At 70.5% G+C, this 57,513-nt stretch carries 45 protein-coding genes, 9 tRNA genes and 1 other RNA gene (2 of these 55 running past the window's edge); 28 read left to right on the top strand and 27 right to left on the bottom strand.

Annotation, left to right across the window (positions count from 1 at the left end; translation table 11 throughout):
• A protein-coding gene (locus ACIQPR_RS13180) for a GNAT family N-acetyltransferase (protein WP_403646305.1) crosses the window boundary here: on the bottom strand, positions 1-273 show its 5' portion. 267 nt of this gene lie to the left of the window's left edge; only the first 273 of its 540 coding nucleotides appear in the window; its start codon is at positions 271-273; its stop codon lies off the left edge, out of view.
• Positions 270-1,556: an XRE family transcriptional regulator gene (locus ACIQPR_RS13175; RefSeq protein WP_403646302.1), complete on the bottom strand. Its 1,287-nt coding sequence runs from the start codon at positions 1,554-1,556 to the stop codon at positions 270-272. Before ACIQPR_RS13175 ends, ACIQPR_RS13180 begins: the two co-directional genes overlap by 4 nt.
• 241 nt (positions 1,557-1,797) lie before the next feature.
• Here ACIQPR_RS13175 and ACIQPR_RS13170 point away from each other — a divergent pair, with 241 nt between their 5' ends.
• The 7 genes from ACIQPR_RS13170 to ACIQPR_RS13140 all read left to right on the top strand — a co-directional run bounded on the left by ACIQPR_RS13170 (position 1,798) and on the right by ACIQPR_RS13140 (position 10,778).
• A complete protein-coding gene (locus ACIQPR_RS13170) occupies positions 1,798-2,244 on the top strand; it encodes an ATP-binding protein (RefSeq protein WP_403646300.1) in 447 nt (148 codons plus the stop codon).
• Positions 2,245-2,471: 227 nt separating this feature from the next.
• Positions 2,472-2,660, top strand: coding sequence for a hypothetical protein (locus ACIQPR_RS13165; protein WP_403646297.1), 189 nt, complete (start codon positions 2,472-2,474; stop codon positions 2,658-2,660).
• Positions 2,661-2,847: 187 nt separating this feature from the next.
• Positions 2,848-3,027 (top strand): FxLD family lanthipeptide, encoded by a 180-nt coding sequence (locus tag ACIQPR_RS13160; protein ID WP_403646294.1) that lies wholly within the window; start codon positions 2,848-2,850, stop codon positions 3,025-3,027.
• A gap of 252 nt (positions 3,028-3,279) precedes the next feature.
• Positions 3,280-6,201 carry a lantibiotic dehydratase gene (locus tag ACIQPR_RS13155; protein ID WP_403646488.1) on the top strand — a complete coding sequence of 974 codons (2,922 nt, stop codon included), beginning with the start codon at positions 3,280-3,282 and terminating at the stop codon, positions 6,199-6,201.
• Positions 6,198-7,463, top strand: a complete 1,266-nt coding sequence (locus tag ACIQPR_RS13150) for a lanthionine synthetase C family protein (protein ID WP_403646291.1) — start codon at positions 6,198-6,200, stop codon at positions 7,461-7,463. Before ACIQPR_RS13155 ends, ACIQPR_RS13150 begins: the two co-directional genes overlap by 4 nt.
• 20 nt (positions 7,464-7,483) lie before the next feature.
• The gene (gene fxlM / locus ACIQPR_RS13145) at positions 7,484-9,559 is read left to right on the top strand and encodes a methyltransferase, FxLD system (RefSeq protein ID WP_403646288.1); all 2,076 of its coding nucleotides are present in this window, start codon (positions 7,484-7,486) and stop codon (positions 9,557-9,559) included.
• A gap of 88 nt (positions 9,560-9,647) precedes the next feature.
• Positions 9,648-10,778: a hypothetical protein gene (locus ACIQPR_RS13140; RefSeq protein WP_403646286.1), complete on the top strand. Its 1,131-nt coding sequence runs from the start codon at positions 9,648-9,650 to the stop codon at positions 10,776-10,778.
• A 117-nt stretch (positions 10,779-10,895) separates the two neighbouring features.
• Here the strand turns inward: ACIQPR_RS13140 and ACIQPR_RS13135 are convergent.
• The 5 genes from ACIQPR_RS13135 to ACIQPR_RS13115 all read right to left on the bottom strand — a co-directional run bounded on the left by ACIQPR_RS13135 (position 10,896) and on the right by ACIQPR_RS13115 (position 18,888).
• Positions 10,896-10,968, bottom strand: a tRNA-Lys gene (locus ACIQPR_RS13135).
• Positions 10,969-11,075: 107 nt separating this feature from the next.
• On the bottom strand, positions 11,076-12,635 hold the full coding sequence (locus ACIQPR_RS13130) for an amino acid permease (protein ID WP_403646283.1): 1,560 nt from the start codon (positions 12,633-12,635) through the stop codon (positions 11,076-11,078).
• A 69-nt stretch (positions 12,636-12,704) separates the two neighbouring features.
• Positions 12,705-15,785 (bottom strand): FG-GAP-like repeat-containing protein, encoded by a 3,081-nt coding sequence (locus ACIQPR_RS13125; protein WP_403646280.1) that lies wholly within the window; start codon positions 15,783-15,785, stop codon positions 12,705-12,707.
• 153 nt (positions 15,786-15,938) lie between these two features.
• On the bottom strand, positions 15,939-18,116 hold the full coding sequence (locus tag ACIQPR_RS13120; RefSeq protein WP_403646278.1) for a DEAD/DEAH box helicase: 2,178 nt from the start codon (positions 18,114-18,116) through the stop codon (positions 15,939-15,941).
• A 262-nt stretch (positions 18,117-18,378) separates the two neighbouring features.
• Positions 18,379-18,888, bottom strand: coding sequence for a hypothetical protein (locus ACIQPR_RS13115; RefSeq protein WP_403646276.1), 510 nt, complete (start codon positions 18,886-18,888; stop codon positions 18,379-18,381).
• A gap of 248 nt (positions 18,889-19,136) precedes the next feature.
• Between ACIQPR_RS13115 and ACIQPR_RS13110 the strand changes: the two genes are divergently transcribed.
• From ACIQPR_RS13110 to ACIQPR_RS13070, 9 genes are all read left to right on the top strand, one after another.
• Positions 19,137-19,487, top strand: a complete 351-nt coding sequence (locus tag ACIQPR_RS13110) for a metallopeptidase family protein (RefSeq protein WP_200689643.1) — start codon at positions 19,137-19,139, stop codon at positions 19,485-19,487.
• Positions 19,488-19,548: 61 nt separating this feature from the next.
• Positions 19,549-21,123 (top strand): metallophosphoesterase, encoded by a 1,575-nt coding sequence (locus tag ACIQPR_RS13105; protein ID WP_403646273.1) that lies wholly within the window; start codon positions 19,549-19,551, stop codon positions 21,121-21,123.
• 80 nt (positions 21,124-21,203) lie between these two features.
• Positions 21,204-21,276: transfer RNA gene (locus ACIQPR_RS13100), tRNA-Glu, on the top strand.
• A gap of 49 nt (positions 21,277-21,325) precedes the next feature.
• Positions 21,326-21,400: transfer RNA gene (locus tag ACIQPR_RS13095), tRNA-Asp, on the top strand.
• Positions 21,401-21,424: 24 nt separating this feature from the next.
• A tRNA-Phe gene (locus ACIQPR_RS13090) sits at positions 21,425-21,498 on the top strand.
• A 76-nt stretch (positions 21,499-21,574) separates the two neighbouring features.
• Positions 21,575-21,856 (top strand): hypothetical protein, encoded by a 282-nt coding sequence (locus tag ACIQPR_RS13085; protein ID WP_403646271.1) that lies wholly within the window; start codon positions 21,575-21,577, stop codon positions 21,854-21,856.
• A 64-nt stretch (positions 21,857-21,920) separates the two neighbouring features.
• Positions 21,921-25,910: an ATP-dependent RNA helicase HrpA gene (gene hrpA / locus ACIQPR_RS13080; protein ID WP_403646267.1), complete on the top strand. Its 3,990-nt coding sequence runs from the start codon at positions 21,921-21,923 to the stop codon at positions 25,908-25,910.
• Positions 25,911-26,005: 95 nt separating this feature from the next.
• Positions 26,006-26,080 (top strand) — tRNA-Asp (locus ACIQPR_RS13075).
• A 248-nt stretch (positions 26,081-26,328) separates the two neighbouring features.
• Positions 26,329-26,505, top strand: coding sequence for a DUF6274 family protein (locus ACIQPR_RS13070; RefSeq protein ID WP_236584730.1), 177 nt, complete (start codon positions 26,329-26,331; stop codon positions 26,503-26,505).
• 402 nt (positions 26,506-26,907) lie between these two features.
• Here ACIQPR_RS13070 and bldC read toward each other — a convergent pair whose 3' ends face one another.
• Positions 26,908-27,114: a developmental transcriptional regulator BldC gene (gene bldC, locus ACIQPR_RS13065; RefSeq protein WP_003949541.1), complete on the bottom strand. Its 207-nt coding sequence runs from the start codon at positions 27,112-27,114 to the stop codon at positions 26,908-26,910.
• A gap of 529 nt (positions 27,115-27,643) precedes the next feature.
• Entirely contained in the window at positions 27,644-28,489 is an 846-nt protein-coding gene (locus ACIQPR_RS13060) for a hypothetical protein (protein WP_403646264.1), read from the bottom strand.
• A 222-nt stretch (positions 28,490-28,711) separates the two neighbouring features.
• Between ACIQPR_RS13060 and ACIQPR_RS13055 the strand changes: the two genes are divergently transcribed.
• Positions 28,712-29,803: a Leu/Phe/Val dehydrogenase gene (locus ACIQPR_RS13055; RefSeq protein ID WP_403646261.1), complete on the top strand. Its 1,092-nt coding sequence runs from the start codon at positions 28,712-28,714 to the stop codon at positions 29,801-29,803.
• 274 nt (positions 29,804-30,077) lie between these two features.
• On the top strand, positions 30,078-30,335 hold the full coding sequence (locus ACIQPR_RS13050) for a DUF3073 domain-containing protein (RefSeq protein ID WP_019061825.1): 258 nt from the start codon (positions 30,078-30,080) through the stop codon (positions 30,333-30,335).
• Positions 30,336-30,449: 114 nt separating this feature from the next.
• On the opposite strand, the gene purM is transcribed toward ACIQPR_RS13050, so the two are convergent.
• The 4 genes from purM to ACIQPR_RS13030 form a co-directional block, all read right to left on the bottom strand.
• Positions 30,450-31,514 (bottom strand): phosphoribosylformylglycinamidine cyclo-ligase, encoded by a 1,065-nt coding sequence (gene purM / locus ACIQPR_RS13045; protein ID WP_403646258.1) that lies wholly within the window; start codon positions 31,512-31,514, stop codon positions 30,450-30,452.
• Between the two features lie 70 nt (positions 31,515-31,584).
• Positions 31,585-33,114: an amidophosphoribosyltransferase gene (gene purF, locus ACIQPR_RS13040; RefSeq protein WP_403646256.1), complete on the bottom strand. Its 1,530-nt coding sequence runs from the start codon at positions 33,112-33,114 to the stop codon at positions 31,585-31,587.
• Positions 33,115-33,322: 208 nt separating this feature from the next.
• Positions 33,323-34,120, bottom strand: a complete 798-nt coding sequence (locus tag ACIQPR_RS13035) for a sterol carrier family protein (protein ID WP_403646253.1) — start codon at positions 34,118-34,120, stop codon at positions 33,323-33,325.
• Positions 34,121-34,354: 234 nt separating this feature from the next.
• Positions 34,355-35,014, bottom strand: coding sequence for a TetR/AcrR family transcriptional regulator (locus ACIQPR_RS13030; RefSeq protein WP_403646250.1), 660 nt, complete (start codon positions 35,012-35,014; stop codon positions 34,355-34,357).
• Positions 35,015-35,109: 95 nt separating this feature from the next.
• On the opposite strand from ACIQPR_RS13030, the gene ACIQPR_RS13025 reads away from it, so the two are divergent.
• On the top strand, positions 35,110-36,633 hold the full coding sequence (locus tag ACIQPR_RS13025; RefSeq protein WP_403646247.1) for an MFS transporter: 1,524 nt from the start codon (positions 35,110-35,112) through the stop codon (positions 36,631-36,633).
• 138 nt (positions 36,634-36,771) lie between these two features.
• On the opposite strand, the gene purL is transcribed toward ACIQPR_RS13025, so the two are convergent.
• Genes purL through purS form a run of 3 tightly spaced genes read right to left on the bottom strand, consistent with a single transcriptional unit; the run spans position 36,772 to position 39,967 of the window.
• On the bottom strand, positions 36,772-39,030 hold the full coding sequence (gene purL, locus ACIQPR_RS13020; RefSeq protein WP_403646245.1) for a phosphoribosylformylglycinamidine synthase subunit PurL: 2,259 nt from the start codon (positions 39,028-39,030) through the stop codon (positions 36,772-36,774).
• Positions 39,027-39,707 (bottom strand): phosphoribosylformylglycinamidine synthase subunit PurQ, encoded by a 681-nt coding sequence (gene purQ / locus ACIQPR_RS13015; protein ID WP_403646242.1) that lies wholly within the window; start codon positions 39,705-39,707, stop codon positions 39,027-39,029. The genes purL and purQ overlap by 4 nt, the downstream gene beginning before the upstream one ends.
• Positions 39,704-39,967, bottom strand: coding sequence for a phosphoribosylformylglycinamidine synthase subunit PurS (gene purS, locus ACIQPR_RS13010; protein ID WP_020124274.1), 264 nt, complete (start codon positions 39,965-39,967; stop codon positions 39,704-39,706). The genes purQ and purS overlap by 4 nt, the downstream gene beginning before the upstream one ends.
• 310 nt (positions 39,968-40,277) lie before the next feature.
• Between purS and ACIQPR_RS13005 the strand changes: the two genes are divergently transcribed.
• The 8 genes from ACIQPR_RS13005 (at position 40,278) to ACIQPR_RS12970 (ending at position 44,824) form a co-directional block, all read left to right on the top strand.
• Positions 40,278-40,595: an Lsr2 family protein gene (locus ACIQPR_RS13005; RefSeq protein ID WP_019073805.1), complete on the top strand. Its 318-nt coding sequence runs from the start codon at positions 40,278-40,280 to the stop codon at positions 40,593-40,595.
• Between the two features lie 137 nt (positions 40,596-40,732).
• Positions 40,733-40,804 (top strand) — tRNA-Gly (locus ACIQPR_RS13000).
• Positions 40,805-40,884: 80 nt separating this feature from the next.
• A tRNA-Gly gene (locus tag ACIQPR_RS12995) sits at positions 40,885-40,957 on the top strand.
• Between the two features lie 162 nt (positions 40,958-41,119).
• Positions 41,120-42,058, top strand: a complete 939-nt coding sequence (locus ACIQPR_RS12990; RefSeq protein WP_403646239.1) for an ABC transporter ATP-binding protein — start codon at positions 41,120-41,122, stop codon at positions 42,056-42,058.
• The gene (locus ACIQPR_RS12985; protein ID WP_403646236.1) at positions 42,055-42,831 is read left to right on the top strand and encodes an ABC transporter permease; all 777 of its coding nucleotides are present in this window, start codon (positions 42,055-42,057) and stop codon (positions 42,829-42,831) included. Before ACIQPR_RS12990 ends, ACIQPR_RS12985 begins: the two co-directional genes overlap by 4 nt.
• Before the next feature lie 20 nt (positions 42,832-42,851).
• Entirely contained in the window at positions 42,852-44,111 is a 1,260-nt protein-coding gene (locus ACIQPR_RS12980; RefSeq protein ID WP_403646233.1) for a sensor histidine kinase, read from the top strand.
• Positions 44,108-44,725: a response regulator gene (locus ACIQPR_RS12975; RefSeq protein ID WP_403646230.1), complete on the top strand. Its 618-nt coding sequence runs from the start codon at positions 44,108-44,110 to the stop codon at positions 44,723-44,725. The genes ACIQPR_RS12980 and ACIQPR_RS12975 overlap by 4 nt, the downstream gene beginning before the upstream one ends.
• Before the next feature lie 23 nt (positions 44,726-44,748).
• Positions 44,749-44,824, top strand: a tRNA-Gly gene (locus ACIQPR_RS12970).
• Positions 44,825-44,888: 64 nt separating this feature from the next.
• On the opposite strand, the gene ACIQPR_RS12965 is transcribed toward ACIQPR_RS12970, so the two are convergent.
• The 6 genes from ACIQPR_RS12965 to ffs all read right to left on the bottom strand — a co-directional run bounded on the left by ACIQPR_RS12965 (position 44,889) and on the right by ffs (position 53,895).
• Positions 44,889-45,788 (bottom strand): phosphoribosylaminoimidazolesuccinocarboxamide synthase, encoded by a 900-nt coding sequence (locus ACIQPR_RS12965; RefSeq protein ID WP_403646228.1) that lies wholly within the window; start codon positions 45,786-45,788, stop codon positions 44,889-44,891.
• Between the two features lie 134 nt (positions 45,789-45,922).
• Positions 45,923-47,485 carry a N,N-dimethylformamidase beta subunit family domain-containing protein gene (locus ACIQPR_RS12960; protein ID WP_403646225.1) on the bottom strand — a complete coding sequence of 521 codons (1,563 nt, stop codon included), beginning with the start codon at positions 47,483-47,485 and terminating at the stop codon, positions 45,923-45,925.
• 236 nt (positions 47,486-47,721) lie between these two features.
• A complete protein-coding gene (locus ACIQPR_RS12955; protein WP_403646485.1) occupies positions 47,722-49,602 on the bottom strand; it encodes a hypothetical protein in 1,881 nt (626 codons plus the stop codon).
• A 291-nt stretch (positions 49,603-49,893) separates the two neighbouring features.
• Entirely contained in the window at positions 49,894-51,147 is a 1,254-nt protein-coding gene (gene purD, locus ACIQPR_RS12950) for a phosphoribosylamine--glycine ligase (RefSeq protein WP_403646222.1), read from the bottom strand.
• Between the two features lie 159 nt (positions 51,148-51,306).
• A complete protein-coding gene (locus ACIQPR_RS12945; protein ID WP_403646219.1) occupies positions 51,307-53,727 on the bottom strand; it encodes a DNA polymerase III subunit gamma and tau in 2,421 nt (806 codons plus the stop codon).
• Positions 53,728-53,796: 69 nt separating this feature from the next.
• Positions 53,797-53,895, bottom strand: an RNA gene (ffs, locus tag ACIQPR_RS12940) — signal recognition particle sRNA small type.
• Positions 53,896-53,966: 71 nt separating this feature from the next.
• Here ffs and ACIQPR_RS12935 point away from each other — a divergent pair.
• Positions 53,967-54,054 (top strand) — tRNA-Ser (locus ACIQPR_RS12935).
• Positions 54,055-54,133: 79 nt separating this feature from the next.
• Here ACIQPR_RS12935 and ACIQPR_RS12930 read toward each other — a convergent pair.
• The 5 genes from ACIQPR_RS12930 to ACIQPR_RS12910 all read right to left on the bottom strand — a co-directional run.
• Positions 54,134-55,387 (bottom strand): tyrosine-type recombinase/integrase, encoded by a 1,254-nt coding sequence (locus tag ACIQPR_RS12930; protein WP_403646216.1) that lies wholly within the window; start codon positions 55,385-55,387, stop codon positions 54,134-54,136.
• 11 nt (positions 55,388-55,398) lie between these two features.
• The gene (locus ACIQPR_RS12925; protein WP_403646213.1) at positions 55,399-55,632 is read right to left on the bottom strand and encodes an excisionase family DNA-binding protein; all 234 of its coding nucleotides are present in this window, start codon (positions 55,630-55,632) and stop codon (positions 55,399-55,401) included.
• Complete coding sequence (locus ACIQPR_RS12920) at positions 55,625-56,905, bottom strand: replication initiator (RefSeq protein WP_403646482.1); 1,281 nt, start codon at positions 56,903-56,905, stop codon at positions 55,625-55,627. Before ACIQPR_RS12920 ends, ACIQPR_RS12925 begins: the two co-directional genes overlap by 8 nt.
• Positions 56,906-57,083: 178 nt before the next feature.
• Positions 57,084-57,326 carry a SpdD protein gene (locus tag ACIQPR_RS12915; protein ID WP_403646210.1) on the bottom strand — a complete coding sequence of 81 codons (243 nt, stop codon included), beginning with the start codon at positions 57,324-57,326 and terminating at the stop codon, positions 57,084-57,086.
• Positions 57,327-57,351: 25 nt separating this feature from the next.
• A protein-coding gene (locus ACIQPR_RS12910; RefSeq protein ID WP_266770641.1) for a hypothetical protein crosses the window boundary here: on the bottom strand, positions 57,352-57,513 show its 3' portion. It continues 33 nt past the right edge of the window; only the last 162 of its 195 coding nucleotides appear in the window; its start codon lies off the right edge, out of view — the gene reads right to left on this strand; its stop codon occupies positions 57,352-57,354.

Below are 57,513 nucleotides of genomic sequence, written 5' to 3'. Positions count from 1 at the left end.
CGGCGCCGGGCTGGTGCGCTGCCAGTAACGGTCGCCGTGCTCGATGGTGTTGCCGTAGGCGTAGCCGACCGGATGTCCGTCCGCGTAAGCGAGGACGGCCGTGAACCCCGGCTCGGTGCCGTGCCGGTCCAGGCGCTCGCCGAAGGCGGTGACGGCGTAGTTCGGCAGGTGGAGGAGAGGGGCGCGCACCTCGGCGTACACGTCGAGGAGGTCGCCTCGGACGGAGTCGAGGGTCGTGAAGGTGCGCAGTTCGATCGCGGGCGCCGTGGTCATGCAGCCATCCTCCAGGTGGCGGCGTGCTCGGTCCAGGTCTGCACACTGGGGCTGCCTGGCGCGGTGGCGCGCAGAGCGGCCCCGAACTCCTGGAGCATGCGCGTGACCCGGGCGTGCTGAGTGGCGGCGTCGACGGGGACCTTCATCGCCGTGGCCGTGGCGGCGTCCGGGACGCCCTGGGCCAGCTGGGCGTGGGCGAGGCGGGTCGTGGTGATTGCCCGGGACCGGATCATGTGGGGCCGGAGGGCGGACAGGCAGCGGTGGGCGTAGTACTCGGCGGTCGAGTAGTCGCCGAGCGCCAGGTGTGCTGACAGGGCCAGGGAGTCCAGCTCGGCCTGGTCGTAGAAGGCGAGCATCCACACCGGGCGGAAGTCCGCGGGGTCGGCGCGCAGCATGGCGTCCTGGGCCTGCTCGAAGGCGCGGCGGGTTCCGGTGCGGTCCTGGGCTGCGCCGTGGATGGCGCCCTGGCGGGCCAGGCCGAGGGAGGCGAACAGGGGGTCTCGGCGGGTGAGGTGCAGGTTGCGGGCGACGTCGTTGGCGGCGAACGCGTCGGCGGGGCGGCCCATGTGCCGGTACATGGTGCCCGCGTGGCTCCAGATGCGGAACTTGATCGCCTGGTCGCCGGACATCTCGGCGAGGGCCTGAGCCTCGCGCATGTGTGCCTTGGCGATGTCGTAGCGGCGGCCGTCGATGGCCGCCCACATCGCGGAGGATCGGAACGCGGCTGCGGAGGCGTAGAGGTTGCTGCGTACCCGTTGGCTGGCGCTGCCGGCGTTCTGGAGGTTCAGGGCCTCGTCAGCAAGGGCGGCGGCCCGTTGCTCGATGCCGAGTTGGCCGCCATGGCGGTGGTCGCTGGCGATGATCTCGGCGAAGCGCTTCTGGAGGCGGTCGACGTCGCTCATGCCGATACGGCGCGGGGATGCGGTGCCGGGAGCGGCTGCTGCAGCGGCGGCAGCCGCTGCGATCCCGCCGACGAGGGTACGGCGCTTCATGTCGAGGTCCTCCTGCTGCGGTGGGACTGGGGTGGACGTAGGCCGGCCCCGTGGCACGAACCCTAAAGCGATCGCGGGCAGGCCGCTGACGTCCTCAAGTGCCTTGCGGGTAGCCGATTTGGGCCATGTGACCCGGCCTGCCTTCCAGTCCCGGACCGATGAGCCGTCGAGGCCGCCGTGTCTCCCGGTCAGCTGCTCTAAGGCCCTGTTCACAGCGTCGGCGAGGCTGTTGGAGCTGTAGCCGTGTTCGGCCATCCACGCCTCAAGAACGGTGTTGCGCGTGGTGTCCATGTCCGCACGGTAGCTCTCACGCCCCTTCACCCACCAGGCAAAGGGGAGGTCAAATCACCCTAGGTCCTTCCATCGCAAGGGTGCTTGATCGCCCTAACCACCTTGCCTGGAAAGGGAGTTGTCTTGTTGTCGGTCGCCCGTCACGCCCCACCGTGCGGGCGGCTGTTGACGGCCCGGCCTGCCCCTGAGGCTCCCCCGCAGGGGCAGGCCGGGCGCCGAGACAACCCGAAGGCTCCCCCCAATGACGAGTCTCACTACGCAAGTTCATGTCGCCAGCGTCGGACACCCCACCTACTGCCAGACGTTTCCCTGCGAGCCGTCCACGGCCGAGGTCGGCCGCCAGCTCCTCCGGGACGTCCTCGGCATATGGCGGCTCGACGAGCTCGCCGACCACGCCGCGCTGATCGTCACGGAGTTGATCGCCAACGCCGCCAGGCACACCCCGTGCAACGAGATCCGTCTGATGGTCGAGCGGCCGAGCGCGACACGGCTCCGTGTCGGGGTACTGGACCGGGCGCCAACGAGCCTGCCGACCCTCGGCGAGGCCGATGTCGATGACGAGTCGGGTCGTGGGCTGTTGCTCATCGACTCAGTCGCCGACCGCTGGGGGTACGACCTGCACGGCTCGGGCAGACGCCCGTGGGCCAAGGAAGTCTGGGCCGAACTCCGCATCAAGGACGCCGCGTGAAGCCCCTGGCCAAGGCGAGCCCGCCACTCCCGCACGTTGGCCACCTCAGCCCTCGCCAGCAGATGGCCATGGACTGTGCCTTCTGCGCCCGCCGACTGGGAGCGAGTGGCTGGGGGCTGGGCGACGTACGACACCGGGGTCTGCCGTTCCGGCTCTGGGTCTGCATACCCGACTGCCAGGTGGCCAGACCGACCGCCCCGTCCGGCTGAGAAAGGTGACGTTCTCCCATGGAGTGGCCCTGGACCACCGGCGACTGCTGGCTCGGCTGCGAGCGCACCAGCGTCCTGGTCGTCTGGCTCGGCCCAGTGCAGTGGGACGGGCAACACGCCCCCTTCTACGCCTGTGAGCTGTGCCTCGACCGTCTCAAGGACCAGGCGCTCACCTACTTCATGAAGCGGCGACCTGCGACCGCTTGATCACTCTCGGCACATGACTTCCCGGCGTGAGACCGACAACCCGCGAGGACCACCTCGCGGAGCGCGTCCCTCGTGCCGGGTTGCCAGGAACCGGCCGGGGAGCCAGCCGTCCGGCATTGCTCCCTGCCATGGGGCCTGGTGGGCACCACAGTCCAGCAACACCCCAATGATCACTAGGAGTTGAAGTATGACGCGCAGCGCCGTAGTTCCCAGCCGCACCGAAGTACGCCCGCAGATCCCAGGGACATCGGACGGCTTCGACCTGGACGTCTCGCTCGTCGAGATCGCCGACCCGGCCGGCCTGGTCAACCTGACGGACGACAACTGCGGGTCCACCTGCGGCGCCTGCACCACCAACGTCGCCTGACCGGCCCCGAGTTCGCTCCGGTCTGGTGCCGCCGCGCCTCGACGCGGCGGCACCAGCCAACCGTTCCCTCGCCTACGGAGGTAGTTGGTGGTTGCCCTGCCCGCAGCGTTCCGCACCGGAGCTACTGCTGTCGTGCGCGCCGTGGCCCGGCCGTCGCTGCCGGTCCCTCCGTGCCCTGACCTCGATGGCCGTTCGCCCGGTGGTTCGTCCGCCTGTACGGCGTGGCTCCGCGCCGTCTGGGCGAACCAGGACATCGCCGAGGCACTCCAGTACTCCAGCCCGGTCCTGGCCGCGCAGGTAGAAGCCCTCTGCACGGCCGAGCATCCCCACCACCGAGACGTGCGGCGCGCGGCACAGTCCGTAGCCCGCTACCTGCTGCGTGCCCAGCACCGCGCGACGCCCTTCGGCCTGTTCGCCGGGGTGACCATCGCAGGGTTCGGGGCGTCGGCGCGTGCGGACTGGGGCGAGGAGCACGTGGCCGTTGGCCGCGCGGGGGCAGAGTGGCTGACCACCGTGGTCGAACGACTGGAGTCGTGTCCGGATCTTCTCGAACGGCTGCCCGTCGTCGTCAACAACACCGTGACCAGCCGGGGAGACCGGCTCATCGTGCCGTTCCAGTCGGACGTCCAGAACGGGCGCGCCCATGCAGTGGAGGCGTCCCTGCCCCTGACCGAACCAGTGCGCGCGGTCCTCGCCGCAACCCGGGCGCCGATCCGGTTCGTCACCCTCGTGGAGAAGCTCCAGGCGGATTTCCCCGAGGCCGGGCGAGACAAGGCACATCATCTACTGACGGAACTGATCCGGCGGCGGGTACTGATCACGATCCTGCACGCACCGAGCACCGAGACCGACGCTCTCGGGTATCTGCTGGGCCAACTCGACGTGATCGAAGCCGGAAACCTCGCCTCGGTCACGGAGACGGTGCGCGAGCTGCACTCGGTCAGGGCGGGCATGGAGGATTGCGCCACGCACAGCGGTCGGGTCGATGTTGCGGCACGGATGCGGGCTCTCGCCCCTGGCCTCTTGCGCCGCCACCCCATCGCGCTCGACCTCCGCCTGGACGCGCAGATCGTTCTGCCGGACGAGGTCGCCCGAGAGATCGAGCGCGCCGCCCTCATCCTGACTCGGCTGAGTAGCCGCCCGTACGGAGCCGCCGCGTGGAACGACTACCACCAGCGGTTCTACGAGCGATACGGCATCGGCACATTGGTGCCGCTCCAGGAGGTCGTGGCGGACAGCGGCACCGGTTATCCCGACGGCTATCCGGGCGCCCCGGCCGACGCACGCCGACCCCGTATTTCCGCTCGGGACGACGTCCTCGTACGGCTCGCGCAGGCCGCAGCACTCGACGGACAGGACGAGGTGGTCCTCACCGACGAGCTGATCCGGGCCCTGGACGAGGGGCCCGAAGAGCCCCGCCTACCACCGCACTTGGAGGTCGGGGTGCGCGTCCACGCACCCAGCCCGGAGGAGTTGCAGCGCGGGAGGTTCCGGTTGGAGGTCATGAGCGTCTGCCGTGGTGCTGGCGTCTCAACCGGCAGGTTCCTCAGCGTGCTCTCCCCAGCAGACCGGCAGGCCCTGGCCGCCGAACTCGCCGACCTCCCGACCGCGGACGGCAACACCGTGCCCGCGCAGCTGTCGTTCCCGCCCCTGCTCTCTGCGAGCGCCCACGTCACCCGCGCTCAGCAGATCCTCCCCACCGTGATCAGCCTCCAGGAGCATCGCGCCCCACGGGACTCCGTTCTCGCTCCTGAGGACTTGGCCGTGGGATGCGACGGCCGCCGCATGTACCTGGCCGCCCCGGAGCGAGGCCATCGCGTCGAGGCTGTAGGGATGCACGCCCTGAATCTGCACGCGCACACCCCGCCATTGGCGCGGTTCCTCACCGAGTTGTCCCGCGCGCAGTGCGCCCAAGTCACCGTGTTCGACTGGGGTGCCGCCGCCGCGATGCCGTTCCTGCCACGGCTGCGGTACGGGCGCACCGTCCTTGCCTCAGCCCGCTGGCGGCTGGAGGCACGCGAACTGCCCGCCCGCGCCCGGCCTCGGGCCGAATGGGATGCCGCGCTCGCCGACTGGCGGGCTCGGCGGCGACTGCCGCGCCGCGTCCACCTCGTCGAGGACGACCGGCGCCTCTTCCTCGACCTCGACGAGGCCAGCCGCCGCACGCTCCTGCGCCAGCACCTCGACCGCACACGCCTAGCCGTACTGGTCGAGGCTCCGGATCCGGAGGCGTACGGCTGGTGCGGCGGCCGAGCCCACGAGGTCGTGGTGCCGCTCAAGGCGACCCGACCTCCGAAGTGGCCGCCGCTGCCCGCACCCAGCCGCGCCCGTACGTTCTCTGCTGCCCAGATGCAGACACCCGCCGCTTCCTCGGTTCTTCTGACCGCTCTGTATGGCGACCCCCGTCGCCAAGACGTGCTGCTTTCAAGGCACTTGCCCGTCCTACTCGAACAACTCCGCAACCCGCCCTGGTGGTTCATCCGCTTCCGCGACCCAGGCCAACACCTCCGCCTTCGCATCGCCCTACCCGGCCCGGACGCCTTCGCCTACACGGCCCGAACGGTGAGCGCGTGGGCCGACGATCTGCGCGGCGCTGGCCTGCTGACCGATCTGCGCTACCCCACCTCCTACCGGGAGATGGGCCGTTGGGGATCCGGCACCGCATGGGAGGCGGCCGAGAACGTGTTCCGGGCGGACTCGCGCGCCGTCCTGGCCCAGCTTGCCCAGCCTCAACGGCCAAGCCAGCGCGCGCTGGTGGCGGCCCACACGGTGGCTGTCGTCTCCGCCTTCCTCGGTTCCACCGAGGCCGGCATGCAATGGCTGATCGACCACGTTCCGCCGACCGCACCTGTGCCCATTCCACGCCCGCAGTTCACCGAGGCCGTACGGCTGGCCGACCCGAGCGACAACTGGTCGGCCCTTCGCGGAGTCCCGGGCGGAGACGCCGTCGTGTCGGGATGGGCCGACCGGGAGTCAGCGCTCGCCGCGTACCGGCCGCACCTGCCTGGCCCGGACACCGAGGGCATCGCCGTCGATGACGTGTTGACCTCCCTGCTGCACGTCCACTTCGTGCGCCACGTCGCCGTGAACTTCCCGGAGGAAGAGGTGTGCCTCTATCTGGCGCGCGCCTCCGCCTTGGCCTGGACTGCCCGAGCCTGGAGGAAGACCTCGTGACCACTTACCCCGCGCTCGGCCTGGTCGACGCGATCGCCGCCCGGCTCGCGCACCCTGGCACGGCGTCTCCCTGCCCCTACGAACACCGGCAACACCTCGCTTACGGCCCTCCCGGAATCGCGCTCCTGTACATCGAGCTGGCCGCGAACGGCCTCGGCCCGTGGCAGTGCGCACACGACTGGCTCGCCGCCGCCTCCCGGCAGCCGTTGACCAGCGGCCCGGACAGCTACCCCTTCTACGGGGCGCCGGCCATCGCCCACGCCATGGCCAGCGCCGCGGACTACCTTCCCGCTTCCTACGAGAGCGCCCTCACCACGCTGGACCGGCAGATCGTGGTCGATGTCGAACGCCGTCTCGACGCGGCACACCAACGCCTCGGTGCCGGATGCCTGCCGCAACTCGCCGAGTACGACACCATCCGGGGCCTTGCCGGTTACGGCGCCTACCTCCTGCGCCGAGACCCCGACAGCCGCACGACACGCGCCATCCTCAACTACTGCGTACGCCTCACCGAACCGATCACCCACCGCAGAGAGACCCTGCCGGGCTGGTGGACGCAGACAGGCCCATCAGGGAACCCGGACGACCGATTCCCCGGCGGGCACGCCAACAACGGCATGGCACACGGCATCGGCGGCGTACTTGCGCTCCTCGCCCTCGCCGCCCGCAGCGGCACCCTCGTCGAAGGACACCACGCTGCGCTGCGCACCATCCTGGCCTGGCTGGACCGATGGCGGGAGGAGACCGGTCACGGGCCGACCTGGCCGTACTGGATCACCCAGACCGAACTGCGTAGCGGTCGCCTCGCCCCGTCAGTGCCCCGACGGCCTTCCTGGTGTTACGGCACCACCGGCCTCGCCCGCGCCCAGCAACTCGCCGCGCTTGCCCTTGGCGACACCCGTCGCCAGATCGACGCGGAGAACGCGCTCGTGGCCGCCCTCTCCGACCCCGAACAGCTCAGGGCCACAACGGACAACGGCCTGTGCCACGGCTTCGCCGGCCTCGCCCACGTCGCCGCCCGTACGGCGGACGACGCCCACCCCTCAACCTCGGGCCAGCTCCGCGCCGCAATCCCGGCATTGCTCACAGCGATCCACCCGGCGGACACAGACCCCGAACGGACCGCCACCGGACTAATCCAGAACGACCAACGGGGCCCCGGACTGCTCGACGGCGCCGCCGGTATAGCCCTGGCGCTGCTCGCGCCCGACACCGCCGTACGGCCCCAGACAGCCTGGGACGCCTGCCTACTCATCGCCTGATCCGCAGACGAAGGACCTTCATGCCTCCCGACCGCTGGCAGCAGCACAACATCATCTTCATCGACCGCGAACGCGCCCGGTGCGCCGCCGAGGAACGCGTCGGCCCGGCACTGCTCACGGCTGAGCAGGAAGGGCAGCTCACCGGCTGGTGGTTCATGAACAAGCAGCCCTGGCCCCTGCGGTACCGCGCCGACGAACCCTCGCCGGTCGTCGAGTCGCTGCTGCTCGAACTCGTCGGTGAGGGTGTCGCCACGTCGTGCCTGCCGGGTATCTACGAGCCTGAAGTGGACGCCTTCGGCGGGCCAAAGGCGATGGACGTCGCCCACGCGCTGTTCCACAGCGACTCCCGCCACCTGCTCGCTTACCGACTGCGCCGCGAGCATCTGGGACGCAAGGAGACTGCCGTCCTACTGGCGAGCGCCATGATGCGCGGTGCCGGACTGGACTGGTTCGAACAGGGCGACGTATGGGCGAAGGTCACCGCCCTCCGGACGCCCGCCACCCGTCTACCGCCACGACGAACTGCCGAACTGGCCGCTGCCATGCGGAGGTTGATGCTCGCCGATACTCATGGCCTCTGCCTCCCCGGCAGGCCGCTTCACGAGCACGACGAGTGGGTGACCGCCTTCGAGCGGGCCGGGGCCATGCTCGTCGACCTCGCTGGCAGGGGCGCGCTCACCCGTGGCCTGCGCGCCGTCATCGCCCACCACGTGATCTTCCACGCCAACCGCGCCGGTCTCCTCCGGGACGACCAGAGCGCCCTGGCCCACATTGCACGAGAGGTAGTCATGGGAACGAGTGACCGCACCGCGTCGCCCAACGAGGCAACAACCAGCGCCGATAGCGTCAACGGGGTGACCACCGACACGATCGCCACGGCGGACGCCGAACGCCTCCGCAACGCCCTGGTCGACCGGCTCCGCGCCGACGGGCACGCCCGCACACCCGCCGTCGAGACCGCCTTGCGGACCGTGCCTCGCCACGTGTTCGTGCCCGACGCCTCCCTCGAAGACGCCTACGCCAACGCCCCCGTGCACATCAAGTACGACACCGACGGCACCTCCATCTCCTGCGCCTCCCAGCCGGGCGTCGTCGCCCTCATGCTGGACCAGTTGGAGACCCAGCCCGGCGAACGCATCCTCGAACTCGGCGCCGGCACCGGCTACAACGCCGGCCTGCTCGCCCACTTGGTCGGCGAGAGCGGCCACGTGACCACCCTCGACGTGGACGAGGACCTCGTGGAGGGCGCCCGCGCGCATCTAGCCACGGCTGGGATCACCAACGCCGAGGCCGTGACCCGAGACGGCGCTCTCGGATACGCCGAGAGAGCGCCGTACGACCGGATCATCGCCACGGTCGGCGCGCACGGCGTACCGCATGCCTGGCTGCAGCAACTCGCTCCCGGCGGCCGGCTCCTCGTCCCTCAGCGCCTCAAGGGCACGGTGTCCCGCTCCATCGCCTACGAGCAGCGTGAAGGGCGTTGGGTCTCCCTCGGCAGCGAGATGAACACCTTCATGCCGCTCCGACGGGGCATCGCCGACGACGACCGCCGCGTCATCCCGCTCAGCACGGACGGAACCGTCCGCCTTCAGGCGCCCGCCGGGCAGCACATCGAAGCCGACGCCCTCGCCGGGGTCCTGGATCAGCCGCGCACCGAGGAGTGGACCGGTATGACGGTCCGCGCCATGGAGTCGCCGGAGTGGATGGAGCTGTTCCTCAGCTGCACGCTCCCCTCCGGTCTGATCCGGATGCTGTTCCCCCAGAGCGCGAAGGGCACTCTGCTCACCGAGGACCCCTATCCCTCATCGACCGCGGCCGTCGACAAAGGCGCCGTCACCTACCTCACCCGGCGCCTGTCCAACGAGAAGACCCCCGAGGGTGACAAGCTCTGGGAGTTCGGCGTCATCGGCCACGGCCCCGGCAGCGACGAGCTGGCCACGAAGGTCGCGGACGCCATCCGCACCTGGGACCGCGACTACCGCGACCGCGAGGCCACGTTCGAGATCCAGCCCCTCGACGCCCCCGCCATCGAGCAGCGCCCGGGCCTCTTCGCCCTCGGCACCCCGCTGAACCGCATCGTCGTCGACTGGCACTGACGCCGGACATGGAGCGGACGGTGGCCGCCAGCCCACGGCGGGCAGCCACCGTCACCTCAGCAGTCCTCACTCTCGTCCCGGGGGATCCATGGACCCGCACGGCCCCGTTGCCCAGCGCTTCCCTCTCGTCGCACGATTCCGACCCGCCTGCTTACCCCTGCCTCAACGCGTACGTGCACTCGTCGACTTGGCCGACACCGCGGTGAAGGCGGCCGACCAGGGACTCGCATCGGCCGTCTACAACCAGGCCGCTCTCATCGCCTCCGACCTCGGCCTCCCCGACCTCGCCCGCGAGATGTGCCACCAGCACGCCGCCGCCTACCTCCACGCATGCCCCCTGCCCGGCATGAGCGCCATCCGCGGACTGGAACCGGTCGTCAACCTCGCTCGCCTCCAGATCCGCGCCGGCCACCCCGACGACGGCCGTCACCGGCTCCTCAACCTGTACGAGGCCGTCGAGTCGGCCACGGCTGCCCGGTTCGAGGGTGTCGACGTACCCGCGGACCTCACCACGACCGACGAAGACCGCCAGGAAGTTCGCGCGTGGCTCTGGCGCGTCCTCCTCGCCGACGGCACGCGCACCCTCACCAACGAGGGGCGATGGGCCGAGGCCCTGGCACACATCGAAGCCCACCACGGCATCGGAAAGCGGATGCTCGACGGACGGCAGGTCGCCGTACTGGCCGCCCTCGTCGCGAACGACACGGCACAGGCTGCCGGCCTCCTCACCGACACCACCCCCGGCGATCCATGGGAGCAAGCTGTCACCGACTGCTTGACCGCTTTCTCCCGGATCAGCGCAAGGCAGTCCGTCGACGGACACCTGAAGGACCTGACGGCTGCCTATCTCGGGCGGAAGGCCGAACCCGGGACGACTGTCTTCGACATCCGACTCGGCCTTACCGTGCTCGACGCGATCGGCTCCACCGAGGCGCCCGCCGCACACCTCGTCGTCGAGGACCTCCACCGCAGGACGACGAACGCTGAGGACGGCTACGCGGCCCGTGAGAACCTGGCGCACCCGCTGTTCTCCGCCATCGCCACGGACCGGCAGTCGGCGGACTGCCGTGTGCTGGTTCGTGCCTGTCGCCTCGGGGGCGGCACCATCCCGGACACGCTGCGAGGAGAACTGGCGGGGGCTCTGATCGCCTGCGACAGCGTGATCCGGGAAGACCTCAGCACGTCGAGTGGCTGCAGGACTGGCCGAAGTCGCGGCTGAGGCAGCCCGGCCCGTCGGCTCTGGCACACGGCTGAAGACGACGAAGTGCCCCGACCAGTCAGAACAGGTCGGGGCGCTTCGCAGCAGGTCGGAGAGGGACTCCCCGCCCACCACCGGTAGGCCCTGTGGGACTCGAACCCACAACCAATGGATTAAAAGTCCACTGCTCTGCCAATTGAGCTAAGGGCCCAGGCGATGTTGCCTCCCCGAGCATAGCGGGACGTGGCCGTGTCTCCGATCGGGTATCGGGGACACGGCCGTGCCGGGCGGTCGAAGTGCGGGGAAAGATCCGGTCCGTTACGGGTCCACCTTCTCCGGGGCCCCCGCCCGCGCCGCCTCCCTCGCCTTCGTGCGGGCGTGTTCCGGGTTCAGGAACCAGTGGCGGGCCGAGGCCTGCCACCAGGTCGCGGCGAAGCCGAGGACGACCAGGACGGCGACGGGTGCGTAGTTGAAGGACTCCCAGGTGACCGGTGAGACCTGGGGCAGCATGAACAGCACGGTGATCACCGCGACCCACACCACCGACACGACCCCGATCACCCGCGACCACCGGCCCAGGTGCCAGGGCCCGCGCTGGAAGTCGTCGCCCTTGCCCAGTCGCAGCAGGGTCGGGATGACGTACGCGATGTAGAGGCCGATCACCGCGATGGACGTGACCGCCGCGTAGGCCGTCACATTGATCAGGTAGGGGAGGCCGAGGACGAGTGCGCCCGCCGCCGCCAGCCACACCGCCGCGACCGGGGTACGGGTCCGCGGGCTCACCGTGTGCCAGACGCGGGAGAACGGGAGCGCGCCGTCGCGTGAGAAGGCGTAGATCATGCGGCTGTTGGCCGTCACCGACGCCATTCCGCAGAAGAGCTGCGCGCCGATCACCACCAGGAGGAGCAGCTTCCCGCTCGTCGCTCCCAGCGCGTCGAGGAGGATCTGGGCCGGGGGCGCGCCGGTGGGCGACTTCAGTTCCGCGTCGTAGGACTGGATCGCGTACGTGAAGCCCAGCAGCAGGACGAAGCCGGCTATCCAGGACGTCCAGATGGAGCGGACGATGCCCTTCGGGCCCGCTGTCGACGCGTCGTGGGTCTCCTCCGTCATGTGGGCGGAGGCGTCGTAGCCGGTGAAGGTGTACTGCGCCATCAGGAGGCCCAGGAGGACCACGTAGACGCCGCTGCCCCAGCCGGTGTTGTTCACGAACTTCGTGAAGACGAAGGTCGTGGACTGGTGGTGGTCGGGGACGAAGGCCAGCGCGCCCACGATCACGCCGACGCCCAGGACGTGCCACCACACGCTCACGTTGTTGAGGAAGGCGACGATCCGCACGCCGAAGGTGTTGAGGAGGCCGTGCAGGATCAGGATCCCGGCGAAGAGGAGGACCGTGCGGCCCGGGGTGACCTTGAAGTCGAACTGGAGGTTCAGGTACGCGCCCAGGAAGGACGCGGCGCCGAAGTCGATGCCCGCGGTCACCGCGACCTGGCCGAGCACGTTGAACCAGCCGGTGAACCAGGCCCAGGCCGCCGCCGTGCGCGGGGGTGCCAGCCGGTGGGCCCAGAAGTAGAGGCCCGCCGAGGTCGGGTACGCCGAGCAGATCTCGGCCATCGACAGGCCGACGAACAGTGTCATCAGGCCTACGGCGACCCAGCCCCAGGTGATCACGGCCGGGCCGCCCGTGTTCATGCCGAACAGGTACAGCGTCAGGCAGCCCGACAGGACCGAGATGATCGTGAAGGAGACCGCGTAGTTGGAGAACGCCGACATGCGGCGGGCGAGAACCTGCGTGTAGCCGAGCTGGGCAAGCTGTTCTTCGTCAGAGAGAGATCCCTGGGACCCCTTTGACAGCCCACTCGCTATGGCGTCATCTGTCATGCCCCCAGCGATTCCCTCGCCGAGGGCGTGACATGCGTCACCTAAGGATTCGATAAGGACTCGATGTGGCTAAAAAATGCCCTTGTAGCCCTGCCAACCGGTCGAAATCTTCACCCGCGCCCCGAACGACCCCTTCCCGTCACCGCTGTTGCGGAACAGGTTGCCCGCCGAGTCCCGCTCGACCAGGTCCGCCCTCCCGTCCCCGGTGATGTCCCCGACGCCGACGACCGTGTCGTACGACCCGCCCCACGCCGTGAACAGCTTCGCCCGCGCCCCGAACGTGCCGTGGCCGGTGCCGTAGTAGCGGTACACGGTGTTCGACCTGTCCTGGGCGAGCAGGTCGCCGATGCCGTCGCCGTTCAGGTCGCCCACGCCGACGACCTTCTTGTACGTCTTCCAGTCGGCGTACAGCTTCACGCGGGCGGAGAGCTTGCCCGCGCCGGTGCCCTTGTAGAGGTAGACGTCCCCGGTGGACGTGCTGCGCGCGATCAGGTCCGGGCGGCCGTCACCGCTGATGTCACCGGGCGCGGTCAGCACGTCGTACTGGTTCCAGCCGCTGGTGCCGAGCGAGGTGTACGGCGTCGACGGCTTCAGCACCCCACCGCAGTCCGGCTTGTACGCGCGCAGCGCCCCGGTCTTCAGCCGGACCAGGACGTCGTTGCAGCGATCCCCGCTCAGGTCGCCGATCGACACCGCCTTGTCGGCCGTCGTCCAGCCGGTACTGCCACCGACCGGCAGGGAGAACGTGCCCTTGCCCGAGCCCTGCCGGAAGGCCAGCGTGCCCGAGGAGCTGAGGGTGCCCAGGTCGCCGACGGCGTCGCCGCCGATGTGGTCGTGCCGGGCCGGCGCGGCGTCGAGCAGCTGGACCGTGCCGCTCGCGGTCACCGGGGCGCCGACCTCGTCGGCCGGTGTGACCGACAGCGTCCAGTCGTACGACCCGTTCGTCAGGAACGCCCCCCTGGCGTCCGTCCCGAACCAGCCCACCTTCACCTCGCCGCGCGTCTCGCCGCCGGTCCGCGTGTCCACGACCTTGCCGGTGGCCCGGCTGCGCACGGTCAGCCGCCAGCCATCGGCCGGCTTCGACAGCAGCAGAGTGGTGAGGGTGGCCGGTGTCGTGTCGATGTCCCGCGCGCCGAGCACGACCGCCGAGTCGACCGGGGCGAGCAGGCGCAGCGGCTGCTGGGTCACGCCGGTCGGTACGAGGTGCACGCGCTCCTGGTCGTCGACGTAGGCCACGTTCCCGGTGGACTCGTCGACCGTCCAGCGCACCTCGCGCTGGGAGACACCGGTGTCGGGCAGCGCGCCGATCACGCGGCTCGCGGGGGTGCCGTCGGCGAACGTGGTGAGGACCAGCTGCCCGGCCCGTCTGTCGTGCGTGACGACGAATCCGTCGCCCAACTCCGCCTCGCCGGACGGGACTCGGACGGACTTCCGCGCCGTACGGTCGTAGACACCCGCTGTGCCGTCGGCGCAGCTCCAGTACAGCCAACGGCCGTTGGCCCGCAGTTCGGTGGGGGCGCAGCCGGCGTCGGTGGTGAGGGTCTCGGTGGTCTTCCTGGTGGTGAGGTCGTACGCCGTGACGGTGCCGGGGGTGGTGCCCGGCGTCCACAGGGTGTCGCCGGAGAGGGCGGCGGCGCCGGGGGTGCGGGTGAGCGCCGGGGCGCCGCTGTCGCCGATCCGGTAGACGGTCTGCGCGGTCGCCGTCGTGTGGATCAGATAGCGGCCGGAGACATCGGTGATCTGTCCGCCGGCGGGCACCGAACGCTCCCAATAACCGTACGGGCCGGACCCGTTGACGGTGAGACGGTCGTATTCGGCCGAGTTCTTCGACAGCCAGACCGCACGGTTGTCGTCCGTGCCGTGCAGCTGCGAGCAGCCGACCTCCGTGTCCGGGCAGTCGCCCACGAGCAGATCGGTCCCGTCGTACGAGGACCGCGCACCGAACGTGGGCGTACCGGTCGCGGCGACGGTCCGTACGTAGTCGTCGCGGTACCCGGCCCAGCTGGCGTCCGCGACGGTCAACCGCCCCTGCTCCAGGGCGATTCCCTGGATCTTGTACGGCGGTTTCGGCAGCGGCTTGACGAGGGTGACGGTCGGCCTGCCGTCGGGTCCGGCCTGGATGTGCTGGACGCCCCAGTCGTCGGCGCCGGTGCGGCCGACGATGACGGCGGTGCCGTCGGGGCCGACGGAGACACCGCTGTTCGAGGCGGCGATCAGGGTGACCGGGGCACCACCCGCGATCGGCAGGGCCGTCAGACGCGAACCGGTGCCGGGACGGTGGACGATCCAGTCACCGACGACGGAGAGACCGACGGACTGGCCGTCGCCGCTGCTGTCCCTGTCCAGAGTGACCTCGGCCGGGGCGGCCGACAGGTCGGCGCGGGAGAACACGAGTGCCGTGGTGCTGCTGTAGCCGCGATACGCCACGAGACGCTCGGGCGAGATCTTGCTCAGCGTGTAACCGGTCGGCAGGGCGGGCGTCCGGCTCGTGACCCGGCCGGTCGCCGGATCGACGGCGAGGAAGTGGTAGCCGTCGTCCGACTTGGCCAGGAAGACCAGCCCGGCGGTGTCCCCGTTGCGCGGGGCCGCGAGCGTCATGCCCTCGGGCACACCCGCGACGGTCACGTCACGTGTGCTCCCGTCGGGACCCGGGGTCAGCAGGTGCTTGACCTTGGTGACGGTCCCGTCCTCGGCGGTGACGTCCTGGTTGGTGACGGCCGTGCCGCCGTAGACGCCGTACAGGGTCTGGCCCGCGGGAACCCGAAGTGTGGTAGTCGTGCCGTCGACCGCGTTCCACAGGTCGACCCGGCCGTCGCTGTAGCGGTAGGAGAGCACGTCGCCGCCCGTGCCCCGGGTGATCACGCCGACCGGAACCGACGGCGCGTCGAAGGAACGACCGTCCGAGTAACGCGTCCACACCAGCCCCGCGTGGCCCTCCAGGTAGTGGAAGACGCCCTTGGTGCCTGCCGCGTCGGCCCCCTGGGTGTCCGCGTTGAAGAGCGAGGCCGTCGTGTACGTACCGCGCACCGTCGCCGGTACGACCGTCTCCTGCGCGGCGCCCACCGCAAACGCGGGCGCCGGCAGCAACGGACTCAGCCCGACGGCGAACACGGATGATACGGCGATGCCCACGAAGGCACGACGAGCCACGGAACCCTCCCCCAGAACAACCACTTCAGAACAGTCACTTCCCCCACAGAAGTAGGCCGATCTTACAGTCGGCGCTCGGCATGAGCACGCAAAAATGGCCCCCGCCCGAACCCGGGCGGGGGCCATCTCACCACTGCACTACGTCACTTGACGTCAGCCGTTGCGCTTCCAGCGCGGCTTGTCGTCGCGGCGGCCGAAGGAACCGGTGCCGGTACCCGTGCCGGTGGCGCCCCGGTGGCCGGACGGACGGTCGTGGCCGCCGGTGCGGAAGCCCGGACGGTCGCCCTGGCGGTCACGGTTGAACGGGCGGTCGCTGCCCCGGTGGCCGGTCGAGGGACGGTCGTCGCGACGGAAGCCGCCACGGTCGCCGCCCGAGGGACGGTCGTCACGGCGGAAACCACCGGAGGGGCGGTCGTCACGACGGTCGAAGGAACGGCCACCACGGTCACCGCCACGGTCGTCACGACGGTCGTCGCGACGGAAACCACCCGAGGGACGGTCGTCACGACGGTCGAAGGAACGGCCACCACGGTCGTTGTTGAAACCGCCGGACGGACGGTCGTCGCGACGGAAGCCGCCCGAGGGACGGTCATCGCGGCGGAAACCACCGGAGGGGCGGTCGTCACGACGGTCGAAGGAACGGCCACCACGGTCGTCACGACGGTCGTCGCGACGGAAACCACCCGAGGGACGGTCGTCACGACGGTCGAAGGAACGGCCACCACGGTCGCCGCCGCGGTCGTCCCGGCGGTCACGGCGCTCGTAGTTGCCCCGCTCGTCACGCTGCTGGCGCGGACGCTCGTACGACGACGGACGGTCGTACGACGACTCCTCGCGGACCGGTGCCTCGGCGGCCGGCTGCTGCTCGGCGGCCACGGCCTCCTCGACGGCCGCGGCGGCCTCGGCCACCGCCGCCTCCGGGTCCTCGCCGCGCTCGCGCGCCGCGCGGGCGACCAACCGGTCGGACTCCTCACGGAGTTCGGCGGCGCGGCGGGTGGCCCGCTCCAGTTCCTTGGTGAGCTGGACGACCTCGCGCTCGGCCTGCTGCGCGGCGTCGCCCGCCGACTGGGCCTGGACCTCGGTCATCGAACGGGCGCCGGTGATCTCGGCGACCTCGGGCTCGAAGGTCGTACCGGAGTTGATGATGTGACGGCCGGCGTCGACGCCCGCGTCCTCCATCAGCCGGAAGATCTGGCGGCGCTGGTGCGGGAGGGAGAGGGAGACGACCGTGCCGGTACGGCCGGCGCGGGCGGTGCGGCCGGCGCGGTGCAGGTAGTCCTTGTGGTCGCCGGCCGGGTCGACGTTCAGGACCAGGTCGATGCCGTCGACGTGGATGCCGCGGGCGGCCACGTCGGTCGCGACGAGCGCGTTGACGTAGCCCTCCTTGAAGTCCGCGAGCGTCCGCGTGCGGGCGCCCTGCGTCATGCCGCCGTGCAGCGCGTCGGCCTTCACACCGGCGTCGCGCAGCTGCTCGGCGATGCGGTCGGCGCCCAGCTGGGTGCGGACGAAGATGATCGTGCGGCCCTTGCGGGAGGCGATGGCCGCGGTGACCGGCGCCTTGTCCTTGGGCTTCACGATGAGGATGTGGTGGGACATCGTCGTGACGTTGCCCTGCGCGCTGTCCACCTCGTGGGTGACCTCGTCGGTGAGGTAGCGCTTGACGAGGGTGGAGATCTCGTTCTCCATCGTCGCCGAGAACAGCATGCGCTGGCCGCCGGCCGGAACCTGGTCGAGCAGCTCGGTGACCTCGGGCAGGAAGCCCAGGTCGGACATCTGGTCGGCCTCGTCGAGGACGGCGATCCGCACGTCTTCGAGGGAGCAGGCGCCGCGGTTGATGATGTCGCGCAGGCGGCCGGGGGTGGCGACGAGGACGTCGACGCCACGCTCAAGGGCGTAGATCTGGTTGCCCATCGACGTGCCGCCGCAGACGACCTTCATCTTCAGGCCGAGGACGTCGCCGTAGGGCTGGAGCGCGTCGGCGACCTGCATCGCCAGCTCGCGGGTCGGGGTGAGGATCACGCCGCGGGGGCGCTTGCGCTCGGTGTGGCCGCCGGACAGCTGAGCCAGCAGCGGCAGGCCGAACGAGAGGGTCTTGCCGGAGCCGGTGCGGCCACGGCCGAGGATGTCCTTGCCGGCCAGGGCGTCCGGGATGGTCGCCGCCTGGATCGGGAAGGGGGTGGTCACGCCGTTCTGCGCGAGCTTGCGCACGACGCCCTCGGGGAGACCGAGGTCCGCGAAGGTGACCTCGGGGGTCTGTGCGGAGGCGTCCACGGCCGTCTCGGTGCCCTCGTTCTCGGGCATGACGACGTGATCAGTACTGGAAATGGACATGCGAATGCGAAACCTTCCGGAGTCTCCGTCGGCACGCGCCCGTCAACTCCGTGATTCGCTATCGACCGCCTCAATGCGGTCCGCCACGGCAAGGGAGAGTACGCGCCACACGGCGCGCTCTACAGTGGCGCCGGGCAATGGGATCAAACGATCTACCACCTTACGCACCTACCACCCCCCAACGCAAACCAGCCGTCGTTGACGTACATCACAGCCGCCACCGCGCCCGTCACATGCGCCCCTGCGCCCGTCACGGCCGCCCCTACGCCGGTGACCCGGCCGCCGGTGCCGGCTCCCGGTCGACCAGTTGCGGCACCGGGTCCTCGTGCGCGGAGGACGAGGGCTCCGCGACGGTCGGGTCCGGAGACGACGGCTGCTGGCTCGGCGTCGGGTCCGGGGGCGGCGGTGTCCGCGAGACGGTGGGCTGCGGCGCGGCCGTGCTCGGCACACCCGGCTTCGCGCTCGTACCCGGTCTGGGCGCCGTGGAGGCGGACGGGCTCACCGCGCCCCCCGGCGCCGACGGCGAGGCCGAACCCGCCGCGGACTCACCGGGCTCGGGCTTCCCGTGCCCGTGCTTCCCGTCCCCCGCCGACCCGCCGTACCCGAGCCCGCCGCCCGGCGCCCCGGAACCGCCGTCGGGCACGTCACCGACGTGCCGTCCGGCCGAGTGCGAGGGCTTGGCACCGCCGCCCGCGTCGTCTCCCACGCTCATACAGCCGGCGGCAGCGGCTACGACCGCGACCGCGGCGGCCAGACGGACGGGTACGTACATGGGGCGCACGGGGCCACCTCCGAGGGCGGAAAAAGGAGTCGTCCTCTCAACTCCCGCCGCCCACCGGAAGACACGCGCCGCGCGCCCACCGCGCGTTTCCGGCCGGGACTTGGCCTGCGTCCGACGCCGACTCGCCACCAAGGCGGCCGGCCCCACCCCGGTCGTCCACGCCAGGCCGGGAACCACCCCCCGTCCGCGCCGGGAGCGCGAACGACCCCGAACCCGCGTTCGTCCCGGACAATGGGTGTGTGCTGGAAATGACACGCGAGGCGTTCGAAGAGCTGGTGAGTGAGGCCCTGGACCGGATTCCGCCCGAGCTGACGCGGGTCATGGACAACGTGGCCGTGTTCGTCGAGGACGAACCCGACCCCGCCGACCCCGAACTCCTCGGCCTCTACGAGGGCACACCCCTCACCGAACGCGGTGAGTGGTACGCGGGCGTTCTCCCCGACCGGATCTCCATCTACATGGGCCCGACCCTGCGCTACTGCGCGACCACCGAGGACGTCGTCCACGAGGTCGCGGTCACCGTCGTGCACGAAGTCGCCCACCACTTCGGCATCGACGACGAACGCCTCCACGAACTCGGCTGGGGCTGACCCACCCTCCGGCCCCCACCCGGCCCGCATACACGCCCCCACTCCTGGGCATACGGGACCAATGGCCAGCGTCCCCGTCGCAGCCCTGAACCGCCTCCGCCCGGTCCGGCGCGCCCTGACCCACCGCTACCGCGCCCGCCGCCCCCGCCGCACGCTCGAACTCGTCCCCCGGCCCCACCCCTGGTCCCGCGCCCTCGGCCTGATCACGGTCGTCCTCGTCGGGGCCTGGCTCGGCCTGCTCGTCGTCGGCGACGTGCGCGCCCAGGTGGGCCCCATGAACACCACCATGACCCTGCGCCCCTCCTTCACCGGCGGCACGAAGATCAACATCTCCCCGCTCGGCGCCCTCTCCCTCGACAGCCACCACGCGCCCGTCCGCCTCGACGTCAACGTCGACCAGCTCGACCCGGAACGCTCCCAGGCGCTCGTCGACCACCCCGAGCGCATCTCCGGCCTCCAGGACGAGGTCGCCCACGACGTCGAACACGGCACCCTCGACCTCGCCGTACGCTCCTGCGCCGCCGTCGTCCTCGGCGCCACCACCCTCGGCCTCGCCGTCTACCGCCGCCCCCGCCGCGCCCTCACCGCCGGCGGCCTCGCCCTCACCCTCCTCGCCGCGTCCGGAGCGACCGCCTACGCGACCTGGAACCCCAAGTCCATCCTGGAACCCAGGTTCTCCGGGCTGCTCTCCTCGGCCCCCTCCGTGGTCGGCAACGCACGCAGCATCGTGACTGAATTCGACGTCTACCAGCAGGAGTTGGCCCGCCTGGTGACCAACGTGACCAAGCTCTACGACGTCACCTCCACCCTCCCCGCCTACCAGCCGGACCCCACCACCATCCGCGTCCTGCACGTGTCCGACATCCACCTCAACCCCGCCGGCTGGAAGATCATCGCCTCGCTGGTCAAGCAGTACGAGGTGAACGTCATCGTCGACACCGGCGACACCATGGACCACGGCACAGCCGCCGAGAACGGCTTCCTGGACCCCATCGCCGACCTCGGCGCCCCCTATGTCTGGGTCAGGGGCAACCACGACTCCCTCGTCACCCAGCGCTATCTGGAGCGGATGAAGAACGTGCACGTCCTGGACGGCGGCCGGGCGGAAACGATCGCGGGCGTGCGCTTCGCGGGCATCGGCGACCCCCAGTTCACCCCCGACCGCTCGGTCGCCATCGGCGGCGAGGCGGCCGAGGAGCTGGCCGGCGACCAGCTCGCCTCCGCCCTGCGCGACCAGCGGGCCGCCGGCACCCCCGTCGACATCGCCCTGGTCCACGAACCCTCGGCGGCCCGCCGGACGGACGGCGAGGTCCCGCTCGTGCTGGCCGGACACCTCCACCACGAGGGCACCGAGGTCATGAAGCACGGCACCCGCCTGCGCATCGAGGGCTCGACCGGCGGCAGCGGCCTGCGCGCGGTGGAGGGCAAGTACCCCGACCCCATCGAGGCGTCGATCCTCTACGTCGACCGCGACACCCGCCGCCTCCAGGCCTGGGACGAGATCAGGCTCGGCGGCCTGGGCCTCACCACGGCGGAGGTCAGCCGCCACCTCCCGAAGGAGAACCTGCCGGGCGCGTCCGGGCCCGCGACGCCGTCCCCGAGCCCCTCCCCCACCCCCTCCACCCCGGCCCCGTAAACCGTTTTGGCGATACCTCCCGCCATCCCATATGCTTCTCACGTCCCCGACGCGCTGAGAAGCGCCCAGGCGGGCCGATAGCCCTCATCGTCTAGCGGCCTAGGACGCCGCCCTTTCAAGGCGGTAGCACGGGTTCGAATCCCGTTGGGGGCACGCAACACCGTGTGCGACACTGGCTCAGCCAGTCCGCACACAACAGCTGGGTCCTGTGGAGCAGTTTGGAGTGCTCGCCACCCTGTCAAGGTGGAGGCCGCGGGTTCAAATCCCGTCAGGACCGCTGAGGTTTCCCCGGAAACCTCGTGGCTGGGTAGCTCAGTTGGTACGAGCGATCGCCTGAAAAGCGATAGGTCGCCGGTTCGACCCCGGCCCCAGCCACCGGATCGAAAGCCCTGTCCCATCGGGACGGGGCTTTCGTCGTCACCGGTCAGCGGACGACACAGGGTGGGGCGCGATGGGCCAGGACACGGACCTGGAGAAGATACGGGCGCGGTACGGACTGCTCGCGGTGGTCGGCAGCAACCTCGCGATCACCCTGGTGGCGATCTTCGGGGTGTGGCAGCTGGACGGCGACCGCGCGGTGATCGTGGGTGTCCTGACCTCGGCGTTCACGGCGATGGCGGGCCTGACGACGGCGTACCTGGGGATCAAGGCCGTATCGAACACGGCACAGTCGATGTCCAGCAAGAGCACCGGCGCGGCCACCGGCGCGGAGAACGGCACCGGGCAGCCGTAGCCGGCGCCCACCCCCGCCAAATCATTCGCCAGGAATTTCGCGAAGGTGAGATCCTGGACGGCGTATGTCTACGCACCCCGCCTCCGCGCCCGGCTCCTCCGCCTCCGGTACCGCCGGTCCCGGCGCCTCCGCCCTCGGCGATCTCGCCCCCCGCCTGACCGAGCTGACCCTGCGCGACGCGCACCGGCTCGGGCGCAGGCTCGAAGGCGCGCGCAGGATACGCAAGCCGGAGGCCCGGGCCGCCGTGCTCGCCGAGATCGAGGCCGAGGTGGCCCGCGGCGAGGAGCGGATGGCCGAACGGCGCCGTCGTGTCCCCGCGATCTCGTATCCCGAGCAGCTGCCGGTCAGCCAGAAGAAGGACGACATCGCCGCCGCGATCCGTGATCACCAGGTGGTGATCGTGGCCGGTGAGACCGGCTCCGGCAAGACGACCCAGATCCCGAAGATCTGTCTCGAACTCGGCCGCGGCGTCCGCGGCATGATCGGGCACACCCAGCCCCGCCGGATCGCCGCCCGGACCGTGGCGGAACGGGTCGCCGAGGAGATGGACACCCCGCTCGGCGAGGCCGTCGGCTGGAAGGTCCGCTTCACGGACCAGGTGAACCCGGAGTCGACGTTCATCAAGCTGATGACGGACGGCATCCTGCTCGCCGAGATCCAGACCGACCGCGAACTGCGCGCCTACGACACGATCATCATCGACGAGGCCCACGAGCGGTCCCTCAACATCGACTTCCTGCTCGGCTATCTGGCCCAACTGCTGCCCAAGCGCCCGGACTTGAAGGTCGTCATCACCTCGGCGACGATCGACCCGGAGCGTTTCTCACGGCACTTCGGCGATGCCCCGATCATCGAGGTCAGCGGCCGGACGTATCCGGTGGAGGTGCGCTACCGCCCGCTCCTCGAAGACGACTCCGAGGACGCCGACCGCGACCAGATCACCGCGATCTGCGACGCCGTCGAGGAGCTCCAGGGCGAGGGCAAGGGCGACATCCTGGTCTTCCTGTCCGGCGAGCGGGAGATCCGCGACACGGCGGACGCGCTGGAGAAGAAGAACTACCGCTTCACAGAGGTGCTGCCGCTGTACGCCCGGCTCTCGCACGCGGAGCAGCACCGGGTGTTCCAGCAGCACACGGGCCGCAGGATCGTTCTGGCGACCAACGTCGCCGAGACCTCCCTCACCGTGCCGGGCATCAAGTACGTCATCGACCCCGGCTTCGCCCGCATCAGCCGCTACAGCCACCGGACGAAGGTGCAGCGGCTGCCCATCGAGGCGGTCAGCCAGGCAAGTGCCAATCAGCGCAAGGGCCGTTGCGGCCGTACGTCCGACGGCATCTGCGTCCGGCTCTACTCCGAGGACGACTTCCTCGCCCGTCCGGAGTTCACCGACGCCGAGATCCTGCGGACGAACCTCGCCTCGGTCATCCTCCAGATGACGGCGGCCGGGCTCGGGGACATCGAGAAGTTCCCGTTCATCGATCCGCCGGACCACCGCAACATCCGTGACGGCGTCCAACTCCTCCAGGAACTGGGCGCGTTGGACCCGGCCGAGAAGGACCCGCGCAAGCGGCTCACGCAGACGGGCCGCAAGCTCGCCCAACTGCCCGTGGACCCGCGGCTGGCCCGCATGGTCCTGGAGGCCGACAAGAACGGCTGTGTCCGCGAGGTCATGGTGATCGCCGCCGCGCTCTCCATCCAGGACCCGCGCGAGCGCCCGGCCGACAAGCAGACGCAGGCCGACCAGCAGCACGCCCGCTTCCGGGACGAGACGAGCGACTTCCTCGCCTTCCTGAACCTGTGGCGGTACATCCGCGAGCAGCAGAAGGAGCGCGGCTCCTCGGCGTTCCGCCGGATGTGCAAGCAGGAGTACCTGAACTTCCTCCGGATCCGCGAGTGGCAGGACATCTACAGCCAACTCCGCACGGTGGCCCGGCAGATGGGCATCCAGTTCAACGAGGAGGACGCGGCCGAGCAGAGCGTCCACGTCTCGCTCCTGGCCGGACTCCTGTCCCACATCGGCATGAAGGACGTGAAGGACGGCGCGAAGAACGAGTATCTGGGCGCCCGCAGCGCCAAGTTCGCGATCTTCCCCGGCTCGGCGCTCTTCAAGAAGACCCCGCGTTTCGTCATGTCGGCGGAACTGGTGGAGACTTCACGCCTCTGGGCGCGCGTCAACGCGAAGATCGAGCCCGAGTGGGTCGAGCCCCTCGCCGGCCACCTCCTGAAGCGGACGTACAGCGAACCGCACTGGGAGAAGGACCAGGCGGCCGTGATGGCCTTCGAGAAGGTCACGCTCTACGGCGTCCCGATCATCGCCCAGCGCAAGGTGAACTACGGCCGCATCGACCCGGAGGCGAGCCGCGAGCTGTTCATCCGCAACGCGCTGGTCGAGGGCGACTGGCGCACGCACCACAAGTTCTTCGCCGACAACCGAAAACTCCTCACCGAGGTCGAGGAGTTGGAGCACCGGGCCCGGCGCCGGGACATCCTGGTCGACGACGAGACGCTCTACGACTTCTACGACCAGCGGGTGCCCGAACACGTCGTGTCCGGCGCGCACTTCGATTCCTGGTGGAAGCACAAGCGGCACGAAGAGCCCGAACTCCTCGACTTCGAGCGCTCTATGCTCATCAACGAGCGTGCGGGCGACATCAGCAAGGACGACTATCCGGACTCGTGGCGGCAGGGGCCGCTCAAGTTCCGGGTGACGTACCAGTTCGAGCCGGGCGCGGACGCCGACGGTGTCACGGTCCACATCCCGCTGCACGTCCTCAACCAGGTCACGGACGAGGGCTTCGACTGGCAGATCCCGGGCCTGCGGGAGGAGGTCGTGACGGAACTGATCCGCTCCCTCCCGAAGCCGATCCGCCGCAACTACGTACCGGCCCCGAACTTCGCCCAGCGCTTCCTGGCGACGGCGGCCCCGTTGCGGGAGTCCCTCACCACGACGATGGCCCGTGAGCTGAAGCGGATGGTCGGAGTCCCCTTCACGGCCGACGACTTCGACTGGTCGAAGGTCCCGGACCATCTCCTCGTCACCTTCCGGATCGTCGACGAACGACGTCGGAAGCTGGCCGAGGACAAGGACCTGGAGGCGCTGAAGCTCCGGCTCAAGCCGAAGGCGCGGCAGGCGATCTCGCAGGCGGCAGCGGCGACGGCCGAACGCGAGGGCGGGGAGTCCCTGGAGCGCCAGGGCCTGACCGACTGGTCGATCGGCACCCTGTCGCGGGTCTTCGAGACGCGCCGGGCGGGCCAGCCGGTGAAGGCGTACCCGGCGCTGGTCGACGACGGCGACACCGTCTCCGTACGGCTCTTCGACACGGAGGCCGAGCAGGCGGAGGCGATGTGGAAGGGCACGCGGCGGCTGATCGTCCGCAACATCCCGGTCAATCCGGCGAAGTTCGCTTCCGAAAAGCTCACCAACGCGCAGAAGCTCGCGCTGTCGGCGAATCCGCACGGTTCGATCCAGGCGCTGTTCGACGACTGCGCGCTGGCCGCCGCCGACAAACTCATCGGCGACTTCGGCGGACCGGCGTGGGACGAGGAGTCGTACCGGAAGCTGTACGAGCGGGTGCGGGCGGAGATCGTCGACACGACGGTCCGGGCCGTGGGCCAGGTCCAGCAGGTGCTGGCCGCCTGGCAGGCCTGTGAGCGCCGTCTGAAGGCGGCGCACAGCCCGGCCCTGCTGCCGAACCTCGCGGACGTACGGGCCCAGTTGGACGCGCTGGTGAAGCCCGGCTTCGTCACGGCGGCCGGGATACGCCGGCTCCCCGACCTGATGCGCTACCTGGTGGCCGCGGACCGCCGGCTCCAGCAGATGCCGACCGGGGTCCAGCGGGACACCACCCGCATGGAGAAGGTGCACGAGATGCAGGACGAGTACGCCTGGCTCCTCGAACAACTCCCGCAAGGCCGGCCGGTGCCCTCCTCCGTGCGGGACATCCGCTGGATGATCGAGGAGCTCCGGGTCAGCTACTTCGCGCACGCGCTGGGCACGGCGTACCCGGTCTCCGACAAGCGGATCGTGAAGGCGATCGACGCCGCCGCGCCGTGACGGCACCCGCACACAGGGTGAGTTCGACCAGGCGGGCCACCCTCCTGTACAGTCTCGTCTCGCAGCACAACGCACCATCAAGTGCCGCGAAACCAGGTCCTGTGGAGCAGTTTGGAGTGCTCGCCACCCTGTCAAGGTGGAGGCCGCGGGTTCAAATCCCGTCAGGACCGCAGTGAACGACCAAGGCCCGCAACTCTCCGGAGACGCGGGCCTTATTCGTGCGCCTGCGGCGCAGCCGCAATCGGGTACGGCAAATCCCGTCGGGATCGCGCCGAGCATGCGAAAGCCCGGGTCCCCCGACCCGGGCTTTCGCGCGTTCCGGCGTCCCCGTGGCCGCTACGGCGCCCTTGACGCCCCCACCGCCGCCAGGTACCCAGAAACCAGGGCCCGTTCCCGGCAGGCTCCCTGGAGGTGGCGCATGGCGGCTTCGGTCAGGCATGAGACGCGGGCTCTGCTCCGCGCGCATCTGTCGGCCGCCAGCTCGTACCGCCATGTGACCCGGCACTGTCCCATCTGCCACCGACTGCTGCGGCTGGCCCTGGACTCGCCTCCGCCACCGGAGCCCCAGGACGATCCACCGGACCAACTCCCCTAGCGCACATAGGTCAGCGGCAACAAGTCCCCTGGCATGTGACGGGTGTCACCGCATAAGTTTTTGAAACGGTGGAACTTAAGACTCGCCTACAACTGGTCAATTTAATATGTGCAATTGCACCCCTGTGAGCAGTGGTCCACAGGAGATCCGACAGCCCTCCCCAGACTCCGACAAGGTCCCTCACAGGAGCCCGTGGCAGCCGCGCACGGAGCCACGACCAGGCACAAAAAAGATCGCGCTGGACCCGGCGGAGTCCAGCGCGATCTACGACGCACCCTGTGTTCACATGTCTAAGAGCGTTGGGCGTGGGCTCTGTTGGGGCAGAACCCGCGTCGCTTGGAGCTGTGCTGTTCGGGCGCCTGACCGGTTGGGGGACCAGCCGTTTCGCCCGTGTTCAGTTGGTCAGGCTTCGCTGCGCTGCTGCGGAATGCCCGCGAGCAGTGCACGGACCTCCGCCTCGCGGTAACGGCGGTGTCCGCCGAGCGTGCGAATCGAAGTGAGCTTGCCGGCCTTCGCCCACCGCGTGACCGTCTTGGGGTCCACACGGAACATCGTGGCGACCTCAGCCGGGGTCAGCAGCGGCTCGGCATCAGGGGTGCGAGCGGTCATGAGCGGCCTCCTCGGGAGAACCGAACCTTCTCGGTTCTTTCCTCTAAATTCTGCACCTTGACCCGCGTTGCCCGAAATGGCGGACGCGAGTCGAGTCGGTTATAGGACGAACGGCATGTCCTCGGCACTACAACTACACCATCTGTCCAACCCCTACGGCCAAACCGATGGAATTGCCCTCCCAGGTGTCCATCAGCGACGGAAGCCGATGGACCATGCCATAACGGACAGTCACACCACTGTGACGATCAGTCACAGGGTGATCAGGAGTCATCCAGACCCCCCAAAACACGCAATGCTGAGATTCCGCCCACAACGGGACGGACAGAGTCCTCCCCGGACTCCTTGTCCTATTTTGGCATGAGGGCGGGCAAGGGGCGCAAGGGATCCGCACGTGCGATCCGTCACGCTTGACATCAATCGTCCGGATCGGGACCTACGTCCCGTGTTGACGAACCGTAAGAATCCTATGCGCACTTGTTCGAAGGTGTCAGCCTCGTCGGCCTCGCCGACCCCGTCGATCAGGGCCTCAGTTCGCCGAACGCCGGTCCCTGACCGACCGCCACCGCTCCACGAGCCGCCCATAGGCCTCGCCCGCCGCCGCGCCGTCCCCGGTCCGCAGCGCCTCGATGCCCTCGGCGACGTCCGCCGCCGAGTGGTCGTCCTCCAGCTCGCCGGCCGGCAGGACGTGCACGAGCCCGCCGTAGTCCAGTTCCACAAGCGAACGCGGATGGAACTCCTCCAGCCAGCGCCCCACATCCACCAGACCGTCGATCAGCGGACCGTCGTCGAGGGTGTCCTTCAGCGTCCGCAGCGCCCGCGCCGTGCGCCGCCGTGCCTGCACCATCGGCGTCCGGTAGCGCAGCATCGGCGGATCGTCCCCGGAGGCCTTGTCGTAGCGGCGCTCGTCGTCCCCCACGAGCACGAACCAGTTCAGCGGCACCTGCCAGGTCGCCGTCCGGATCCACGGCCGCGCGTCCGGGTTGCGGGCCAGCCAGCGCTCGTAGTCCTGCGTGGCCTGATGCCGTACGAGCGGCGGCAGTACGGCGTCCAGGACCGACGGCGGAAGGTCCTCCGCGAGGTCTCCCAGGGCCTGCCAGCCGCGCAGCCGGGTGCGCCAGGGGCAGACGCAGACCACGCCGTCGACCTCCACCACGAAGGCGTCGGCGCTCTCGTGCACCGGCACCGCGACCGGCGGGGTGGGCAGCAAGTCGGCCAGCGCCCGGCGCAGTTCGTCCTGGTACGAGGGACGGTCGGGCCGGCGGGCGTAGCGCGTCCAGTGGCCGCGCTCCGGCTCCGGGAAAGCTGCCAGTGGTTCGTAGACCCGTAGATAGGTCGCGTAGGGGACGACCACCGAGGACACCTTCTTGGGCACGCCTGCTCCCTCCCCCGCCGACCGTCAGGAAAACCTTCGGAACCCGCTCACAAACGGGCGGGAAAACTATGCAAATCGTCGCACGGACACCCCCCTTCGGTAGGTGATCCTGAACACTGCACCGATGGCGGTCACACGCAGGCCCTACGCTCGTGCCACGGCACCCGCCACCCCTACGGGAGCCTGTCTCCAACCGCCGCCACTCACCCAGGAGTCACCACCGTGACCGACGTAGACAACGGCGTCCTGCACACCCTGTTCCACTCGGACCAGGGCGGTCATGAGCAAGTCGTGCTCTGCCAGGACCGGGCCAGCGGCCTCAAGGCCGTCATCGCCATCCACAACACCGCGCTGGGCCCCGCGCTGGGCGGCACGCGCTTCTACCCCTACGCGAGCGAGGCCGAGGCCGTCGCCGACGCGCTCAACCTCGCCCGCGGGATGTCGTACAAGAACGCCATGGCCGGCCTGGACCACGGCGGCGGGAAAGCCGTGATCATCGGCGACCCGGAGCGCGACAAGACCGAGGAACTGCTGCTCGCCTACGGCCGGTTCGTGGCCTCGCTCGGCGGGCGGTACGTCACCGCGTGCGATGTCGGCACCTATGTCGCCGACATGGACGTCGTGGCGCGCGAGTGCCGCTGGACGACCGGGCGCTCGCCGGAGCACGGCGGCGCGGGCGACTCCTCCGTACTGACCGCCTTCGGCGTCTTCCAGGGCATGCGGGCCAGCGCGCGGCACCTGTGGGGCGATCCGTCGCTGCGCGGTCGCCGGGTCGGCGTCGCGGGCGTCGGCAAGGTCGGGCACCACCTGGTCGACCACCTGCGGGACGAGGGCGCCGAGGTCGTCGTCACCGATGTGCGCGAGGAGTCCGTACGGCGGATCCTCGACAAGCACCCGGCCGGTGTGAGCGCCGTCGCGGACACGGAGGCGCTGATCCGGGTCGAGGGGCTCGACATCTACGCCCCCTGCGCCCTCGGCGGTGCCCTGGACGACGAGACCGTGCCGGTGCTGACCGCCCAGGTGGTGTGCGGCGCGGCCAACAACCAGCTCGCGCACCCGGGTGTCGAGAAGGACCTCGCCGACCGCGGGATCCTCTACGCGCCGGACTACGTGGTGAACGCCGGCGGGGTGATCCAGGTCGCCGACGAGCTGCACGGGTTCGACTTCGAGCGGTGCAGGGCGAAGGCCGCGAAGATCTTCGACACCACGCTGGCCATATTCGCACGTGCGAAGGACGACGGTATTCCGCCGGCCGCGGCGGCCGACCGGATCGCCGAGCAGCGGATGCACGAGGCGGCCTCGCGGAACAGGTGAGCGGTACCCGCCGGCGGCGACTTGGAGAGAACTCTCACGTTCGTCGGCGGGTCGCCTGCCAAGAAGTGGTTAAAATCGCGGTTGACCAGCGAGGACAGGGCACCTCGCGGGTCCTGTGGCCCGGCACGTGCTGCGGGCGACGTACCGTATGGGCGCGGGCTCAGGTACCGTGGAAGCCCTACGGACCGGTCTCTCCACGGAGAGTCCGTTCCAGATCATGAACGCGTGTCAAGACTCTGGGGCCACCGAGCCCCGTATCCGAGGGGGTCGAGCCATGGGGCGCGGCCGGGCAAAGGCCAAGCAGACGAAGGTCGCCCGCCAGCTGAAGTACAGCAGCGGCGGGACTGACCTCTCGCGTCTGGCCAATGAGCTGGGCGCTTCGACTTCGAGCCAGCCGCCGAATGGCGAGCCGTTCGAGGACGACGACGAGGAAGAAGACGACCCGTACGCTCAGTACGCGGATCTCTACAACGACGACGACGAGGACGAGGACGACGAGTCCGGTCCCCAGTCCCAACGTCGCGGAGCTTGACGCAACAGCGTCCCTCGCAGTTTCCGCATATCCGGAACAACTGCACCTCACCCGGTCCGGGGCAACACCGCCGGACCGGGTTTTGTGCTGCCGTTCGGCAGCCGGCCGCTCCGGTCAGGCCGCGTAGTCCCCGACCAGCTCCGCGCCCGTCGCGTGGTCGCCGCGCTCGGTGATCTCGCCGGCCACCCAGGCCTCGACCCCGCGGTCGGCCAGGGTCTCCAGGGCCACGTCCGCGGACTCCTCGGGGACGATCGCGATCATGCCGACGCCCATGTTCAGGGTCTTCTCCAGCTCCAGGCGCTCGACCCGGCCGGTCCTCCCGACCAGGTCGAAGACCGGCGCCGGGGTCCAGGTGGAGCGGTCCACGATCGCGTGCAGGTCGTCCGGGATCACCCGGGCGAGGTTGGCGGCGAGCCCGCCGCCGGTGACGTGCGAGAAGGCGTGCACGTCGGTCGTGCGGGTCAGCGCCAGGCAGTCCAGCGAGTAGATCTTGGTGGGCACCAGGAGTTCCTCGCCGAGGGTGCGGCCGAGTTCGTCGACGCGCGCCTCCAGCTCCAGGCCGGCCTGGTCGAGGAGGACGTGCCGGACGAGCGAGTACCCGTTCGAGTGAAGTCCGGAAGCGGCCATGGCGATGACCGCGTCACCCGCGCGGATGCGATCCGCGCCGAGCAGCCGGTCGGCCTCCACGACGCCCGTACCGGCGCCCGCGACGTCGAAGTCGTCCGGGCCGAGCAGTCCGGGGTGTTCGGCCGTCTCGCCGCCGACCAGGGCGCAGCCGGCCAGCACACAGCCCTCGGCGATGCCCTTGACGATGGCCGCGACACGCTCGGGGTGCACCTTGCCGACGCAGATGTAGTCGGTCATGAAGAGCGGCTCCGCGCCGCACACCACGATGTCGTCCATGACCATCGCGACCAGGTCGTGGCCGATCGTGTCGTAGACGCCGAGGCGGCGGGCGATGTCGACCTTCGTGCCGACGCCGTCCGTGGCGGAGGCCAGCAGGGGGCGCTCGAACCGCTTGAGGGCGGAGGCGTCGAAGAGTCCGGCGAAGCCGCCGAGGCCGCCGAGGACCTCGGGGCGCCGGGTCTTCTTGACCCACTCCTTCATGAGTTCTACGGCGCGGTCGCCCGCTTCGATGTCGACGCCTGCGCTGGCGTAGCTGGCACTGGTCTCGGACATTGCCTGGGATCTTTCGCGTTGATGGGTGCGGCGGGGCCGCGGTGGTGCCGCCGCGGGGCCGCGGCGGGGCCTACGGGCGACGGATCGCGTCGGCGGCGGCCGTGGCGGCCGGACCGGCCGCCAGCTCGGTCTCCAGGAGCTGCTTGCCGAGCAGCTCGGGGTCCGGGAGGTCCATCGGGTACTCGCCGTCGAAGCAGGCCCGGCACAGGTTCGGCTTGGCGATGGTGGTCGCCTCGATCATGCCGTCGATGGAGATGTACGACAGGGAGTCGGCGCCCAGCGAGGTGCCGATCTCGTCGATCGTCATGCCGTTGGCGATGAGTTCCGCGCGGGTGGCGAAGTCGATGCCGAAGAAGCAGGGCCACTTCACGGGCGGCGAGGAGATCCGGATGTGGACCTCGGCGGCCCCGGCCTCGCGGAGCATGCGCACCAGCGCCCGCTGGGTGTTGCCGCGCACGATCGAGTCGTCGACGACGACCAGGCGCTTGCCCTTGATGACTTCCTTCAGCGGGTTCAGCTTCAGGCGGATGCCGAGCTGCCGGATGGTCTGCGAGGGCTGGATGAACGTACGGCCGACATAGGCGTTCTTCACCAGACCGGCACCGAACGGGATGCCCGAGGCCTCCGCGTAACCGATCGCGGCCGGGGTGCCGGACTCCGGAGTCGCTATGACCAGATCGGCCTCGACGGGAGCTTCTTTGGCGAGTTTCCGGCCCATCTCCACACGGGAGAGGTACACGTTCCGACCGGCGATGTCGGTGTCGGGGCGGGCCAGATAGACGTACTCGAAGACACAGCCCTTGGGCTTCGCTTCCGCGAATCGGGAGGTGCGCAGGCCGTTCTCGTCGATCGCGACGAACTCGCCCGGCTCGATCTCGCGCACGTACGCGGCGCCGCAGATGTCGAGGGCGGCGGACTCGGAGGCGACGACCCAGCCGCGCTCCAGGCGGCCGAGGACCAGCGGGCGGATGCCCTGCGGGTCACGGGCCGCGTAAAGCGTGTGCTCGTCCATGAAGACGAGCGAGAAGGCGCCCTGGACCTTCGGGAGGACCGCGTGGGCGGCCTCCTCGATGGTCAGCGGCTTGCCGTCGGGGTCCTCCTGCGCGGCGAGCAGCGCCGTCAGGAGGTCCGTGTCGTTGGTCGCGGCCACCCGCGGGGTGCGACCGCCCTCCTTCTTCGGGAGGTCGGCGACCATCTCCGCGAGCTGGGCGGTGTTGACCAGGTTGCCGTTGTGCCCGAGCGCGATCGAACCGTGCGCGGTGGCACGGAACGTCGGCTGGGCGTTCTCCCACACGGAGGCGCCGGTGGTCGAGTAGCGGGCGTGACCGACCGCGATATGACCCTGGAGCGAACCGAGCGAGGTCTCGTCGAAGACCTGGGAGACCAGGCCCATGTCCTTGAAGACGAGGATCTGCGAGCCGTTGCTGACCGCGATTCCCGCGGACTCCTGGCCTCGATGCTGGAGGGCGTAGAGCCCGAAGTAAGTGAGCTTGGCGACCTCTTCACCGGGAGCCCAGACTCCGAAGACGCCACAAGCGTCCTGGGGTCCTTTCTCACCGGGGAGCAGATCATGACTGAGTCGACCGTCACCACGTGGCACGGCACCGAGTGTAGGCGAGATCGACCACTGGTCCGAATTCGGGATACGCGCCTGCAATGGATCACTCGCCGATGCCACGGCCCTCACCAGCGAAAACGCGGAAAGCTGCGCTACGGCGGCCCGGTCGGCCGCCCTACGAGGTGAGCGGTCGCACATCCTGTCGCGCCCCGATCGGCCCCGATCGGCCCCGACCAGCTCCGAACCGGTGTCAGGACATGATCGGCAACAGGTCTCCGAGGTCGGCGCGCTCGCCGCTCGCCCGCACCTGTGCGGCCTCCACCGCGTCCCGCCACGAGGTCCGGCCGGTCGCGAGCCGCGTCCAGGTCAGGGGGTCCGTCTCCACGACGTTGGGCGGGGTGCCGCGCGTGTGCCGGGGGCCCTCGACGCACTGCACGACGGCGTACGGCGGGACGCGCACCTCGGTCGAGCCGCCGGGCGCCTTCGCGGCGAGCGCGTCGGCCAGCAGTCGGGTGCAGGTGGCCAGGGCCTGGCGGTCGTAGGGGGTCGCGAGGCCGGGGACCGCGGTGTTGAGGTCGTCGGTGTGGACGACCAGTTCGACGGTGCGGGTGACGAGGTAGTCGGCCAGGGGGATGGCGCCGGCGTTGGTCTGGAGGAGGCGGGTGCCGGGGTTCGTGTTCAGGTGGTCGGTGAGGGTCTGCTCGATGTCGGCGAGGTGGGTGGGGAGGTCGGGGTGCTCCTCGACCATCCGGCGGGTGAACTCGTCGATCGCCACCGAGCTGGCGCCCGTCGCGAACGGCCAGTCCAGGAGTACGGCGTCCTGCGTGGGCGGCTCCGGCAGGGCGAGGGCGCGCTCGATCGCCGTGAGCGCCATGCCGATGTGCGCGACCAGTTCTCGTACGGTCCAGTCGCCCAGGCGGGTGGGGAGGGCTAGTTGCTCGGGGGTGAGGGTGGCCACGGCCTGCCGTACGTTCCCGAACTGGGCGAGGACCGCGGTGCGGGTCTTGGCGGGGTCGTATGTGCGGGCGCGCTTCTTGGCCGGGGGCATGGGTGGGAGCCTAATCCGCGGGTCGGGGTGGGTGTCGGGGTGGCGCCGGGGCGGCGTTGGGGCGGCGTTGGGGTGGGTGTCGGGGTCGTGGCGGTACGGCGAGCCCGCCGCGGTCGCGCCCCTCTGTCAGTTGCCAGGTGGACGGCGTGGGGACCAGCTAAGCGGCGGGCTCGCCGTACCGCCACGACCCGCTCCCGTCCGTCGTGCGGCCACCAGCGCCCGTGGCACGTCGAGTCATGTGGCTTGTGGGGTGGTGGGTTTGTGGGCGTAGTTGGCCAGGCCGTGTTCGACCAGGTCGAAGGCTTGGGTGGCTCTGGTGGTGGCGTCGGCGGTGACGTCGTCCACTGATTCGCCGGCGTCCAGGCGGCGGTGGTGATCTTCTACGAGGGCGTTGCGGGCGGCGGTGAGGGTGGCGGCGGCGATCAGGGCCAGGACGGGGTCGCCGGTCTCGTCCGTGAGGACGTCGGCCAGTTCGCGGGCGCCCTTCTCGGAGCTGAGGTAGGCGCGCTCCCTCAGGACCGGGGTTCGCATGACGAGGTGGCGGATCCGGCGTCCGAACGGCTCGACGTGCAGGCCTATCGACGGGTCGCGGTTCTCGATCAGCTCCAGGAACTGTCTGCGTACGGCGGCCACCGCGGACTCGCCGGGGGCGCGGTCGCGGACGGCTCGGGCCGCGTCGGAGAAGTGCTCCTCGATGGGGCGGAAGACCAGGTCCTCCTTGGTGCCGAAGTAGTTGAAGACGGTCATCTTGGACACCTCGGCCGCGTCCGCGATCTCCTGCACCGAGACGGCCTCGAAGCTCTTCTCCAGGAACAGTTCGACGGCTGTGCGGTAGATCCGCAGCTCCGTCTGGATCTTCTTGCGTTCGCGCAGCCCCATCGCCTCAGCAGCCATGACATCACTGTACCAAGATTATTTATGGGTCGGGATTAAAGATTGGCTCGGATTAAATGTTGACTCGGTATATGTCTTTGCCGCATCGTGGGGGCATGACCGAGAATCAGCGCCGCATCGGCTTCCTCATCTGTCTTGTCACGATCGTTCTGGCCGTTCTGGACATGCAGATCGTGTCCGCCGCGACCGTGCCGATCGTCCGCGATCTGGACCCCGCCCATGGCATCGACAAGATCCCCTGGCTGGTCAGCGCGTTCGCGCTGGCGTCGGCCGCCGTGCTCCCGCTGTACGGCAAGCTGTGCGACACCCTCGGCGCGAAGCGCGTCTTCCTGACCGCCGTGGGGGTGTTCCTGGTCGGCTCGGCGTTGTGCGGGGCGGCCCAGTCCATAGGGCAGTTGATCGCCGCGCGGGCGGTGCAGGGCATCGGGGCCGGCGGGCTGCTGAGCGTCACGATGGTGGTGATCGCCGAGTTGAGAGGGCCCGGTGAGAAGGACGCCAAGGGCGCGGGCATGGGCGGGGTCGTCTCGGGCGGCGGGATGGCCGTCGGTCCGTGGATCGGCGGGATGCTCGCGGACCACGCGAGCTGGCGCTGGATCTTCTACATCAACCTGCCGCTCGGCCTGGCCGTGCTGGTCCTCGGCGCGCTCGTCCTGAAGCTGCCCCGGAGGTCGCAGCGCCATCGCATCGACTTCCTGGGCGCGGCCCTCGCCGCCTTGTTCTCGGCGGCGCTGCTGCTGATGACCGAGTGGGGCGGCAAGCAGTACCCGTGGGCGTCGCCGCAGATCGCGGGGCTGGGTCTGACCGCCGTGGCCGCGCTGGCTCTCTTCCTCTGGCGTCAGAAGACGGCGGCCGAGCCGATCCTCCCGCTGTCCCTGTTCCGGGTGCGGGAGTTGCGGTGGGGGTTCGCCATCCAGGGGCTGATGGGGGCCGCCATGGTGGGCGCCATGTACTACGTCATGGTCTATCTCCAGGTGGCCCGTGGCATCAGCAGCTCTTCGGCCGGTCTGTATCTGCTGCCCATGGCCCTCGGGATGACCTCGGTCGGCATCCTCTCCGCGAGGCTCACCGAACGGGGCTGGCAGGAGCGGACGTTCGTGACGGTCGGCTCGGCGATCGGCGCGGTGGCGTTCCTGTCCCTGTCCACTCTGGGTACGGGCACTTCCCTGTGGCTGCTGCGCGGGGATCTGCTCCTGGTCGGGATGGGCTTCGGGCTCCTGCTCGGCCAGCTCATCCAGCTGGTCCAGGACGCGGCGCCCCGGCACCAGCTGGGGGTGGCCACCACCGCCACCCGCTTCTTCCAGACCCTGGGCACGGCCCTGGGCGCGGCGCTCTTCGGCACGGTGGTCACCCGGCTGTACGACGGGCCCGGCCCGCTCGCTTCACTGACGGGGGCGGCCCGGGTGGCGGGCGTGGACTCGTACGTCGACGCGATGGGCTCGGTCTTCTTGTGCGGGGCGGTGTTGATGGGGGTGTGCGTGGTGATGGCGTTGCGGTTGCCGGGGCGGCTCGGTGCCCGGGGTGCCGGGCCGGGTGCCGGACGGGGTGGCGAGGTCGTCGGTGCTCAAGTGGTCGAGATTCCGGGGGAGTTGAGTCCGGTTCCGGTATCGCGACGGGGGTGAGTCGGGACCCTCGGGCGGGAGACGCGACAAGGAACGGCGCGCGGTTCGGCTCAGGAGGTCCGACATGCGAAAGCGTTCGTGGGGCGGTCGTCTTCGTGACCGCTCCACGAACGCTTTCGACGTCCGGCGCGAGGACCGCTATGCCAGCAGGGCCGGGATCGTGCCCTCGTGCGCCTCGCGCAGTTCGGCCAGGGAGAGGGTGAACTCGCCCTGGACATCGATCGATCCGCCGTCCACGACACCGATGCGCGTGACCGGCAGGCCCCGCGCGCCGCACATGTCGTTGAAGCGGACTTCCTCCGAGCGCGGGACGGCGACGACCGCGCGGCCCGCCGACTCCGAGAAGAGGAAGGTGAACGCGTCCAGGCCGTCCGGGACGATCAGGCGTGCGCCCTTCTCGCCCAGCAGGGCCGACTCCACGACCGCCTGGACCAGACCGCCGTCGGACAGGTCGTGCGCCGAGTCGATCATGCCGTCGCGGGAGGCGGAGATCAGGATCTCGGCGAGGAGCCGCTCGCGCTCCAGGTCGACCTTCGGGGGCAGGCCGCCGAGGTGGTCGTGGACGACCTGGGACCAGGCCGAGCCGCCGAACTCCTCGCGGGTGTCGCCGAGGAGGTAGAGCAGCTGGCCCTCCTCCTGGAAGGCGACCGGGGTGCGGCGGGCGACGTCGTCGATCACGCCCAGGACCGCGACCACCGGGGTCGGGTGGATAGCGACGTCGCCCGTCTGGTTGTAGAGGGAGACGTTGCCGCCGGTGACCGGCGTGCCCAACTGCTGGCAGGCGTCGGCCAGTCCGCGGATCGCCTCCGCGAACTGCCACATCACCGCCGGGTCCTCGGGCGAACCGAAGTTCAGGCAGTCGGAGACCGCGAGGGGCTTCGCACCCGTCGTCGCCACGTTCCGGTACGCCTCCGAGAGCGCCAGCTGGGCGCCCGTGTACGGGTCCAGCTTCGCGTAGCGGCCGTTGCCGTCCGTCGCGATGGCCACGCCGAGGCCGGTCTCCTCATCGATGCGGATCATGCCCGAGTCCTCGGGCTGCGCCAGCACCGTGTTGCCCTGCACGAAGTGGTCGTACTGCGAGGTGATCCACTTCTTGGACGCCTGGTTCGGAGACGACACCAGGGCCAGGACCTGGGACTTCAGTTCCTCCGAAGTCGCGGGCCGGGCAAGCTTGTTGGCGTCGTCCGCCTGGAGCGCGTCCTGCCAGGACGGGCGGGCGTACGGGCGCTCGTAGACCGGGCCGTCGTGTGCGACCGTGCGCGGGTCGACGTCGACGATCTTGCCGCCGTGCCAGAAGATTTCGAGGCGGTCGCCGTCGGTCACCTCGCCGATGACCGTGGCGATGACGTCCCACTTCTCGCAGATCGCGAGGAAGCGGTCGACCTTGGACGGCTCCACGACCGCGCACATCCGCTCCTGCGACTCGCTCATGAGGATCTCCTCGGGCGAGAGCGTGGAGTCGCGGAGCGGTACGTCGTCCAGGGTGACCGTCATGCCGCCGGAGCCGTTCGACGCCAGCTCGGACGTAGCGCAGGACAGGCCCGCCGCGCCGAGGTCCTGGATGCCGACGACCAGCTTCTCGGCGAAGGCTTCGAGCGTGCACTCGATGAGCAGCTTCTCCTGGAAGGGGTCGCCGACCTGGACGGCGGGGCGCTTCGAGGGCTTGGCGTCGTCGAAGGTCTCGCTCGCGAGGATCGACGCGCCGCCGATGCCGTCGCCGCCCGTGCGGGCGCCGTAGAGGATGACCTTGTTGCCGGCGCCGGAGGCCTTCGCGAGGTGGATGTCCTCGTGCCGCATGACGCCGATGGCGCCCGCGTTGACCAGCGGGTTGCCCTGGTAGCAGGCGTCGAAGACGACCTCGCCGCCGATGTTGGGCAGGCCCAGGCAGTTGCCGTAGCCGCCGATGCCCGCGACGACGCCCGGGAGGACGCGCTTGGTGTCGGGGTGGTCCGCCGCGCCGAAGCGGAGCGGGTCGACCACGGCCACCGGGCGGGCGCCCATCGCGATGATGTCGCGGACGATGCCGCCGACGCCCGTGGCCGCGCCCTGGTACGGCTCGACGTAGGACGGGTGGTTGTGCGACTCCACCTTGAAGGTGACCGCGTAGCCCTGGCCGACGTCGACCACGCCCGCGTTCTCGCCGATGCCGACGAGGAGGGCGTCCGACTGGGGGGCCTTCTCGCCGAACTGGCGGAGGTGGACCTTGGAGGACTTGTACGAGCAGTGCTCGGACCACATGACGGAGTACATGGCCAGCTCGGCGCCGGTCGGGCGGCGGCCGAGGATCTCCACGACCCGCTCGTACTCGTCCTTCTTCAGGCCGAGTTCGGCCCAGGGCAACTCGACGTCGGGGGTCTCGGCCGCGTGCTCGACCGTGTCCAGAGGCGTCCGGCTCATGCGCCCACCAGCTTCTTGAGGATCGAGGTGAAGAAGGGGAGGCCGTCGGTGCGACCGGACCCGATGAGCGGCTCGACCGCGTGTTCGGGGTGCGGCATGAGTCCTACGACGTTGCCCGCCGCGTTCGTGATGCCGGCGATGTCGCGGAGCGAGCCGTTCGGGTTGAGGTCCAGGTAGCGGAAGACCACCCGGCCCTCGGCCTCCAGCTCGTCGAGCGTGTGCTCGTCGGCGACGTAGCGGCCGTCCATGTTCTTCAGCGGGATGTGGATCTCCTGGCCCGCGGTGTAGTCACCGGTCCAGGCCGTGCCCGCGTTCTCCACCCGCAGTTTCTGGTCACGACAGATGAAGTGCAGATGGTTGTTGCCGAGCATCGCGCCGGGCAGGAGGTGCGCTTCGGTGAGGACCTGGAAGCCGTTGCAGATACCGAGGACGGGGAGTCCCGACTTCGCCTGCTCGATGACCGTCTCCATCACCGGCGAGAAGCGGGAGATGGCACCCGCGCGCAGATAGTCGCCGTAGGAAAAACCGCCCGGGAGGACGACCGCGTCGACCTGGTGGAGGTTCTTGTCCTTGTGCCAGAGGGCGACCGGTTCGGCGCCGGCGAGGCGGATCGCGCGCTGGGTGTCCCGGTCGTCGAGGCTGCCCGGGAAAGTGACGACGCCAATACGAGCGGTCACTTCGCGGCCTCCGCGACTTCCTCCACCTTGACGGTGAAGTCCTCGATCACGGTGTTGGCGAGGAAGGATTCCGCAAGATCGTGGATGCGGGCGAGGACGGCCTCGTCGACCGGTCCGTCAACTTCCAGTTCGAATCGCTTTCCCTGACGTACGTCGGAGATGCCTTCGAAACCCAGGCGCGGCAGCGCACGCTGGACCGCCTGGCCCTGGGGGTCGAGGATCTCCGGCTTGAGCATGACGTCGACTACGACGCGTGCCACGGGCACTCCCGGTGGTGTGGTGCTGAGCTGGTGCCTTCAGACTACCCGTACAAAAATTCTACGCGAGTAGATTAGTAGGAACCTACGTGACCGCGATCACGATCCGGTATCGGAGGGGGGAGTTCACGAAAAGTTACGGGAAAGATCCCCGATCGCCCCCGGATACCTATTGCACTCGGACACGCGGACAGATTTAGTCAGGCTTCACAATGCATTGCCGGGCACTGTACAAATGAATTAGAAATAACCAACACTCGGCACATCACCACAGCTGAGCTGTATCGAGTGCCGCACGAAGGGACCGATATTCGTGGCGCAGAAGGTCGTGGTCACTCTCTTTGACGACATCGACGGCTCGGAAGCGGCGGAGACGATCGCCTTCGGACTCGACGGCAAGTCGTACGAGATCGACCTGAATCAAGCCAATGCCAAGAAACTGCGTAAGGCGCTCGCGCCGTACGTGGACGCAGGTCGCAAGCGGTCGCGGTCGGGCAAGGCCTACCGCCAGACCGAGGTCGCCCCCGACCCGGCGGCCGTCCGCGCCTGGGCACAGGCGAACAAGATGGACGTGCCGGCCCGCGGACGCATCCCCAAGAAGGTCTACGAGGCGTTCGCCGCCGCGCAGTGAGCGGTCGCCGTGGGACTGGGCCGACGACCGGTCACCGGGCCCTCGGGGGAACCGACTTGCGCTGCACCCCTCCTGGTCAGCTAGAGTTCGGAGCACGCCGAGGGGCGAGGCCGAAAGGCCCAGCTCACGGAGTACAAGCGGGTGTAGTTCAGTAGCAGAACATCCTCCTTCCAGGGGGAAGGCGCAGTGTGCAATTCCTGTCACCCGCTCTGCATCGCCGTCCAGACCACTCCGGTGGATCGGGTAGGCTGGTGCTCGCGCCGATCGGTGAGAGCCGGTCGGAGGCAATGCGGACGTAGCTCAGTTGGTAGAGCGCAACCTTGCCAAGGTTGAGGTCGCCAGTTCGAACCTGGTCGTCCGCTCGGGAAGAAGGCCCCGGTCCAATGGACCGGGGCCTTTTCGTGTGCCCGACCCAGCTCGTGCGTCCGATCCAGCTCAACAGATCGCTCGGGCCTGACATTTGTCATGCCGAGTGATGACAGCGCGCACTGCTGCCGCGCCCGCGCCGCCGGGACGCTGGAGCCATGGACACCAACGAACACGAACACGTGATTGAGGTCACCGACCTGCACCGTGTCTACGGGGGCGGGTTCGAGGCTGTGCGGGGGATCACATTCTCCGTGCGGCGCGGCGAGGTCTTCGCGCTGCTCGGCACCAACGGCGCCGGCAAGACCTCGACCGTCGAGGTACTGGAGGGGCTCGCGGCGCCGTCCGGCGGCCGGGTGCGCGTGCTGGGCCACGATCCCCACACCGAGCGGGCCGCCGTACGGCCGCAGACCGGGGTGATGCTCCAGGAGGGCGGCTTCCCGTCCGAGCTGACCGTCGCCGAGACCGCGCGGATGTGGGCCGGCTGCACGAGCGGGTCCCGGCCGGTGCCGGAGGCGCTCGCCCTGGTCGGGCTGGAGCGGCGGGCCGCCGTACGGGTGAAGCAGTTGTCCGGGGGTGAACGGCGGCGGCTCGATCTCGCGCTCGCGCTGCTCGGGGAGCCCGAGGTGCTGTTCCTCGACGAGCCGACGACCGGGCTGGACGCCGAAGGGCGCCGGGACACCTGGGAGTTGGTGCGGGCGCTGCGCGACGGCGGGACGACCGTGCTGCTGACCACGCACTACCTGGAGGAGGCCGAGGACCTCGCGGACCGGCTCGCGATCATGAGCGAGGGGCGGATCGCGGTCACCGGCACCCCGGACGAGGTGACGGCCGACCGGCCCTCACGGATCTCCTTCGAACTGCCCGCGGGCTACTTCGTCGGGGACCTGCCGCCGCTCGGCGAACTGGGGGTCGTCGGACACGAGGTGGCCGGGAGGGTCGTACGGCTGCGGACGCACGAGGTGCAGCGGGCGGCGACCGGGCTGCTGGTGTGGGCCGAGCGGGCGCGGATCGAGCTGCGGCGGCTGGAGGTGCGGTCGGCCTCGCTGGAGGAGGCGTTCCTGGGGATCGCGCGGGAGCAGGAGGTGGCCGCGTGAACGGCGTGGCGACCACTCCGGCGGGGCGGCTGCGGGCGCTGGGGCGGGCCGAGCTGAGCCTGCTCGGGCGGAACCGGAACGCGGTGGTCACGGCGCTGTTCGTGCCGCTGGTCCTGCCGTTCAGTGTGCGGCCCGCGGTCGACCAGCTGGATCTGAAGGGGTCGGGGCTGTCGGTCGGCTCGGTGATGCTCACCGCCGCGATCGGCTTCTCGCTGCTGTTCGCCGTGTACTCGTCCCTGGTCGGCGCCTTCGTCGCGCGCCGCGAGGAACTCGTCCTCAAGCGGCTGCGCACCGGGGAGCTCGGCGACTCCGAGATCCTCGCCGGCACCGCGCTCCCGGCCGTGTGCCTCGGGTTCGTCCAGTCGCTGCTGCTGGCCGCGGCCTGTGTGCCGCTGCTGGCCGCCGGGGCCCCCGCGATGCCCCAACTCGTCGTCCTGGGGCTGCTGTTCGGCCTCGTCCTGAGCGCGGCGCTGGCAGCCCTCACGGCGAGCGTGACCAGGACGGCGGAGAGCGCGCAGGTGACCGCGCTGCCGATGGTGCTGGTGTCGATGATGGGATCCGGGATCATCGTCCCGCTCCAGCTGATCTCCGACCGGGTCGCCGACGTCTGCCGGTTCCTTCCCCTCTCCCCCGTGATGCGGCTGATCGGCGGCGGCTGGAACGGCGACCTGTCCGGCTCCGAGGCGCTGGTCGCCGTCCTGACCGCGCTGGCCTGGACCGTCCTCGCGGTGTTTGCTGTACGGCGGTGGTTCCGCTGGGAACCGCGGCGCTGAGGTACGGAGAGCACCGGATCATGCGGACACCTGGCAGCACACGCGGCTGGTGGGGGCGGAAGACCACGCCCGGGAAGGTCGAGGCGTACACCCGGCTGTCCTTCCACTTCTTCGCGCTGGTCGAGGTCGCCGCGATCGGGCTGCCGCTGTTCGCGCAGGTCGGGACGGGCATCGCGAGCTGGACGGCGGTGCTCGTGACCGGGCACGCGCTGCTCTGTTCCGCGACCGCCTCCCGGGCGCTCGACTGGACGCGCGACCGGCGCGCACAGCCCGTACGGCTGCTGTGGTCGCTCGGGGCGGTGACCGCGCTGATCGCCGCCGTCGCGATCGTGCTGGGGGAGCGCGGCCCGCACGACGACCACGTGCAGGCCGCCGCGACCACGCTCCTGGTGGGCGTGCTGAGCTTCGGCATCGGCACCCTGACGCTCGGGGTCCGCCGCGGGCAGGTCCTGGCGTTGATCGCGGGTGTGGTCGGCGGCACGCTGGTCCTCCAGCTCGCCCTGGGGGTGGCCGCCCCGGCCGCGCTCGTCACCGCGCTCGTCGTCGTCCTCGCCGGGGGTGGTGTCGCCTTCACCGCCGTCTTCTCCGTCTGGCTCCTCGACGCCGTCTACGAACTCGACGAGGCCCGCGAGACCCGGGCCCGGCTCGCGGTCGCCGAGGAACGGCTGCGGTTCGGCCGCGATCTGCACGACGTGATGGGCCGCAACCTGTCGGTGATCGCGCTGAAGAGCGAACTCGCCGTACAGCTGGCGCGGCGCGGGCGGCCCGAGGCGGTGGAGCAGATGATCGAGGTCCAGCGGATCGCCCACGAGTCGCAGCGCGAGGTACGGGATGTCGTACGGGGGTATCGCGAGAGCGCGCTCGATGTCGAACTGGCGGGTGCGCAGGGTGTGTTGACCGCGGCGGGCATCGAGTGCGAGGTGACCGGGGAGGCGGCGGGGCTGCCGCCCGAGGTGCAGTCGGCCCTCGGCTGGGTGGTCCGCGAGGCGACCACCAACGTGCTGCGCCACGGCAACGCGGGGCGCTGCGCGGTCGCGGTCCGGGTGACGGAGGGGAGTGTGGTGCTGACCGTGGAGAACGACGGCGCGAAGCCGGTCGGCGCGGTGGCCGCCGGCACCGGCGGCGGGGCGGGCCTGGTGGGCCTGCGGGAACGGCTGACCGCGGTGGGCGGCGGGCTGGAGGCGGGCTCCGTGGACGGCGACCGCTTCCGGGTGGTGGCGACCGTGCCGCTGGCCGCGGGGACGGCGGCCGGAGCGGGTACGGGAGGTGTCACGTCATGACCGACGATGTCGTACGGCTGCTGCTGGCCGATGACGAGCATCTGATCCGGGGGGCGCTGGCCGCGTTGCTCGGGCTGGAGGACGATCTGCTGGTGGTCGCGGAGGCGGCGACCGGGCCCGAGGCGCTGGCCATGGCGCGGGCGCACCGGCCCGATGTGGCCGTACTGGATCTGCAGATGCCCGGGGCGGACGGTGTGAAGGTCGCCACATCGCTGCGCGCCGAACTGCCCGACTGCCAGGTCCTGATCGTGACCGGGCACGGCCGGCCCGGTCATCTCAAGCGGGCCCTCGCGGCCGGTGTGCGCGGGTTCGTCCCGAAGACGGTGAGCGCGCGGCGGCTCGCGGAGATCATCCGCACGGTGCACGCCGGACAGCGGTACGTCGACCCGGAGTTGGCCGCCGACGCGATCTCCGCCGGGGACTCCCCGCTGACCGCGCGCGAGGCGGAGGTCCTGGAACTGGCCGCGGACGGGGCACCGGTCGCGGAGATCGCCGAACGGGCCGCGCTGTCCCAGGGGACCGTGCGGAACTACCTCTCCTCGGCCGCCTCGAAACTCGGTGCCGAGAACCGTCATACGGCAGTGCGTCTCGCGCGCGAGCGAGGTTGGGTATAGTTGCTCTCGCGCCACGGCGCAGCGCGGACGTAGCTCAGTTGGTAGAGCGCAACCTTGCCAAGGTTGAGGTCGCCAGTTCGAACCTGGTCGTCCGCTCCAGCGAAAACCCCGGTCCGGTGGACCGGGGTTTTTTCGTGCCCCCTGCTCCGGGGGCCTTCGGGGCCTAGCTCCAGGTCTGGCCGGTCAGGCGCTCGTACGCCTCGATGTACTTCGCGCGCGTGGCGTCCACGACCCGCTGCGGCAGCGGCGGCGGAGGCTGCTCGCTCCTGCGGTCCCAGCCGGACTCCGGCCCGGTCAGCCAGTCACGCACGAACTGCTTGTCGTACGACGGCTGCGCGTGGCCCGGCTCCCACGCGTCCGCCGGCCAGAAACGGGACGAGTCCGGGGTCAGCACCTCGTCGGCGGCGATGAGCGTCTCTCCCTCGTAGCCGAACTCGAACTTGGTGTCCGCGAGGATCACGCCCCGCTCCCGGGCGATGTCCCGGGCACGGGAGTAGATCGCGAGGGTCGCCTGCCGCAGCTGCGCCGCCGTGTCGGCCCCGACCTGCCGGGCGACCTCCTCGTACGACACGTTCTCGTCGTGCTCCCCCACGGCGGCCTTGGTGGCCGGGGTGAAGATCGGGGCGGGGAGTTCGCTGCCGTCGGACAGGCCCTCGGGGAGGGCGAGGCCGCAGACCGTGCGGGACGCGTTGTACTCGACCAGGCCGGAGCCGGTGAGGTAGCCGCGGGCCACGCACTCCACCGGGACCATCCGCAGCGACTTGCAGACGAGGGTGCGGCCCGCCCAGTCGGCGGGGGCGCCGGGCGGGAGTTCGGTGCCCAGGACGTGGTTGGGGATCAGGTCGGCGAGCTGGTCGAACCACCACAGGGAGAGCTGGGTGAGGACACGGCCCTTGTCCGGGATCTCGGTGGGCAGCACCCAGTCGTAGGCGGACATGCGGTCGCTGGCGACCATCACGAGTTCGCCCGCCTCGTTCCGGTAGAGCTCCCGCACCTTGCCGGTGTGGAGGTGCGTCAGGCCCGGGACCTGGAGCGGCTCGGGCTTTTCTACGAATCCGGACACGGGTTCCTCCAGTCGATGAAGAAAAAGGGGTGCCCGCAGGGCTCAGGCAGGGTGGTGGTGGGCGACGGGCGGGCCAACTGGCTCGATTGTCCCGTATGGGCGACCGGCCTCCGGACAGGGGGCCGACGGCGAGGTCAGTCGTGCTTGCAGATGCGGTCCAGGAGGTTGGCCGTGGCGCGCTGGATGCGGGCGTCGACATGGCCGGGGCGGTCCAGGGCCGGTGACCAGGCGAAGGTGCCGGAGGCGAAGACGAGGGCGCCGGACGGTGCCCGGTACAGGGAGGTCTCCTGGTGGCGGATCGCGCCCTCGCCGTCCGTGTACGGGGAGTGCGCGAGCAGGATGCGCTCCTCGTGCGGGGGGAGCTGGGTGCGCGGGAAGTAGCGGTCGGCCTCGCCCGCGACCAGGCCCTCGATGCCCTCGCCCTCGGCCGTGCCGGTCGCCTCCCACAGCCAGTGGTCGGCGTTGCGGACGACCAGGGGGTGCGGTTCGGGAACCCGGCCCGCGTACTGGATGCCGACCAACTGCTGCTCGGGGCGGTCGACTTCGCGCCACAGCACCGGGCGGCCGGGGCCCCGGCGCTTGCGGCAGGTGAGCAGCCGGTCGGGCACACCGGACGGCGAGGGCGCCAACTCCACCTGCCAGTACATGGTGTTGGCGGAGAGGAAGACGAGGGAGGTGCCGTGCTCGCGGGCCAGTTCGACGGTACGGCGCATGGGGGTCGACCAGTACTCGTCGTGGCCCGGGAACACCAACCCCCGGTAGCGGGTGGGGTCCACGCGGCCCGCGTGCAGATCGCGGGCGTCGGCGTAGGCGAGGTCGTAGCCGTAGCGCTCGGCCCAGCGGATGAAGTCGTAGGCGTGGCCCACGTGCAGCGGCAGGCCCGCGCCCGCGTACGGGCGGTCGAAGGAGACCGTCGTCGCGGCCTCGGACTCGCCGAGCAGCCGGCCGTCGCCGTCCCAGGCGTGGTAGAGGCTGGCGCCGGTGCGGCCGTCCTCCGGGTAGAGGTTGTAGGCCTGCCAGGTGATGTCCGGCAGGAGGAGCAGCAGGTCGGCGGGTTGGCTGTCGCGGACCGTGAAGGGGATGTGGGAGCGGTAGCCGTCGGCGGTGGTGAGGACGGCGACGTACGCGCCGATGCTCCAGTAGCTCGGGACCTGGAGTCGCCAGGACAGCCACCAGTGGTGGCAGGAGACCGTGCGGTCGGCGGTGAGCGGCGGGGGCTGGACGATGCCCGAGAGGCGCGGGCTGGTGGTGATCTTGGCGGCGCCGTCACCGCCGTAGTGGCCGATGCGGTAGATGTCGACGCCGAACTCCTGGGGCGGGTCGACGGTGACATGGAAGTCGAGGGCCTCGCCGGGGGCGACCGCGCTCGCGTCGGTGAACCCCTTGATCTGGCGGCGCACGTCGTCGGCGGAGCGCGGACCGCCGCCCTCGGAGCCGCGCGGGGCGGGCAGCTTGAGGGCGTTCCGGCCCGAGGTGTGGTCGGCGGCACGGTCGGCGTTCCGACCGGAGGCACGGTCGGAGGTGCCGTCGGGAGTGCGGTCGGGGGCCGGGTCCACGTACCACGGGACGACGTGACCGGTGTCGTCGAAGTAGGTCTCGCTGCCCCGGAGCCAGGGGACCGGGCCCTGTCCGAAGGGGTCCGTCACGGCGTGCGCCAGCGCACCCGACTCCCAGCGGCGGATCTGCTCCGACCCCATGTCGCTCCCCTCCCTCGTGCGTGCCCTGTGCTCTTGCCCCCGTGGTGGTGCGTCGCGCGACCGTGGTGCCGCATCGCGCAACTGTCGTATGCCGCAAGCCTTTGCCACGCACCGGACGGCGTACGGGATCGGCCCCAGCACATCACATTAAGCACGCACCCTGTCACTGGTCGTTGCGAATTGACCAAAAGTGGAGGCCTTGGTTCCGACGCGGGTGAACGGTGGCGGGCCCGCCGTCAGACGAGACGTACCGGCTTCTCCGGGCGTATGCCCAGGTCGGTCAGCCAGGCCCGCAGCGGGGCCGGGTCGCCGTCCTCGACCAGGCTGAGGACCCTGGGGGCGAGGTCGGACGCCCGTATGCCGTTGACGAGCAGGGTGGGGCCGTCGAGCCAGTCGAGGCCGGGGGTCGCGCCGGCCGTGTCCATCGCGGCGCAGCACACCATCGCCGTGACGTGATCGGCGAGCAACTCCCTTCCGGAGCGCGGTGGTTGGAGCGGGAAGAGGGGCAGTGAGCCGTCGTCCCAGAGCGCGGAGTCGGGTCCCTGTCCGGGCGGGGCCGAACCGGTCGCGGGGGTCGCCGCCTCCTCCCGCGCCAACTCCGCGGTGAGCCCGGCGGCGAGCGCCGCGCTGTGCGGCGAACAGCCTTCGCCCAGCTCTTCGTCGTCGTCCGCGGCGGCCATGGCCTTGTAGGGCTCCGGGGAGGGACGCTGATGGACGGGGAGTCCGGGAGGGCCAGAAGATCCACCAGGCCCAGGAGGGCTGTGGGTTGTTGCTTCAGTGGCTCCTTCGTCCGCGGCCGGGTCCGCGTACCGGCCCGCGGCCTCCGTCGCCGGGTCCGTCAGGTGGTCGACCACCCGGGCCAGGGTCGGGGCGCCGTGGTGCGGGGTGACCGGGTCGGGGGAGCGGCGGACGCCGAGGGTGTCCAGGACGCGGTGGAGGCGGGCCGCGTCGGTGCGCCAGGTGCGGTCGACGACCTCCTCCGGATACTCCTGCCAGTCCACCGGCGCCCAGTCGGGACCGGTCTCCGCCGGGCCGCCGTGGAAGAGGCGGGCGGCGAGCAGCGAGGTCGCCTCGTCGATCGTGCCGGGCTCTTCGAGCAGGTCGCAGGCCGGGCGCTCGCCGAGCCGGGAGGCGAAGCCCTCGGCCAGGCGGTCGCGGCGGGACAGCTCGGTGAGCGCCGCGACGACGCCCGCGTCCAGTCGGGACGGCCAGCGGCCCATCCGCCAGGCGGGCAGCGCGACGCGGGTCAGCAGCCGGTCCCAGCCCGCGTACGCCAGCCCCACCTGTTCCTGGGCGACGATCCGCAGGCCGTAGTCCACCGCCTGGGCGCGCTCGGCGGCGGCTGCCGCCACGCCCCGCTCCATCTCGGCCGCGTGGCCCCGGCAACTGCGCAGCAGCAGCCGGGCGACCCAGCCGACAGCGGCCGGCACCGAGCGGAACAGGGGACCGCGGGGTGCCGAGGTCACGGCCACCGCCGCGTCCAGGCCCCGGACGAAACGGCGGGCGGCGGCTATGTCCGGGTGCGCGGAGGGTCCCGTACCCGCGACGACCGGGGCGAGCACCGCGCGCAGCTCACCGACCCGCATCCACCACAGGAACGGCGAGCCGATGACCAGGACGGGCGCGGCGGCCGTACGACGGGAGCGCGCCGGGGTGAGGCCGCGGACGCCCGTGATCTCGTCGCGGTCCTCCTGCGGGAGCGGGCCGTGGGCCCGGTGGGTGCGGTCCTCCAGCCAGCTGTCGCAGTCCGGGGTGAGCGCTATCGCGGACGGCGCGGGCACGTCGAGGCGGTCGGCCAGGTCGCGCACCATGCGGTACAGGTCGGGGGCCGACTCCTCGGCGATCGCGACCGTGGGACTCACGGCGGGGCGGGAGCGCGCGACGACCAGCGCGATGGCGCCGGCCGCGAGCAGTACGAGGAGAGCGACCCCGCCCATGATCCAGCGGGCGAGGTCCCAGCCCCGGCCCACGAGATGGCCGGTGGAACCGCCCGCGAGCAGGATCACCGCGACGGCGGCGGGCAACAGGGCGACGGCCAGCGCCCGGCTGCGGATGCGCAGCACGGCCAGGGCCCGGGAACGCGCCGCCTGCGCGCCCGCCTCCACACCCATACCCATACCGGTCACGACCGGACCTCGCCCCCTCCGTGTTGTCCCGCTCTGCTGGCTTTGCTCACTCCCCCACTGTGGCACCCGCCACTGACATCGCAATGCCGGTGGGCCAAGTGCCGGAACGCTTGCGCCGCACCATAGTTGGGGCCCCGGCCCCCGTCAGCCGGATGGGGCATCGGTCACTCGATGGAATGGCTCAGGGGAAAGGTGGACGACGGAGGGCAAGGGTGAGGGCAAGGATCGGGCCCCGAATCCTCAGACGGATTCGGGGCCCGCGGGGTTCATCGCGACCGTCGCCTACGCGCCGGCCGCCGCCTTCGCCGCGATGTCCGTACGGTGCTGGGAGCCGTCGAGGCGGACCCGGGCCACGGCCGCGTACGCGCGCTCGCGGGCCTGCGTGAGATCCACGCCGGTCGCCGTGACGGACAGCACCCGGCCGCCCGCGCTCACGACGTCGTCGCCGTCGTACTTCGTCCCGGCGTGCAGCACGTACGCGTGCGGGGCGTCCTGCGCGGCCACCTCGTCGAGGCCGGTGATCGGGTCGCCGGTGCGCGGGGTGTCGGGGTAGTTGTGCGAGGCGATGACGACGGTGACCGCCGCGTCCTCGCTCCAGCGCAGCGGGGCCAGGTCTTCGAGGGTGCCGTTCGCGGCGGCGAGCAGCACGCCGGCCAGCGGGGTCTTCAGCCGGGCCAGGACGACCTGGGTCTCCGGGTCGCCGAAGCGGGCGTTGAACTCGATGACCCGCACCCCGCGACTCGTGATCGCGAGACCGGCGTAGAGCAGGCCGGAGAAGGGGGTGCCGCGGCGGCGGAGTTCGTCGACGGTCGGCTGGAGGACGGACTGGAGCACCTCCTCGACCAGCTTCGGGTCGGCCCACGGCAGCGGGGAGTACGCGCCCATGCCGCCGGTGTTCGGGCCCTCGTCGCCGTCGAGCGCGCGCTTGAAGTCCTGCGCGGGCTGGAGCGGGACGACGGTGACGCCGTCGGTGATCGCGAAGAGCGAGACCTCGGGGCCGTCGAGGAACTCCTCGATGACGACCCGCTCACAGGCGTTCGCGTGCGCCTTCGCCACGTCGAGGTCGTCGGTCACTACGACACCCTTGCCGGCGGCCAGTCCGTCGTCCTTCACGACGTACGGCGCGCCGAAGGCGTCGAGGGCCTCGTCCACCTCGTGCGGGGTCGTACAGACGTACGAGCGGGCGGTCGGTACGCCGGCCGCGGCCATCACTTCCTTGGCGAAGGCCTTGGAGCCCTCCAGCTGCGCGGCCTCCCCGGAGGGGCCGAAGACCGGGATGCCCGCCTCGCGCACGGCGTCGGCGACCCCGGCGACGAGGGGTGCCTCCGGACCGACCACGACCAGCTCGGCACCGAGCTCCGTGGCCAGCGCGGCCACGGCGGCGCCGTCGAGCGCGTCGACCTGGTGCAGCTCGGCGACCTCGGCGATGCCGGCGTTGCCGGGAGCGCAGTGCAGCGCGCTGACGTCGGGGTCGAGGGACAGGGAACGGCACAGGGCGTGTTCGCGGGCGCCGGTACCAATGACGAGGACCTTCACGGGGGTCAGCCTAGGACACGGGGAGGGCGGGGTGGTTCGGGGCGGGGGCGGGACCGTCCGGGGTGGGGCGGGGGGCGGGGTGGGGCGGAGGGCGGGGGCCGGGGGCCGGGGGCCGGGGGCCGGGGCCGTCAAGGCTTGCCGCCCGTCGCTCGTTGCCCGTCACTCGTTGGTGAATTCCTCCATGACCGTTGCTCCGAGTTCCCGAACGATCAGTTCGTGGCCGGAGAGGGCCGACTCGTCGAGGTCGGGGTCGTCGTCCTCGGGGGTGTCGTCCTCGGCGGACACGGTGTGGTGGACGGGGGCCGGGGAGGGGGCGGCAGGGGGCTGTGGCCGGGTGGGGGCCCCGGCCTGTGCCGAGGGGGAGTTCGGGGTGTTGGTGGGTGCGGGTGCGGAAGTGGTGGAGGGGGCCGTGGGTTGAGGGGATGCCGGGCGGGGGGTGGGTGTGGCAGGGGTGGAGGCGGGGGCACCGTAGCCGCCAGGCGCACCGCCGTAACCGCCTGCCGCGCCGCCTCCCCCGGCGCCGCCACCGCCGTAGGAACCGCCCGGCTGCGGGAGCGGGGCGCCGCCGCCCGAGGGGTCGACGACCGCCTCGATCTTCCACTGGACGTTGAACTGCTCGGCCAGTGCCTGCTTCAGTACGTCCTCGCTGCCGCTGCTGTTGAAGTTGTCCCGGGCGCCCGCGTTGACGAAGCCGAGCTGGAGGGTGGTGCCGTCGAAGCCGGTGACCTGGGCGTTCTGGCTGAGCAGGATCCAGGTGAAACGGCGGCGGTTCTTCACCACTTCCAGGATGTTCGGCCAGAGCATGCGCGGGTCGAGGCCGCCCGCCGGGGGTTGGACGGGGGCCGCGGCGTGCGCCTGGGGCGCGGCGGTGGGTGCGGGCGGGGGTGGAACTGCGGCCGAGCTGTGGGCGGACGGGGGTTGTCCGCCGCCCGCCGGGGTCGCCGTGGGCCAGCCGCCCGGACGGCGCCCGCTGCCCGCGGCGGTGGCGGTGGGCCAGGCGCCGGGGGCGGGAGCGGGGGCTGCGGCGGGCGATGCCGATTGGGGTTGCTGCGGTTGCTGGGCTTGCTGCGGTTGCTGGGGTTCGTAGGCGGGCGGGGCGGGTTGGGCGGGCGCGGCTGGGGCGGAGGCCGTCTGGTCGGAGGGCGTCGCGGGGGTGGGAGTGGGGGCGGCGACCGGTGTCGTCGTAGCGGCGAACGGGGCGGCGGGGGCGGGCGCGGCCGAACCGCGTACGGCTGCCCGGGCCGCGGCGGCGCCTCCGCCGTGGACCGGTGCCGGGGCCTGCGCGTAGGCCTGGGCCGGGGGCTGGGACTGATGCTGGACCTGGGGGGGAGTCTGGTGTTGGGGGTGAGTCTGGTGCTGGGGGTGGGCGTCCGGTCCGGGGACGTACCCCATGGTGGGCGCTCCCCCGCCGCCCGCGAAGTTGACGCCGCGTTCGAGGCGGTCGAGGCGGGCCATGACGGACTGCTCGTCGCCGTACGCGGCGGGGAGCATCACGCGGGCGCAGATGAGTTCCAGTTGGAGGCGGGGCGAGGTGGCGCCGCGCATCTCGGTGAGGCCGGTGTTGACGAGGTCGGCGGCACGGCTGAGTTCGGCCGCGCCGAACGTGCCGGCCTGTGCCTGCATGCGTTCCAGGACGTCGGCGGGGGCGTCGATGAGGCCCTTTTCGAGGGCGTCCGGGACGGCGGCGAGGATCACCAGGTCGCGCAGGCGTTCCAGCAGGTCGGCGACGAAGCGGCGGGGGTCGTTGCCCCCCTCCATGACGTGGTCGACGACCTCGAAGGCGGCGGCGCCGTCGCCGGTGGCGAAGGCCTCGACCACGGAGTCGAGCAGCGAACCGTCCGTGTAGCCGAGGAGAGAGGTCGCCATGGCGTACGTCACACCGTCGGTGCTCGCTCCCGCGAGCAGCTGGTCCATGACGGACATGGAGTCACGCACGGACCCGGCGCCCGCGCGCACGACGAGCGGGAGCACGCCGTCCTCGACGGGAATGTTCTCCCGCCCGCACACCTCGCCGAGGTAGTCGCGGAGGGTACCCGGCGGCACCAGCCGGAAGGGGTAGTGGTGGGTCCGCGACCGGATGGTCCCGATGACCTTCTCGGGCTCGGTGGTCGCGAAGATGAACTTGAGGTGCTCCGGGGGCTCCTCGACGACCTTGAGCAGGGCGTTGAAGCCGGCCGACGTGACCATGTGGGCCTCGTCGATGATGTAGATCTTGTACCGGCTGCTCGCGGGCCCGAAGAACGCCTTCTCGCGCAGCTCACGGGCGTCGTCCACGCCACCGTGCGACGCGGCGTCGATCTCGATCACGTCGATCGACCCGGGCCCGTTGCGCGCGAGGTCGCGGCAGGACAGGCACTCGCCGCAGGGGGTCGGGGTGGGCCCCTGCTCGCAGTTCAGACAGCGGGCCAGGATCCGCGCACTGGTCGTCTTGCCGCAGCCGCGCGGCCCGCTGAACAGGTACGCGTGATTGACCCGGTTGTTCCGCAGCGCCTGCTGCAACGGGTCGGTTACATGCTCCTGCCCGATGACCTCGGCGAACGACTCCGGGCGATAACGGCGGTACAGCGCGAGAGACGACACGCGTACGAGGTTATAGGCGCCCACTGACAACGGGGGCCGACGGCGACCCGCCCACCCGCAACGGCCGCGAACGCAAGCGCCCCCCACGCACCCGCCAGAGCCAACCTACCCTTGCTGCCTTCCGGCCCTGGGGGAGTTCAGTCAGATAGCGCCGCGTGAGGGGCTGCGCACAGGCTACAGGATCTGAGCGGGGGGAACGAGTTCGCGAGCACTCCTCAACGTCTTGTATTGTTTGCGGCGGAGGATTCGCCTAGAGGCCTAGGGCGCACGCTTGGAAAGCGTGTTGGGGGCAACCCCTCACGAGTTCGAATCTCGTATCCTCCGCCAGTGCCTCACCGGGCACGATGTCGAAGGGCCCCACCGTTCGCGGTGGGGCCCTTCGACGTTGTCCGTCTCAGTTTCCGTCTCAGTTGGTTTTTTCTTCGATACCGGGTGACTGCCAGAGGGCGTCGCCGACTTGTTGGGCGACCTTTCGGAGCACGGTCCCCGTCACGTGCATATAGCGAGCGCGCATCCGGGCCGCTCCCCCGGGTTCCCAACCCATGATCGAGTCGACCACGACGTCAGGGACCCCAAGGATCAGGAGAACGGTCGCGGCGGTGTGGCGAGCGTCATGGAGACGGCCGTTCCGCACGCCCGCGTCCCGGAGGAGTCGCTTCCAGGTGTGGAAGTCGGTGTTGGGGCTGAGAGGGCCGCCGATCGGCGAGGCGAAGACGTACCCCTTGCCCTCCCAGTCGGTGCCGGCCGCGATGCGCTCCCGCTCCTGGGCCTCCTGGTGCTGGCGGAGAATCTTGATCAGCGGGTCTGGCAGGCCGATGGTGCGTCGGCCCGCGCGTGACTTGGTGGCCTTGTGCTCGCGCCGGATCTGCTCCCGCTTGGGGCAGTAACCAGCCTTCCGGCCACACGGATTGGTAGCCCCGCAGCCATGCGCGTACTTGGGGCGGAGTCGGTTCTTACGAATACGGACGTACCCGGCGGTGAGGTCGACGTCTTCCCAATGCAGGCCGAGTGCCTCGCCCTGGCGGAGGCCGAGCGCCAAGGCGACGACCCACCGCGCGCTGTTGCGGAGCTGGGCCGCTTCGACGAGCAGGCTCTGAACCTCCTCGATCGTGAACGGCTCGATGTCCTCCTCTTCGAGGCGCGGCGCCTTGGCGATCTCGGCCGCGTTGGTGGGCACGTGTCCGCGCCGTACTGCCTCGCTGAGGGCGGTACGGACCGTGCGGTGCACGTGGTGTGCGGTGCCGGCCGCGCTGCCGTTGCTCTGCATCTTTTGGTAGAAGCGCTCCAGGTGCTCGGGCTCCAGCCGATCGAGTCGGTGGGCACCGAGGCCCGGGACCAGGTGCACGCGGACGTCCACCTCGTACCCGGCGTACGTGTTCTCGGAGACGTACGGCTTGGCGATGTTCTCGACCCAGTGCTCAAGCCAGCCCTGGACGGTCCAGCCCTTGCCCGGCTTCCGGAGCTTCTTGTCGTCACGGGCCCGTTCCAACTCGCGGACGGCCTTGGTCACTTCGGCTTTCGTCTTCCGCTCGACGTGACGGCGGTCAGGCTTGCCGTCATCGCGGACGCCGACCGTCACCCGGCCGTGCCATTTGCCGTCCTTGCCGAGGTAGATGGACGAGGCGCCGTTGGGCTGGCGGGTGCGTTTGGTTTCTGTCATGTCTCCCCCTTTCAGGCCGCTACGGCGGGACGGCGGCGGAGTTGGGTGACGTATGCGGGCAGCGCCTCGGCTGGCACTCGGCGGAGTCGACCGACCGTGACGGATTCGATCTCGCCCGCGCGCACGAGCTTGAAGCAGGTCGTACGGCCGATACGCAGGCGCCGGGCGGCTTCTTCGACGGTCAGCAGAACCAAGGAGGGGTCGGCCAGTTCCGGGACGGCGGTCAGGGCTCGCGGCTCAGCCACGGGTGGGTTCTCCTTCCGTGCCAGGGGCGGGTTCGAGGGTCTCGGCCAGCCAGGCTTCGGTGGACGAGAGGCCCGTTCCGGCGAAGACCCAGTGGGCGAGGACGTACGTCGTGTTGGTGTGGGGTTCTGTTGGCATGGGGGTCGCTTGGGCACGGCGCCATTCGGCGCGGGCGTCGCGAAGAGCGCCGAGGGTGGTGGAGTAGCGGCGGGATTTGGTGGAGAAGTGGCCGCGGAAGCCGAGCATGTGGGCCCAGGCGCGCAGGCGGAGGTGTTCGAGGCTCTTGCGGGCGCCGAGGGTCCATGCGGTGCGGATGAGGCGGCGGGCGTGGTCGCTGATGTCGAGTTGGGCGAGTTCGGCGGCGAACTTGAGTGGGCGGTCGAGAGCGCCGCCGGTCGCGGCTTCGGTTCCCTTGGTGGCGTATTTGGCGATGTAGGCGGCGACGGCTCGTTCGGTGAGTTCCTGGCCGTCGTTGAAGTCGGCGGATCGGATGGTGCGGACGTCGAGTTGGCGGCCGAAGGTGAAGGTGTGGGTGCGGCCGTCGATGGTCGGGCCGTCGACGCGGACCTTCGCGGTCGCGGTGCGGATGGCGTCGGTGAGGAGTTCGGCCGTTGCCCAGGGCGGGGGCGGGGTGTCGCCGCCGGTGGGTCCGTCGATGCGGATGACAGCGTGGAAGTGGACGGCGCCGCGCTTCTGATACTCGGCGACCTTGGCGAAGGACACGCGCGCGTGTTCGCGGAACGTGCGTTGGGAGAGGCCTGCGCGCTTGGCGACCTCCCGGCGGAGGTAGGTGGAGAAGCGCCGCCAGAGGGGACCAGCGTGCGCGTTCCAGAGGACAGCGGCTTCGTAGTCGTAGGTGTCCGGGTTCAGCGGGGCGCCAAGTGCGTCGTCGGCCTGGGTGTGGTGGATGCCGCAGCGGCAGGGGCGGCCATCGGAGGACCGGTTGTGAACCGGACCGAATCCGGGGGCGGTGAAGGTGGCGAAGACGCGGGGGTGAGTGGCGACGTGTTCGGAGGTGCCCTTGCCGCCGCGCAGGCCGGAGCTGATCAGGTGGAAGGTGTCGCGGCGGTAGACCTCGGCGCAGGCCTCGCAGCGCGTGGTGCGGCGGTTGTTGCAGCGGACGAGGAGTTGGCCGGCCGGGAGCGTCGAGGAGTCGAGGTGGTGGAGGACGGTGCCGATCTCGCCGGACGTGGTGTCGATGTCGTATTCGGTGCGGTGGCCGTCGAGGCGGATGGGGTTGGTGCAACCGCCGAGGCCGGAGAGCTGGCGGAGGATACCCGGGAGGGTGCCTTGCGCGGCGAGGTTCGCTAGTTCGGGGAGTGGGGCCGGGGTGGGGCGGGTGAAGATGGCTTGCTCCTTCTGGCTGGCTCGGTCAGGAGAGACGGGCCCCGGGGCGGCGTAATGCTTGGTCGTGTGCCGCCGCCCCGGAGGTCAGGGGGGTTCCAGGAGTCGTTCAGCGGCGGTGGTCGCGGAGCATCGAGCGCAGGACCACGGCGGCGATGGCTACGGAGATGGCCGTGACGGCGACGGCGGCCAGGAGCGCGGTGAGGACGACTCCGCCGACGACCAGGGCGACGGCCGTGTTGCGGTCGATGGCGACCGGCGGGAGCGAGCGCCGCACGGGCATCGGGTCGGCCGAGTTGTGGGTGTGCGCGGGCGGCGGGGTCGGGTTGTCGGGGTACTTGGGCAGGAACACGGCGAACCCTTTCTTATCTACTCGTCTAGTTATGTGAGCCGTTTACGACGCCCACTCCGGAGCGCGTGCCGGACTCGATGGCGGGGGCGAGGAAGGTGTGCGAGAGCCAGAAGCCGAACAGGGCAATCAGGACGACGATCCAGGTACGGACGCCGAGGAACTTGACCGCTCCCCAGGCGAAGAAGCC

The sequence above is a fragment of the Streptomyces sp. NPDC091280 genome (assembly GCF_044768565.1).
Classification (GTDB): domain Bacteria; phylum Actinomycetota; class Actinomycetes; order Streptomycetales; family Streptomycetaceae; genus Streptomyces.
The sequence above is the reverse complement of the archived record's forward strand: the minus strand, read 5'-3'. Positions and strand labels throughout refer to the sequence as shown.

What these genes read in the sequence shown, in the direction of transcription:
- ACIQPR_RS13175 (WP_403646302.1), bottom strand. Translation starts at nt 1,556, where the DNA reads ATGGACACCACGCGCAACACCGTTCTTGAGGCGTGGATGGCCGAACAC.
- ACIQPR_RS13035 (WP_403646253.1), bottom strand. Translation starts at nt 34,120, where the DNA reads ATGCCCCCGGCCAAGAAGCGCGCCCGCACATACGACCCCGCCAAGACC.
- ACIQPR_RS13025 (WP_403646247.1), top strand. Translation starts at nt 35,110, where the DNA reads ATGACCGAGAATCAGCGCCGCATCGGCTTCCTCATCTGTCTTGTCACG.
- ACIQPR_RS12980 (WP_403646233.1), top strand. Translation starts at nt 42,852, where the DNA reads ATGCGGACACCTGGCAGCACACGCGGCTGGTGGGGGCGGAAGACCACG.
- bldC (WP_003949541.1), bottom strand. Translation starts at nt 27,114, where the DNA reads ATGACCGCTCGCACCCCTGATGCCGAGCCGCTGCTGACCCCGGCTGAG.
- purM (WP_403646258.1), bottom strand. Translation starts at nt 31,514, where the DNA reads ATGTCCGAGACCAGTGCCAGCTACGCCAGCGCAGGCGTCGACATCGAA.
- ACIQPR_RS12960 (WP_403646225.1), bottom strand. Translation starts at nt 47,485, where the DNA reads ATGGGGTCGGAGCAGATCCGCCGCTGGGAGTCGGGTGCGCTGGCGCAC.
- fxlM (WP_403646288.1), top strand. Translation starts at nt 7,484, where the DNA reads ATGCCTCCCGACCGCTGGCAGCAGCACAACATCATCTTCATCGACCGC.
- ACIQPR_RS13160 (WP_403646294.1), top strand. Translation starts at nt 2,848, where the DNA reads ATGACGCGCAGCGCCGTAGTTCCCAGCCGCACCGAAGTACGCCCGCAG.
- ACIQPR_RS13165 (WP_403646297.1), top strand. Translation starts at nt 2,472, where the DNA reads ATGGAGTGGCCCTGGACCACCGGCGACTGCTGGCTCGGCTGCGAGCGC.
- ACIQPR_RS13105 (WP_403646273.1), top strand. Translation starts at nt 19,549, where the DNA reads ATGGCCAGCGTCCCCGTCGCAGCCCTGAACCGCCTCCGCCCGGTCCGG.
- ACIQPR_RS12955 (WP_403646485.1), bottom strand. Translation starts at nt 49,602, where the DNA reads ATGGGTATGGGTGTGGAGGCGGGCGCGCAGGCGGCGCGTTCCCGGGCC.
- ACIQPR_RS13085 (WP_403646271.1), top strand. Translation starts at nt 21,575, where the DNA reads ATGGGCCAGGACACGGACCTGGAGAAGATACGGGCGCGGTACGGACTG.
- ACIQPR_RS13140 (WP_403646286.1), top strand. Translation starts at nt 9,648, where the DNA reads ATGGACCCGCACGGCCCCGTTGCCCAGCGCTTCCCTCTCGTCGCACGA.
- ACIQPR_RS12975 (WP_403646230.1), top strand. Translation starts at nt 44,108, where the DNA reads ATGACCGACGATGTCGTACGGCTGCTGCTGGCCGATGACGAGCATCTG.
- ACIQPR_RS13115 (WP_403646276.1), bottom strand. Translation starts at nt 18,888, where the DNA reads ATGTACGTACCCGTCCGTCTGGCCGCCGCGGTCGCGGTCGTAGCCGCT.
- ACIQPR_RS13050 (WP_019061825.1), top strand. Translation starts at nt 30,078, where the DNA reads ATGGGGCGCGGCCGGGCAAAGGCCAAGCAGACGAAGGTCGCCCGCCAG.
- ACIQPR_RS13030 (WP_403646250.1), bottom strand. Translation starts at nt 35,014, where the DNA reads ATGGCTGCTGAGGCGATGGGGCTGCGCGAACGCAAGAAGATCCAGACG.
- ACIQPR_RS12990 (WP_403646239.1), top strand. Translation starts at nt 41,120, where the DNA reads ATGGACACCAACGAACACGAACACGTGATTGAGGTCACCGACCTGCAC.
- ACIQPR_RS13170 (WP_403646300.1), top strand. Translation starts at nt 1,798, where the DNA reads ATGACGAGTCTCACTACGCAAGTTCATGTCGCCAGCGTCGGACACCCC.
- purL (WP_403646245.1), bottom strand. Translation starts at nt 39,030, where the DNA reads ATGAGCCGGACGCCTCTGGACACGGTCGAGCACGCGGCCGAGACCCCC.
- hrpA (WP_403646267.1), top strand. Translation starts at nt 21,921, where the DNA reads ATGTCTACGCACCCCGCCTCCGCGCCCGGCTCCTCCGCCTCCGGTACC.
- ACIQPR_RS13070 (WP_236584730.1), top strand. Translation starts at nt 26,329, where the DNA reads ATGGCGGCTTCGGTCAGGCATGAGACGCGGGCTCTGCTCCGCGCGCAT.
- ACIQPR_RS13120 (WP_403646278.1), bottom strand. Translation starts at nt 18,116, where the DNA reads ATGTCCATTTCCAGTACTGATCACGTCGTCATGCCCGAGAACGAGGGC.
- ACIQPR_RS13130 (WP_403646283.1), bottom strand. Translation starts at nt 12,635, where the DNA reads ATGACAGATGACGCCATAGCGAGTGGGCTGTCAAAGGGGTCCCAGGGA.
- ACIQPR_RS12930 (WP_403646216.1), bottom strand. Translation starts at nt 55,387, where the DNA reads ATGACAGAAACCAAACGCACCCGCCAGCCCAACGGCGCCTCGTCCATC.